The 57,671-nt window shown below is 36.6% G+C and carries 55 protein-coding genes, 1 other RNA gene, 1 pseudogene and 1 riboswitch; of the genes and pseudogenes, 13 read left to right on the top strand and 44 right to left on the bottom strand.

Annotation, left to right across the window (positions count from 1 at the left end; all coding sequences use genetic code 11):
• Nucleotides 1–25: 25 nt before the first annotated feature.
• From ACHUE4_RS12370 to ACHUE4_RS12265, 22 genes and pseudogenes are all read right to left on the bottom strand, one after another.
• On the bottom strand, nucleotides 26–1,117 hold the full coding sequence (locus ACHUE4_RS12370) for an HD-GYP domain-containing protein (protein WP_394190468.1): 1,092 nt from the start codon (nucleotides 1,115–1,117) through the stop codon (nucleotides 26–28).
• A 30-nt stretch (nucleotides 1,118–1,147) separates the two neighbouring features.
• The gene (locus ACHUE4_RS12365) at nucleotides 1,148–2,506 is read right to left on the bottom strand and encodes a bifunctional metallophosphatase/5'-nucleotidase (RefSeq protein ID WP_394190466.1); all 1,359 of its coding nucleotides are present in this window, start codon (nucleotides 2,504–2,506) and stop codon (nucleotides 1,148–1,150) included.
• A 12-nt stretch (nucleotides 2,507–2,518) separates the two neighbouring features.
• The gene (locus ACHUE4_RS12360; RefSeq protein WP_394190464.1) at nucleotides 2,519–3,343 is read right to left on the bottom strand and encodes a sulfite exporter TauE/SafE family protein; all 825 of its coding nucleotides are present in this window, start codon (nucleotides 3,341–3,343) and stop codon (nucleotides 2,519–2,521) included.
• Nucleotides 3,331–4,202: pseudogene (locus ACHUE4_RS12355) on the bottom strand (DUF72 domain-containing protein). Before ACHUE4_RS12355 ends, ACHUE4_RS12360 begins: the two are co-directional and overlap by 13 nt.
• Before the next feature lie 448 nt (nucleotides 4,203–4,650).
• Nucleotides 4,651–6,048, bottom strand: a complete 1,398-nt coding sequence (gene sufB / locus ACHUE4_RS12350) for a Fe-S cluster assembly protein SufB (protein WP_394190462.1) — start codon at nucleotides 6,046–6,048, stop codon at nucleotides 4,651–4,653.
• A 20-nt stretch (nucleotides 6,049–6,068) separates the two neighbouring features.
• Nucleotides 6,069–6,512, bottom strand: coding sequence for a Fe-S cluster assembly sulfur transfer protein SufU (gene sufU, locus ACHUE4_RS12345; protein WP_394190460.1), 444 nt, complete (start codon nucleotides 6,510–6,512; stop codon nucleotides 6,069–6,071).
• The gene (locus ACHUE4_RS12340) at nucleotides 6,502–7,731 is read right to left on the bottom strand and encodes a cysteine desulfurase (protein WP_394190458.1); all 1,230 of its coding nucleotides are present in this window, start codon (nucleotides 7,729–7,731) and stop codon (nucleotides 6,502–6,504) included. The genes sufU and ACHUE4_RS12340 overlap by 11 nt, the downstream gene beginning before the upstream one ends.
• A complete protein-coding gene (sufD, locus tag ACHUE4_RS12335; protein WP_394190456.1) occupies nucleotides 7,731–9,035 on the bottom strand; it encodes a Fe-S cluster assembly protein SufD in 1,305 nt (434 codons plus the stop codon). The genes ACHUE4_RS12340 and sufD overlap by 1 nt, the downstream gene beginning before the upstream one ends.
• A gap of 18 nt (nucleotides 9,036–9,053) precedes the next feature.
• A complete protein-coding gene (gene sufC, locus ACHUE4_RS12330) occupies nucleotides 9,054–9,833 on the bottom strand; it encodes a Fe-S cluster assembly ATPase SufC (protein WP_394190454.1) in 780 nt (259 codons plus the stop codon).
• A 326-nt stretch (nucleotides 9,834–10,159) separates the two neighbouring features.
• Complete coding sequence (locus tag ACHUE4_RS12325) at nucleotides 10,160–10,318, bottom strand: hypothetical protein (RefSeq protein WP_394190452.1); 159 nt, start codon at nucleotides 10,316–10,318, stop codon at nucleotides 10,160–10,162.
• 174 nt (nucleotides 10,319–10,492) lie between these two features.
• Nucleotides 10,493–11,017 carry a hypothetical protein gene (locus ACHUE4_RS12320; RefSeq protein ID WP_394190450.1) on the bottom strand — a complete coding sequence of 175 codons (525 nt, stop codon included), beginning with the start codon at nucleotides 11,015–11,017 and terminating at the stop codon, nucleotides 10,493–10,495.
• Nucleotides 11,018–11,118: 101 nt separating this feature from the next.
• A complete protein-coding gene (locus ACHUE4_RS12315) occupies nucleotides 11,119–12,306 on the bottom strand; it encodes a dicarboxylate/amino acid:cation symporter (RefSeq protein WP_394190448.1) in 1,188 nt (395 codons plus the stop codon).
• Nucleotides 12,307–13,018: 712 nt separating this feature from the next.
• Nucleotides 13,019–13,849 carry a MetQ/NlpA family ABC transporter substrate-binding protein gene (locus ACHUE4_RS12310; RefSeq protein ID WP_394190446.1) on the bottom strand — a complete coding sequence of 277 codons (831 nt, stop codon included), beginning with the start codon at nucleotides 13,847–13,849 and terminating at the stop codon, nucleotides 13,019–13,021.
• 59 nt (nucleotides 13,850–13,908) lie between these two features.
• Nucleotides 13,909–14,577: a methionine ABC transporter permease gene (locus ACHUE4_RS12305; protein WP_394190444.1), complete on the bottom strand. Its 669-nt coding sequence runs from the start codon at nucleotides 14,575–14,577 to the stop codon at nucleotides 13,909–13,911.
• The gene (locus tag ACHUE4_RS12300; RefSeq protein ID WP_394190442.1) at nucleotides 14,570–15,595 is read right to left on the bottom strand and encodes a methionine ABC transporter ATP-binding protein; all 1,026 of its coding nucleotides are present in this window, start codon (nucleotides 15,593–15,595) and stop codon (nucleotides 14,570–14,572) included. Before ACHUE4_RS12300 ends, ACHUE4_RS12305 begins: the two co-directional genes overlap by 8 nt.
• A gap of 213 nt (nucleotides 15,596–15,808) precedes the next feature.
• A riboswitch (SAM riboswitch) is annotated at nucleotides 15,809–15,915 on the bottom strand.
• Between the two features lie 60 nt (nucleotides 15,916–15,975).
• Nucleotides 15,976–16,281 carry a thioredoxin family protein gene (locus ACHUE4_RS12295; RefSeq protein WP_394190440.1) on the bottom strand — a complete coding sequence of 102 codons (306 nt, stop codon included), beginning with the start codon at nucleotides 16,279–16,281 and terminating at the stop codon, nucleotides 15,976–15,978.
• 15 nt (nucleotides 16,282–16,296) lie between these two features.
• Nucleotides 16,297–16,638, bottom strand: coding sequence for a toprim domain-containing protein (locus tag ACHUE4_RS12290; RefSeq protein ID WP_394190438.1), 342 nt, complete (start codon nucleotides 16,636–16,638; stop codon nucleotides 16,297–16,299).
• A 71-nt stretch (nucleotides 16,639–16,709) separates the two neighbouring features.
• On the bottom strand, nucleotides 16,710–17,090 hold the full coding sequence (gene gcvH / locus ACHUE4_RS12285; protein ID WP_394190436.1) for a glycine cleavage system protein GcvH: 381 nt from the start codon (nucleotides 17,088–17,090) through the stop codon (nucleotides 16,710–16,712).
• A gap of 72 nt (nucleotides 17,091–17,162) precedes the next feature.
• The gene (locus ACHUE4_RS12280) at nucleotides 17,163–17,525 is read right to left on the bottom strand and encodes an arsenate reductase family protein (RefSeq protein WP_394190434.1); all 363 of its coding nucleotides are present in this window, start codon (nucleotides 17,523–17,525) and stop codon (nucleotides 17,163–17,165) included.
• 78 nt (nucleotides 17,526–17,603) lie between these two features.
• Nucleotides 17,604–19,388, bottom strand: a complete 1,785-nt coding sequence (locus tag ACHUE4_RS12275) for an acyl-CoA dehydrogenase family protein (protein WP_394190432.1) — start codon at nucleotides 19,386–19,388, stop codon at nucleotides 17,604–17,606.
• Between the two features lie 52 nt (nucleotides 19,389–19,440).
• On the bottom strand, nucleotides 19,441–20,616 hold the full coding sequence (locus ACHUE4_RS12270; protein ID WP_394190430.1) for an acetyl-CoA C-acetyltransferase: 1,176 nt from the start codon (nucleotides 20,614–20,616) through the stop codon (nucleotides 19,441–19,443).
• A 29-nt stretch (nucleotides 20,617–20,645) separates the two neighbouring features.
• On the bottom strand, nucleotides 20,646–23,012 hold the full coding sequence (locus ACHUE4_RS12265) for a 3-hydroxyacyl-CoA dehydrogenase/enoyl-CoA hydratase family protein (RefSeq protein ID WP_394190428.1): 2,367 nt from the start codon (nucleotides 23,010–23,012) through the stop codon (nucleotides 20,646–20,648).
• Nucleotides 23,013–23,728: 716 nt separating this feature from the next.
• Here ACHUE4_RS12265 and ACHUE4_RS12260 point away from each other — a divergent pair.
• From ACHUE4_RS12260 to ACHUE4_RS12240, 5 genes are all read left to right on the top strand, one after another.
• Nucleotides 23,729–23,989 carry a hypothetical protein gene (locus ACHUE4_RS12260; protein ID WP_394190427.1) on the top strand — a complete coding sequence of 87 codons (261 nt, stop codon included), beginning with the start codon at nucleotides 23,729–23,731 and terminating at the stop codon, nucleotides 23,987–23,989.
• The gene (locus tag ACHUE4_RS12255; RefSeq protein ID WP_394190425.1) at nucleotides 23,986–24,300 is read left to right on the top strand and encodes a spore coat protein; all 315 of its coding nucleotides are present in this window, start codon (nucleotides 23,986–23,988) and stop codon (nucleotides 24,298–24,300) included. The genes ACHUE4_RS12260 and ACHUE4_RS12255 overlap by 4 nt, the downstream gene beginning before the upstream one ends.
• A gap of 72 nt (nucleotides 24,301–24,372) precedes the next feature.
• Entirely contained in the window at nucleotides 24,373–24,693 is a 321-nt protein-coding gene (locus tag ACHUE4_RS12250) for a thioredoxin family protein (protein ID WP_394190423.1), read from the top strand.
• A 133-nt stretch (nucleotides 24,694–24,826) separates the two neighbouring features.
• Nucleotides 24,827–25,294 (top strand): STAS domain-containing protein, encoded by a 468-nt coding sequence (locus ACHUE4_RS12245; RefSeq protein ID WP_394190421.1) that lies wholly within the window; start codon nucleotides 24,827–24,829, stop codon nucleotides 25,292–25,294.
• 115 nt (nucleotides 25,295–25,409) lie between these two features.
• Nucleotides 25,410–25,934 (top strand): C39 family peptidase, encoded by a 525-nt coding sequence (locus ACHUE4_RS12240; RefSeq protein ID WP_394190419.1) that lies wholly within the window; start codon nucleotides 25,410–25,412, stop codon nucleotides 25,932–25,934.
• Here ACHUE4_RS12240 and ACHUE4_RS12235 read toward each other — a convergent pair.
• Both ACHUE4_RS12235 and ACHUE4_RS12230 read right to left on the bottom strand, forming a co-directional pair.
• Nucleotides 25,918–26,745, bottom strand: a complete 828-nt coding sequence (locus ACHUE4_RS12235) for an STAS domain-containing protein (RefSeq protein ID WP_394190417.1) — start codon at nucleotides 26,743–26,745, stop codon at nucleotides 25,918–25,920. The two genes, ACHUE4_RS12240 and ACHUE4_RS12235, sit on opposite strands and share 17 nt — an antisense overlap.
• 15 nt (nucleotides 26,746–26,760) lie before the next feature.
• Nucleotides 26,761–27,654: a 5'-3' exonuclease gene (locus tag ACHUE4_RS12230; protein ID WP_394190415.1), complete on the bottom strand. Its 894-nt coding sequence runs from the start codon at nucleotides 27,652–27,654 to the stop codon at nucleotides 26,761–26,763.
• A 147-nt stretch (nucleotides 27,655–27,801) separates the two neighbouring features.
• On the opposite strand from ACHUE4_RS12230, the gene ACHUE4_RS12225 reads away from it, so the two are divergent.
• Nucleotides 27,802–29,016: an NAD(P)/FAD-dependent oxidoreductase gene (locus tag ACHUE4_RS12225; protein WP_394190413.1), complete on the top strand. Its 1,215-nt coding sequence runs from the start codon at nucleotides 27,802–27,804 to the stop codon at nucleotides 29,014–29,016.
• A 368-nt stretch (nucleotides 29,017–29,384) separates the two neighbouring features.
• On the opposite strand, the gene ACHUE4_RS12220 is transcribed toward ACHUE4_RS12225, so the two are convergent.
• Nucleotides 29,385–29,930 carry a GrpB family protein gene (locus ACHUE4_RS12220; RefSeq protein ID WP_394190411.1) on the bottom strand — a complete coding sequence of 182 codons (546 nt, stop codon included), beginning with the start codon at nucleotides 29,928–29,930 and terminating at the stop codon, nucleotides 29,385–29,387.
• A gap of 316 nt (nucleotides 29,931–30,246) precedes the next feature.
• Nucleotides 30,247–31,770 carry a histidine ammonia-lyase gene (hutH, locus tag ACHUE4_RS12215; protein WP_394190409.1) on the bottom strand — a complete coding sequence of 508 codons (1,524 nt, stop codon included), beginning with the start codon at nucleotides 31,768–31,770 and terminating at the stop codon, nucleotides 30,247–30,249.
• A gap of 150 nt (nucleotides 31,771–31,920) precedes the next feature.
• Here hutH and ACHUE4_RS12210 point away from each other — a divergent pair, with 150 nt between their 5' ends.
• Nucleotides 31,921–32,406: a DinB family protein gene (locus ACHUE4_RS12210; RefSeq protein ID WP_394190407.1), complete on the top strand. Its 486-nt coding sequence runs from the start codon at nucleotides 31,921–31,923 to the stop codon at nucleotides 32,404–32,406.
• 17 nt (nucleotides 32,407–32,423) lie between these two features.
• Entirely contained in the window at nucleotides 32,424–32,975 is a 552-nt protein-coding gene (locus tag ACHUE4_RS12205; protein ID WP_394190405.1) for a GNAT family N-acetyltransferase, read from the top strand.
• Between the two features lie 112 nt (nucleotides 32,976–33,087).
• Here the strand turns inward: ACHUE4_RS12205 and ACHUE4_RS12200 are convergent, their stop codons facing one another.
• The 3 genes from ACHUE4_RS12200 to ACHUE4_RS12190 all read right to left on the bottom strand — a co-directional run bounded on the left by ACHUE4_RS12200 (nucleotide 33,088) and on the right by ACHUE4_RS12190 (nucleotide 37,744).
• A complete protein-coding gene (locus ACHUE4_RS12200) occupies nucleotides 33,088–34,719 on the bottom strand; it encodes a GNAT family N-acetyltransferase (RefSeq protein WP_394190403.1) in 1,632 nt (543 codons plus the stop codon).
• Between the two features lie 698 nt (nucleotides 34,720–35,417).
• Nucleotides 35,418–36,137, bottom strand: a complete 720-nt coding sequence (locus ACHUE4_RS12195) for a hypothetical protein (RefSeq protein ID WP_394190401.1) — start codon at nucleotides 36,135–36,137, stop codon at nucleotides 35,418–35,420.
• A 173-nt stretch (nucleotides 36,138–36,310) separates the two neighbouring features.
• A complete protein-coding gene (locus tag ACHUE4_RS12190; protein WP_394190399.1) occupies nucleotides 36,311–37,744 on the bottom strand; it encodes a hypothetical protein in 1,434 nt (477 codons plus the stop codon).
• 308 nt (nucleotides 37,745–38,052) lie between these two features.
• Between ACHUE4_RS12190 and ACHUE4_RS12185 the strand changes: the two genes are divergently transcribed.
• A complete protein-coding gene (locus tag ACHUE4_RS12185; RefSeq protein ID WP_394190538.1) occupies nucleotides 38,053–38,238 on the top strand; it encodes a hypothetical protein in 186 nt (61 codons plus the stop codon).
• A gap of 89 nt (nucleotides 38,239–38,327) precedes the next feature.
• Here the strand turns inward: ACHUE4_RS12185 and ssrA are convergent.
• The 5 genes from ssrA to secG all read right to left on the bottom strand — a co-directional run bounded on the left by ssrA (nucleotide 38,328) and on the right by secG (nucleotide 42,920).
• Nucleotides 38,328–38,681: a transfer-messenger RNA gene (gene ssrA, locus ACHUE4_RS12180) on the bottom strand.
• 87 nt (nucleotides 38,682–38,768) lie between these two features.
• On the bottom strand, nucleotides 38,769–39,236 hold the full coding sequence (smpB, locus tag ACHUE4_RS12175) for an SsrA-binding protein SmpB (RefSeq protein WP_394190397.1): 468 nt from the start codon (nucleotides 39,234–39,236) through the stop codon (nucleotides 38,769–38,771).
• A gap of 136 nt (nucleotides 39,237–39,372) precedes the next feature.
• Entirely contained in the window at nucleotides 39,373–41,697 is a 2,325-nt protein-coding gene (rnr, locus tag ACHUE4_RS12170; protein WP_394190395.1) for a ribonuclease R, read from the bottom strand.
• Between the two features lie 43 nt (nucleotides 41,698–41,740).
• Entirely contained in the window at nucleotides 41,741–42,487 is a 747-nt protein-coding gene (locus ACHUE4_RS12165; RefSeq protein WP_394190393.1) for an alpha/beta hydrolase, read from the bottom strand.
• Between the two features lie 205 nt (nucleotides 42,488–42,692).
• Nucleotides 42,693–42,920 (bottom strand): preprotein translocase subunit SecG, encoded by a 228-nt coding sequence (gene secG / locus ACHUE4_RS12160; RefSeq protein WP_394190391.1) that lies wholly within the window; start codon nucleotides 42,918–42,920, stop codon nucleotides 42,693–42,695.
• Nucleotides 42,921–43,070: 150 nt separating this feature from the next.
• Here secG and ACHUE4_RS12155 point away from each other — a divergent pair, with 150 nt between their 5' ends.
• Nucleotides 43,071–44,006 (top strand): phosphotransferase family protein, encoded by a 936-nt coding sequence (locus ACHUE4_RS12155; protein ID WP_394190389.1) that lies wholly within the window; start codon nucleotides 43,071–43,073, stop codon nucleotides 44,004–44,006.
• Between the two features lie 144 nt (nucleotides 44,007–44,150).
• Here ACHUE4_RS12155 and ACHUE4_RS12150 read toward each other — a convergent pair whose 3' ends face one another.
• Nucleotides 44,151–45,398 carry a dicarboxylate/amino acid:cation symporter gene (locus ACHUE4_RS12150; protein WP_394190387.1) on the bottom strand — a complete coding sequence of 416 codons (1,248 nt, stop codon included), beginning with the start codon at nucleotides 45,396–45,398 and terminating at the stop codon, nucleotides 44,151–44,153.
• A 522-nt stretch (nucleotides 45,399–45,920) separates the two neighbouring features.
• Between ACHUE4_RS12150 and ACHUE4_RS12145 the strand changes: the two genes are divergently transcribed.
• From ACHUE4_RS12145 to ACHUE4_RS12135, 3 genes are all read left to right on the top strand, one after another.
• Nucleotides 45,921–46,343, top strand: coding sequence for a hypothetical protein (locus ACHUE4_RS12145; protein ID WP_394190385.1), 423 nt, complete (start codon nucleotides 45,921–45,923; stop codon nucleotides 46,341–46,343).
• Nucleotides 46,344–46,491: 148 nt separating this feature from the next.
• Complete coding sequence (locus ACHUE4_RS12140; RefSeq protein WP_394190383.1) at nucleotides 46,492–47,202, top strand: class I SAM-dependent methyltransferase; 711 nt, start codon at nucleotides 46,492–46,494, stop codon at nucleotides 47,200–47,202.
• A gap of 29 nt (nucleotides 47,203–47,231) precedes the next feature.
• Nucleotides 47,232–47,702 carry a hypothetical protein gene (locus ACHUE4_RS12135; RefSeq protein WP_394190381.1) on the top strand — a complete coding sequence of 157 codons (471 nt, stop codon included), beginning with the start codon at nucleotides 47,232–47,234 and terminating at the stop codon, nucleotides 47,700–47,702.
• Nucleotides 47,703–47,996: 294 nt separating this feature from the next.
• Here the strand turns inward: ACHUE4_RS12135 and eno are convergent, their stop codons facing one another.
• The 9 genes from eno to ACHUE4_RS12090 all read right to left on the bottom strand — a co-directional run bounded on the left by eno (nucleotide 47,997) and on the right by ACHUE4_RS12090 (nucleotide 57,248).
• Nucleotides 47,997–49,292 carry a phosphopyruvate hydratase gene (gene eno, locus ACHUE4_RS12130; protein ID WP_394190379.1) on the bottom strand — a complete coding sequence of 432 codons (1,296 nt, stop codon included), beginning with the start codon at nucleotides 49,290–49,292 and terminating at the stop codon, nucleotides 47,997–47,999.
• Between the two features lie 2 nt (nucleotides 49,293–49,294).
• Nucleotides 49,295–50,839: a 2,3-bisphosphoglycerate-independent phosphoglycerate mutase gene (gpmI, locus tag ACHUE4_RS12125; protein ID WP_394190377.1), complete on the bottom strand. Its 1,545-nt coding sequence runs from the start codon at nucleotides 50,837–50,839 to the stop codon at nucleotides 49,295–49,297.
• The gene (tpiA, locus tag ACHUE4_RS12120) at nucleotides 50,832–51,593 is read right to left on the bottom strand and encodes a triose-phosphate isomerase (protein WP_394190375.1); all 762 of its coding nucleotides are present in this window, start codon (nucleotides 51,591–51,593) and stop codon (nucleotides 50,832–50,834) included. The genes gpmI and tpiA overlap by 8 nt, the downstream gene beginning before the upstream one ends.
• A gap of 12 nt (nucleotides 51,594–51,605) precedes the next feature.
• Nucleotides 51,606–52,775 carry a phosphoglycerate kinase gene (locus ACHUE4_RS12115; protein WP_394190533.1) on the bottom strand — a complete coding sequence of 390 codons (1,170 nt, stop codon included), beginning with the start codon at nucleotides 52,773–52,775 and terminating at the stop codon, nucleotides 51,606–51,608.
• A gap of 199 nt (nucleotides 52,776–52,974) precedes the next feature.
• Nucleotides 52,975–53,982 carry a type I glyceraldehyde-3-phosphate dehydrogenase gene (gap, locus tag ACHUE4_RS12110; protein ID WP_394190373.1) on the bottom strand — a complete coding sequence of 336 codons (1,008 nt, stop codon included), beginning with the start codon at nucleotides 53,980–53,982 and terminating at the stop codon, nucleotides 52,975–52,977.
• Between the two features lie 12 nt (nucleotides 53,983–53,994).
• A complete protein-coding gene (locus tag ACHUE4_RS12105; RefSeq protein ID WP_394190371.1) occupies nucleotides 53,995–55,032 on the bottom strand; it encodes a sugar-binding transcriptional regulator in 1,038 nt (345 codons plus the stop codon).
• A gap of 593 nt (nucleotides 55,033–55,625) precedes the next feature.
• Nucleotides 55,626–55,859, bottom strand: a complete 234-nt coding sequence (locus ACHUE4_RS12100) for a glutaredoxin family protein (protein WP_394190369.1) — start codon at nucleotides 55,857–55,859, stop codon at nucleotides 55,626–55,628.
• 28 nt (nucleotides 55,860–55,887) lie between these two features.
• Entirely contained in the window at nucleotides 55,888–56,673 is a 786-nt protein-coding gene (locus ACHUE4_RS12095; protein WP_394190367.1) for a TPM domain-containing protein, read from the bottom strand.
• Nucleotides 56,670–57,248: a LemA family protein gene (locus ACHUE4_RS12090; protein WP_394190365.1), complete on the bottom strand. Its 579-nt coding sequence runs from the start codon at nucleotides 57,246–57,248 to the stop codon at nucleotides 56,670–56,672. Before ACHUE4_RS12090 ends, ACHUE4_RS12095 begins: the two co-directional genes overlap by 4 nt.
• Nucleotides 57,249–57,671 lie beyond the last annotated feature (423 nt).

Genomic DNA, 57,671 nt, shown 5'->3' with positions numbered 1-57,671 from the left:
AATAGGAGGATTTTATGTCATCATTTTAATTAAAATCGAGTTCCACTTTGTCGATAACTAGCTCATTATTATGTAATAAGTCAAGTTCATAGGTCGCATTTAATAACTCACCGTCTTCCTCAAAAATTCTAACCCATGGACGTGTAGGCATATGCATGTTTTGTTTAGAAATAATGCCACGACTACCATTTGACAGAACAACGGTTGTCCCATTCGGGTAATGCGCAATAATTTGACTAAAGGCTTGAACTACTTTTGCATCGTACAATGAGCCCTTCCCAGCTTCTAAAATAGCGATTGCTTGTGACGGGAGCATTTTCATTTTATAGACACGGTTCGAGGTTACCGCATCAAATACATCTGCAACAGCGATAATTTTGGCATAAGGATGAATTTCAAAATCGATCAACCCTCTCGGATAACCACTTCCATCCAATCTCTCATGATGTTGGAAAGCACAATGAGCTATCAACAATGAGATGGAGTGAACATTCCTTAACACATCAAAACCTGCTGTTGTGTGCTTTCGAATTTCACTGAACTCTTCTTCTGAAAGTCGTCCTGGCTTTAATAGAATGTCTTGAGGAACCAACATTTTTCCAACGTCATGCAATAGTGCTCCTAAAGCGATTTGTCGAATTTCTTCGACTGAATAGTTCATTTCTTTTGCAACTGCGATAGCATAAGTGCTGACTTGAAATGAATGTTGATAAATATAGTTATCATACATGAAAACATCGCCGATGATCGTTAAAACATCTTCATTCGATAAAATGTTACTTAATAGATCATCTATAATCGAGTAAAGAGCTTTTGACTGTTGATCTATAAAAAAGGAAGCTTCGCCTTTTTTTGCTCCTTGAATAGCTTTGAACGTTTGGGTTATTTCTGTAACGGCTCGTTTCCTTACCTCAATGGGTACCGTATCAAGAGATTCAATGTTTCTTGATATGGCATCTTGAATATATACATATGGAACATTTAAATCAATTAACCGTTCGATGATTCGACCGGTAACCTCCACATTTTCTTGCAGTAAAGGATGACCAGCTTCATTCCAAATCGTCCGCCCAATAATCATTCCTTCTGTTAATGTCTTGATTGATATTAATCTCATGGTTCTCTCCACTTCGTGTAAATCCCAGAATTATTTTTGTTTTTTTCCATACCAAATGAAAACGTCTCGCAGAAAATCTGGCATAAAGTAGGTTTTTTTAGCCTCTTTTAAACTCGGGAAAAAGTAACCGAATGTAAACATATCTAAAGTTGCCAATCTGATTAACTTATTTGGATTTACAAGTTCGTTCTTAATGTACAATTCATTGTCTACAATTTTCATGTTATAAGCAATCATTTTCCCCATGATTGATCCTCTAAATCCAAGACCCTTAATCTCCAGATTAGGCCACTCATGGTTTAAAGACTTATGATATAGATCGAGTAACTCTACATACGTAAGTTCGATTACACACGGATTGATCGGATGAGGTAGTATTTGGTGTACGTGTAAAGAGGAGACATCTCCACTTTTTAAATCATCGAGAAATATTCCCGCATTGAAAAGGGCACAATCTGCATCACAATAACTCACCATTGCCTCTCCAAAATAAGAGGACAATGCTGATTCTTGGAACCATTCTTTTTCTAACGTTTCCTTTTGATAAAATTCAATGGTTTTCATCTTTTCTTTTCCGATTCGTTCAAGTTCAGACACTTTTTGAAGTTCATTTTGAACTATTGGCAATTCATTCGCATCGTAAAGAATAGCCTTTTTGTTTCGAATTTCATTTGTAATTAAATCATAATCGACTGTAACTTGACCAACAAATTGACCAAATTTACCTGCTGCCGCTAGTAACACGTTATTCACTATTTTCCCATCGTGCAATACATGATGGGTATGAGCACCAAATATAACATCTATTTCAGGGAATTGAGCAGCCATTTTTTCATCTTCATGTATACCTAAATGAGATAAACAAATAACGATGTCTACATCTTGAGTTAATTGTTCTAGAGACTTTTGTATAGCTTCAAAAGCAGATGTTACTTTCCAGCCTAAACGCTCGTAAAAAGATGAAAATTCCGCTGTTACAGCGATAATTCCGATTTTTGTCCCCTTCGATGTTTGCTTTACAACATAAGGTTTTACCCAATTTGGTCGTTTGCCATTTTCATCGAATAAATTACCTATCACAACATCAAAATGAGCATCCTCATAGAGGGTATCAAGGTCATCGTGAGACAAAGTAATCCCTTCGTTGTTGCCAATGGTTACAACATCATATTGTGCCTGATTTAAAAGCTGTGTATTTCCTTTTCCAAGCGTACCTTCAGTGTAAATATGAGACCTGTCAATATGATCACCGATATCAAATGCAAAGCTAGAGTCACCTTCCTCTTGATGCCATTTTTTCCGTGAAGTCAACAAATCGTCAATTCTCGGCCAATGTTGAAAATGACTATGCAAATCATTCGTATGATAAAAATGGATGGTTTCTAGCATTCATTAATCTCCTTACCCGAGTAATCCAGCTACAATTGAACGAATTCCTAGTAATAATAAAATAATTCGAAGGGCGAACACTAATGTTTCCGATTTTATTTTTTGATTTAAGTAAGCACCAATCTTAGCACCTATATAGGCTGCTGGAATAACCGGTATAGTATATAACCAAGGTACATTCCCTAACGAGATATGGCTAACAGAATTGACTATGGCTGATAGAAAGACCATAAACATCGATGTACCAACCGCCACATGAGGCGGGAATAAGAATAACAAAATCATTGCCGGAACAAGAATTGACCCTCCGCCTATCCCGAATAAGCCTGAAGCAAATCCAACTCCGAAGGTAAGTAAAAGTGCAAACCATATAGGATAGCCATATACAAAAGTGTTTCCTTGTGGATCGATAAATGTTTTTTTCTTACTGTTATCAACAAATATATGTATAGGTTTTAAATATTTTCGTACGAGTAATAATGTAGCTAATAAAATTAATAGTATGCCAAAATATAAATTGAAGGATGGCAGATCCAATCCTTTATTCACAATAGCACCAAGAATTGTACCTGGAACACTACCTATGAAGAATATGAGTCCACTCCGATAATCCACGGTCTTTGACTTCATATAGGACAACGTAGAGGCAAGTCCAGTGAAAATCATCATAATTACAGACAGTCCCACTACATTTTGTGGTGTAATACCGGGAATTAAACCTAAGGACCCTCCAAAAAAAAGTGTTGCAGGTACTAAAATAACCCCTCCACCTAATCCGACTAATGCACCGACTACCCCAGAGAGCAAACCGATGATTGCTAAAATTATATATTCCATTCTGACTCTCCTCCAAATATGTCTAATTGCTTAGGGTTTAAACCTTCATATTGAATATGTAACTTTTTCATGACTTGTTTTGCATTATTAGCAGCATGTCCACCCGAATTATTATTGAATAGAACCGTGACTTGTTTGGATTGTATAGATAAGTGATGAATGACTTGAACAATTTCGTCTAATTCCGCTTCATTGTAATCATACAAATACCTAATTTCTCGCCATTTTTGTGCATCTCCTGGATTTCGCCAACCATGCACATTGCGACCATGAAGACGAAATAAAGTATGATCCTTACGACTGGCTACTGGCACTAACGGAATACTTCCTTGACCAGATTGTGGTTCATCACAAACCGAATGAATAAATTCATATTCTGTTAAAAACTCAATGGTTTTCTGCCTATATTGCGGCTCATACCAAGATTGATGTCTAAATTCAATGGCGACAGGCATGTCCAAAAATGACTCTTTAAGCATTTTTATGTAGTCCACATTGCCTTTAATACATTCAAACCATGGTGGGAATTGTACAAGAATCATACTCAATTTTTCCGCTTCGATTAAAGGAATTAAGGAATCCTTATAACGGGTTATCATTCTTCTGTTGATTGAAATGGAGATTCCCCTCTTAAATGACCTGTAATGCCTTGATAAGCTTTAACAATAAATTTAAAATCTTGTGGAGTTTCATTAATCCATTTTCTCATATTGCGTTCTGGTTGAACGGCATAGAAGGCAGCATCAAGTTCCACTACTGGAAAGTGTGCACTATAATCCATTAGCTTTTCATGAGATTTGGTTTCTGGTCGATAAACATCGGGATGATCTCCCCATCCTGTTAACCCGATATGGATCATTTTCACTCACACTCCATTTGTCACTTATCATATCACATTCATTTAAAAAACTTGAAAACACAGCTTTTTAGATAATTAAAATAAGTTCTTTAGTTGTAAAGAATTCGAGGACATTTTGTGTTTGATAGCCTATTTTAATGTAAGTTTAATAAAAAAGACATTCAAGATGTGATTAATCGATTAGATATCTATTAGTTAACTAGCTAATGAGACGCGTTTGATTGATAAAACATGAGTTTTGATTGATAAATCGTCAATTTGATTGATAAATCTCCAATCTGATTGATAAACCCTCCATTTTGATTGATAAATGTTCAAAAGTAACTCAACTCTAAAAAATCTGTCTCATACAGGTGAGATTTCTTTTCTCGGAAGTCATTTTTCTTCAATAGATTATTAATTAAACAAGAAAACCCCGCCAAATGGCGAGGTTTAAGGTATTCGAAGGTTAGCCGATTGAGCCTTCCATTTCGAATTTAATTAGTCGGTTCATTTCTACCGCATATTCCATCGGTAATTCTTTTGTGAATGGTTCGATGAAGCCCATAACAATCATTTCTGTCGCTTCTTCTTCAGAGATTCCTCTGCTCATTAAGTAGAACAATTGCTCTTCAGAAACTTTAGAAACTTTTGCTTCATGCTCTAACGAAACATTGTCATTTAAAATTTCGTTATATGGAATCGTATCAGAAGTCGATTGATTATCCATAATCAACGTATCACATTCAATATTTGAACGTGCACCTGAAGCTTTAGGTCCAAAACGAACAATCCCACGGTAAGTAACCTTACCACCTTGTTTAGAGATTGATTTAGAAATAATTGTTGAAGATGTATTTGGTGCTAAGTGAATCATTTTAGCTCCAGCATCTTGGTGTTGCCCTTTACCTGCAAGCGCAATAGATAATGTCATCCCACGAGAACCTTCACCTTTTAAGATGACCGCCGGATATTTCATTGTTAACTTAGAACCAATGTTTCCATCAATCCATTCCATTGTTGCATTTTCTTCACATACTGCACGTTTCGTTACTAGGTTATAAACGTTATTTGCCCAGTTTTGAATCGTTGTATAACGGCAATATGCATCTTTTTTAATGATAATTTCAACTACCGCACTGTGAAGTGAGTTCGTTGTATAAACAGGTGCCGTACAACCTTCTACATAGTGAACTGATGCGCCTTCGTCAACAATAATTAACGTACGTTCGAATTGACCCATGTTTTCTGAGTTAATACGGAAATACGCTTGTAATGGCGTATCTACTTTAATACCCGGTGGTACATAAATAAATGATCCACCTGACCAAACTGCTGAGTTTAGTGCAGCGAATTTGTTGTCAGTATTAGGAATTACAGTAGCCCAATGCTTTTTAAACAATTCTTCATTTTCAAGAAGAGCAGACCCTGTATCTTTAAAGATAATCCCCATATCTTCTAATTCTTTTTTCATATTGTGATAAACAACTTCAGATTCATATTGAGCAGATACACCAGCTAAATATTTTTGTTCTGCTTCAGGAATTCCAAGTTTATCAAAAGTACGTTTAATTTCTTCAGGAACTTCATCCCAAGAAGTTTGTGTCATTTCAGATGGTTTTACGTAGTACGTAATTTCATCGAAATTCAAAGATGACATATCGCCACCCCATTGTGGCATTGGTTTAGAGTAGAAAATCTCTAAAGATTTTAAACGATAATCCAACATCCATTGTGGTTCTTCTTTCATATTTGAAATCGTTTGAACGATTTCACGTGTAAGACCACGTTTTGAACGGAATACAGATACATCCTTATCGTGGAAACCGTATTTATAATCGCCGATTTCAGGCATTTTTTTTGCCATCGTCTTTTCCTCCGTTCTGTTTATGATTGCGTTTCGTCGTTCGATACGCCTTTTTCCATCGCTTTCCATGCTAAAGTTGCACATTTAATACGCGCAGGAAATTTAGCTACTCCGGATAAAGCTTCGATATCGCCTAAATCGATCGAATCGTCGTATTCTTTCCCTAACATCATGTCTGAGAATATAGTTGAAAGTTTTAATGCTTCATCTATGCTCTTTCCTTTGACTGCTTGTGTCATCATAGAGGCTGATGACATAGAAATCGAACATCCTTCACCATCAAACTTTGCATTTTCTACAAGTCCGTTTTCAACTTGTAGTGTTAAATGTATACGATCCCCACAAGTAGGGTTATTCATATCAATTGTCACACTTCCATCCTCAAGTGTTCCTTTATTACGAGGATTTTTGTAATGGTCCATGATGACTGTTCGATAAAGCTGATCTAAATTATTAAAAGACATCGTTAAAATACTCCTTTGCAGTGTTCAATCCTTTGACAAGTAGGTCAATATCTTCTTCTGAATTGTACACATAGAAACTGGCACGAGCTGTAGCACTTACTTGCAACCACTTCATAAGTGGTTGTGCGCAATGATGACCAGCACGAACTGCAATTCCACGCATATCTAATACAGTAGCTACGTCATGAGGATGAACATCATTTAAGTTAAATGTAACGAGTCCTGCTCTTTTTTGAGGATCTTTTGGTCCGTAAATTGTTAAACCATCAATGGTGGACATTCTATCCATTGCATATGCTGCCAAATGATGTTCGTGTTTTTCAATTTCATCTAAACCAATCTCTTCAAGGAAATCAATAGCTGCTGCTAATCCAACTGCACCCGCAATTATTGGTGTTCCTCCTTCAAATTTCCACGGAAGTTCTTTCCATGTGGAGTCATATAGATCAACAAAATCAATCATTTCTCCACCAAACTCAATAGGCTCCATTACTTCTAATAAATCCTTCTTGCCATATAAAACGCCAATCCCAGTAGGACCACACATTTTATGTCCTGAAAATGCAAAGAAGTCACAATCCAAATCTTGAACATCAATTTTCATATGAGGTGCAGCTTGAGCACCATCAACTACCATAATGGCACCATGCTCGTGAGCAATCTGTGCGATTTCTTTAATAGGATTCATTGTCCCCAGAACATTAGATACGTACATAATGGATACAATTTTGGTCTTTTCAGTAATGGTTTCTCTCACTTTTTCAAGTGATAAGGTCCCATCTTCTTCAAGATCCACATACTTAAGAATTGCACCCTTTGCCTTCGCTAACTGTTGCCATGGGATAATATTTGAATGGTGTTCCATATACGTGATGACAATTTCGTCACCTTCTTCAACATTTGCTCCACCATAACTTTGAGCGACTGTATTAATAGCTGTCGTTGTACCACGCATGAAAATTATTTCTTCCGTAGACTTTGCAGAAATGAATTTTCGCACCTTTTCACGTGCTCCTTCATAACTTTCCGTCGCACGGTTTCCAAGCGTATGCACACCGCGATGTACATTTGAATTGTCTAATTCATAGTACTTACTCAAAGCTTCAATTACTTGAATTGGTTTTTGTGAAGTTGCCGCACTGTCTAAATAGACTAAAGGATGTCCATTTACTTCTTGATTTAATATCGGAAAATAGCTTCGAATGTCTTTACTGATCATTATCGCACTTTCCTTTCAATAACCTCCGTCAGCTGTTTTTTAACGCCTTCGATAGGCAAAATACTAACAACCGGTGCAAGGAAACCATGAATTACTAAACGCTCTGCATTTTGTTTTGAAATACCACGACTCATTAAGTAATAAAGTTGTAGTGGATCCACTCTACCAACAGAAGCAGCATGACCTGCAGTTACATCATCTTCATCAATTAATAAGATTGGATTAGCATCTCCGCGTGCTTTTTCATTTAACATTAAAACACGTGATTCTTGCTCAGCATTCGATTTTGTAGCACCATGCTCGATCTTTCCAATTCCATTAAAGATAGAAGAAGCTTCATCCTTCATAACTCCATGCTTAAGGATATAGCCTTCTGAATGTTTACCCCAATGAATAACTTTGGTTGTAAAGTTTTGTTTTTGCTTGCCGCGACCAACTACAACCGTTTTGGTATCACCATATGAAGCATCACCAACTAAATGAGTAACGTTTTCTGAAATTGTATCTCCGTCATTCATTAATCCTAATGCCCATTCAATACGAGAATTACGATTTGCAACACCGCGTCTGTTCACATACGTTGTAATCCCTTTATCTAATACATCAACTGCACCATAAGTTACAGAAGCATTATCTTCAGCAAATACTTCTGAAATAATGTTCACGATTCCAGATGCATTTTCTACCGTTGAAAGATAGTTTTCTACATAAGTTACCGAGCTATTCGTATCAGCCACAACAATTGTATGGTTGAATAAAGATGTTTGAGCGTCATCAAGCATGAAAACAGCTTGAAGTGGCTCTTCTAAAACCACATTTTTGGGAACATATACAAATACACCACCATTTAAAAGTGCTGCATTTAAACTTGTAAGCTTATGCTCATCAACTTTAACACCATTTGTCATGAAGTACTTTTTAACAAGGTCTTCATGATCACGAATAGCTGTTTGAATATCAGTAAAAATAACACCTTTTAATTTTAATTCATCCGAAACTTGGATAAATGCAGGTGTATTATTGCGTTGAATATAAACACTTTGTTGACCTTCAGTAACAATGGATTTCACTTCTTCTGGCAATTCAGCTAATGAAGAAAAGGTTGCACTCTCAACCGAGTGAACTGGGAATTCAGTAAAATTCCATTTGTCTATTTTTGTTTTATCTGGCGTAGGCATCGGCAAATTCTCAGCCGCGCCTAGAGCACGAATACGGTATTCCGCAAACCAATTTGGTTCTTGTGTTGCAACAGAATAGGAGCGTACATCTTGCTCGGTTAATGCCAATTTCGTTTCAACCGTCATGCTGTTCGTCTCCCTTCCTTACGCTTCTTGACCTACAGTTTCGTCTTCAATTCCAAGTTCATCCTTAATCCAGTCATAACCTTGAGCTTCTAATTTATGAGCTAGCTCTGGTCCACCAGATTTAACTACTTTACCTTGCATCATGACATGAACATGATCAGGCGTGATGTAGTTAAGAAGACGTTGGTAATGAGTAATGATTAAACACCCAAAACCTTCTCCACGCATTTCATTAATACCATTTGAAACAACTTTCAATGCATCTATATCTAATCCAGAATCGATTTCATCTAAAACAGCGAATTTTGGTTGAATCATCATCATTTGAAGAATTTCGTTACGTTTCTTTTCTCCACCTGAGAATCCTTCGTTTAAATAACGCTGTGCCATGTCTTGATCCATTTCAAGGAACTCCATCTTTTTATCTAGATCACGGATGAATTTCATGATAGAAATTTCATCGCCTTCTTCACGACGAGCATTAATTGCTGAACGTAGGAAATCGGCATTCGTCACCCCAGTAATTTCGCTTGGGTATTGCATAGCTAAAAACAAACCAGCTTGTGCACGCTCGTCAACTTCCATTTCTAACACATCTTCCCCGTCTAAATGAACTGAACCAGATGTTACTTCATATTTAGGATGACCCATGATTGCAGATGCTAATGTTGATTTACCAGTACCATTAGGTCCCATAATTGCATGTATTTCATTTGTATTAATTGTTAGATTTACCCCTTTAAGAATCTCCTTGCCATCAATGGCTACATGAAGATCTTGAATAACTAAAGTCGACATTTTACTACCTCCAAGTGTATAAATGAATGAAAAAACCATTCTTAATTTATTATCATTCTAATCTTAACTGAAATTTAGAGCCCATGCAAATCTTTTAAACCCTAATAAAAATACTAAGTATAAGGTTTAAAAGTAAGAATTTCACTAGAATTAGCACGTTTTCAGAACTCATTTTTAATTTCAAGGTCATTTTCATTAAATCATTTCTAATTGAGAACAGATTTCAATTCTTTTTCTCGTTTTTACGACAATCATAAACAGATATCTATTTTGGATTTGTTCAAAAAAAGCCAGTGAACTAAGTTCACTGGCTTTAACATTATGATTTATAAATCACGGTGTACTTGTCTTTCTAATCGAGCCACTACTTGTTGACCTAATTGATAGTCACGATCACGATTCATTTCGACACGCATACGTAATTCAGCATTATTTTGATAATCAACATAACCAATTCCGTGAGTGCTTCTAAAAGCTTGATCCATTCTCTCGGTAAACGTGAAGTCTAGTGATTGGATAGTAAATCATTCCTTTCAAATTTTCAACTTTTTTTGTAGTTGTTTTCTTTCACATTAGTATGTATACCCAAGCAAAACGTTACTAAACATTTATTTTATATAAAATAAAAAGTTGCCCGATTGCTCGGACAACTTTTCTTATTAAAGTGATACTTCTTTTAAAATACTTGAAGGTGCTAATTCAGCTTCTTCTAAAAGTACATTTAGTTCAGCATCTGCTTCTTCAAATTTTGCGTTTGCTTCATCTAATACAACTTCTCCTTCAGAAGCTAATGCTTCTGATTTCATTGTATAAGATTCTTGCATTTTCGTTAATGCGCTAGCAATTTCTTTTTCTTGTTCAGAAAGTGTTGCTGGAATTTCGATTGATTGAACTGCTGCAAGTGTTTCGTTAGCAGATGTTTTTGCAGCTGCTTTCATAGCTGTTAATTCTTCGCCTTCAGGTAAAGCGTCTTTACCTTGAGCAAGTTCGAATGCATTCAAATCAGCATCCGCTTGATTGATTGTTTGTGAAATTGATAAGTAAAATTTCATGAAATCAATTGTGGTATCTGTTTTTTCTTCTTTTGGTGAAGCATTTGTAGTTGTTGTAGCTTCGTCCTCATTAGATCCACATGCAGCAAGAATCATTGAAGTTGCAGCAAGTAATAAAAGTAGTTTTTTCATAATATACCGTCTCCTTTAATATCGTCTATGACGCTTTGTTATCCTATCATAGTAAATTTGACCTGTAAACAAAACGGCGAATAGTCGGAATAGACGTAATATTAAGATTCATTTTTCTCTAATACCATTGATTTACTTCGAGTAAATCGATCTACAATCATGGATAATGCACCATCACCAGTGACATTTGTAGCTGTACCAAAGCTATCCTGCGCTAGGTAAAGTGCAATCATTAATGCAACCATTGTTTCGTTAAAACCTAGCATTGAGCTTAGTAATCCAATTGCAGCCATAACAGCTCCACCTGGAACTCCTGGAGCAGCAATCATTGTAATACCAAGCATGAAAATGAATGGAATAATTTTTGTGATTTCAATGCTTTCTCCATTTAATAAAAGAACCCCGATTGCACAAGTTACTAGTGTAATCGTACTTCCTGATAAATGGATGGTAGCAAACAAAGGAACTGTGAAATCTGTGACTTTTTCAGAAGCCCCTGTTTTTCGAGCTTGTTTTAAAGTTACTGGTATCGTTGCTGCAGACGATTGTGTTCCTAGAGCCGTAAAATACGCAGGTGACATGATTTTCATTAATCTAAATGGATTTTGTTTATTTAAAGCACCTGCGAATGAATATTGTAAGATTAACATTGTAAAGTGTAAAAGAATAACAATAACAAAGACAATTGCAAATACAGAAAGGATCTTCGCAACTTGTCCGCCAAATGTCATATTCATAAAGATTCCAAAAATATGTATTGGGAGTAATGGAATAATGACATGATTGATTACTTTTTCAATGATGACGTTAAATTCTGTAAAACCTTTTAATAGAACATCACTCTTTGTAGCGGCCATACCAATTCCAAAAATAAATGCTATTAATAAAGCACTCATAATACCAAAAGCTGGAGGCATATCAACTGTGAAGAAAGCCGTTGCTAAAAATTCTTCAGGATTTTCAAAAGATCCTACAGCATTTGGTTTAATAAAGTTTGGCAATACGTTCATGCTGACCGCAAGTGCTAGGAAACCTGCTACTATAGTCGATGAATAGGCGAAAAATGTTGCTAACCCTAAAAGCTTTCCTGAACCTTTGCCTAAATGCGCAATTCCAGGAGCAATGAAAGCAATAATTATTAATGGCACAACGAAACCTAAAAAGTTACCAAACAAACCATTAAAGGTTGCAAGTAGACGTACTAAACTTTCAGGCGCTACAGACCCAATGAGAATTCCTAGTGCAATTGCTAGTGCGATTCTTGCAAGTAAACCAATTTTTATCTTCATCAATGATGTCCTCCTCTATTGTACAAGTGTTCTCTCTAGAAAGATAAAAACACTTTAACACACCTACTTGTTAAAGTGAATGTCTTATAAAATAGGCGGAATAATCAATTTTTATAGCATTTTAACATTGTAATACTATGGGAATTTGGTCCGTGAAGATTAGAAGCCACTTCAAACTGATGACAAAAGAATAAATAATATGTTGCACTTTATTAAAAATGAATGTGGTCAGCTATTTAATTCGCTTTCCGTGGACGAAACGCTAGTCTCCTCGGCTGTTTAAGACCTATGCTCCTGCGGTTACTCGACGCAAACGAATTGTGCACAATTCGTTGCCTGTGGGGTCTAGCGTATTTCGTTTTTCCGCAGGAGTCTTCAGAAATAGCCGACCACTTTCCTACTGAAATAGTTTGGAGAGGTATAATCAACCGAAGATGATGAAATGTCCAAAAATGATTAGTAAATTAAATTTTTTAAATCTCCTTTAATGGATTTACAGTGATTTCAGTTGATTGAAATGGAGGCGGCGACTCCGAGAGGATTAGCAAGAGCTTTAGACCCTGGACTGAGCCTCGCGAAGGAAGCGGCTAAAGCCTTGCCCTCCGGAAAGCGTCCGGCGCAATGGAAATCAACATTTATCTCTATGGGACCTTTTTTATTTGTCCACAATAAAAGACGCCGAAGTTCTCGGCGTCTTTCCGTTTAAATATCTTTATTTTACTGGTACGACTGAGCCGCCCCATTCTTCTAATATAAAGTCTTGAATTTCTTTAGAAGTTAACACTTCTACTAATGCTTTAATTTCTTCGTTATCTTCATTACCAGATTGTACGGCAATAATATTTACATAAGGTGACTCTGAATTTTCAATCGCAATCGAATCCTCTAAAGGATTAATACCAGCATCAATTGCGTAGTTTGAGTTAATCAATACTGCATCACCTTCTTCGTTCTCATATAACTGAACAAGAAGAGCAGCTTCGTACTCTGCTTCGAATTGAAGATCTTTTGGATTGTCCACAATGTCTTTCACTTCAGCTTTTGTTTTATCAATGCCTTCAGCGAGTGTGATTAAACCTTCTGCTTCTAACATCGATAGAATACGTCCGTGATCAGCTACTGAGTTACTAATTAGAATTGACGCACCTTTTGGAAGTTCCTCTAAAGAATCATATTTTTTAGAGTAAACACCGATTGGTTCAATGTGAATTCCACCAGCATTTTCAAATTCGTACCCGTGGTCTGCTATTTGAGACTCTAAGTAAGGTACATGTTGAAAGTAGTTTGCGTCTAAGTCGCCATTTTCTAAGTCTTCATTTGGAAGGATATAATCTTGATATGTTTCAATTACAAGATCGATTCCCTTCTCTTCAAGCAACGGTTTTGCTTGTTCTAAGATTTCAGCATGAGGCACATTCGAAGCACCTACAACTAATTCTTTGTTTTCTCCATTTGAACCTGATGTTGAATCACTATCTGTTCCACATGCTCCTAATGTTAACGCACTTACTGATAATAATATTCCTGCTACAAATTTCTTCATGATTTCTCTCTCCCTTTTTTCTAATTTATATGTGAACGAGATTACTCGTTGGCACCAATCTAACGTTTGTCTGCTCTTGTTGTAATCGCATCGCCAACCCATTGGACGATAAACACAATAATAAGGATGAGCACTGTCGAAACAAGAACTACATCTTCTTGACTTCTTTGAAATCCATCTAAGTATGCTAAGTTACCTAATCCTCCAGCACCTATAATACCCGCCATAGCTGTATAACCCACTAAAGCAATAGCTGTAACAGTAAGACCAGATAGTAACGCGGGTAATGATTCTGGCAATAAAACCTTCCAAATGATTGTAGAAGTTTTTGCTCCCATCGAACGAGAAGCCTCAATGACGCCTTTATCAATTTCACGTAAAGCAATTAAAACCATTCGTGCATAAAAGGGTGCTGCGCCAATAATTAGTGCTGGTAGTGCTGCATTTGCTCCACGAATCGTATCTAACAAGAACTTCGTAAACGGGATTAGCAAGATGATTAAAATAATGAACGGGATGGAACGAAAGATATTTACAAACGCGCCAGTCAACCAATAAACCATCTTATTTGCCCATACTTGATGTGGACTCGTTAAGAAAAGCAAAATCCCTAAACCTAGTCCAATCACAAATGTGAAGCCTGTTGCCATTGCGGTCATATATAAAGTTTCAAGTGTTGCTTCCCACATTTTGTCCCAATCAACATTTGGTAGAAGGTTTTCAATCATGTGAAATCACCTCCGTTTGAACTTCTTGATCATGTAAGTACTTAATCGCTTCATCAATAGATATCGCATCGCCATCAAGTTGTAAGTACAAGGTTCCATATGCACCGTTTTGAGTTTGTTCAATATTTCCTTGAACAATATTCACTTCTACTTGAAATTGCTTAATTAAACGAGATAAGATTGGCTGCTCTGTCCGATCTCCCACAAAAACTAATTTGACTAATTTCCCTGTAGGATATTGTTCTTTTAAATGAGCAATTGTTTGATTCGCTGTTACGTTTCCACTAATTTGTGAAACGAAACGTTTCGTAATCGCTTGCTTTGGAGCTTGAAAGACTTGAAGAACATTTCCTTGTTCAACAATTTTGCCAGCCTCCATAACAGCAACACGATGGCATATTTTTCGAATTACGTGCATTTCATGTGTAATTAATACAATAGTCAGACCAAGTCGATTATTGATATCCACTAATAATTCTAGAATTGAATCGGTTGTTTCAGGATCTAAAGCTGAAGTAGCTTCATCACACAACAACAGATCAGGTTGATTGGCAAGTGCACGAGCAATTCCGACACGTTGTTTCTGTCCACCTGATAGTTGAGATGGATAGGCTTTCTCTCTACCGGTTAACCCTACAAGTTCGATTAATTCTTTCACTCGCTTTTGGCGCTCTATCTTACTGATTCCAGCTATTTCTAGCGGGAATGATATATTGTCTTCTACTGTTCGTGACCACAATAAATTAAAATGTTGGAATATCATGCTAACTTTTTGTCTTGCTAGACGGAGTTGATGACCTTTACTAGCTGATATGTTTTGACCATTCACTGTTACTGAGCCTTCAGTAGGCTTTTCTAATCCATTCAACAAACGGATCAATGTACTTTTCCCAGCACCACTGTATCCAATGATTCCAAAAATTTCGCCTTGATTAACTGTTAAATTGATATGATCTACTGCCTTTAATTCACCATTCGTTGTTTGAAACGTTTTCGATAGATTCTCCAATACAATCATCATACTCACCTCTTTTATTCCAATAATTTTTAGTAATTTCTACGATTGCTAATAAGTAAGGAATACTTGTACTCAATATTTCTCTTCCTTTGCGTATCCCCGTTAGTGTTCCTCTCAACCAACAAAATTATTTCATTTGAGGGAACAAAAAAGCCCCTTCTGCAGACAAGCAGAAGGGACATAAGCGCATAGATATATATACGTTAGACCATTCTCTCATCTATCAAAGCAATTGCTTTGAGTGAATTGGCACCATTTCACAAATTGTGACGGTTGCTGGGTTTCATAGGGCACTATCCCTCCACCTCTCTTAATAAGAGCAACGATATAAAATTTTTAAGTACGAATGATAATGTAACATGTTCAATTTTCTTCGTCAATTATTTTCTTTTTAATTTTTCGTATAAATAAGGTACTGAGTGAAATGCATATATTTTTTCACGAACTTTTCCCTGCTCAGTTATTAATAAACAAGGAACACTTTCAATTTGATAATCGGCGGCCAATGACTCTACAAAATTCAAATTCGCTTGACCAATCTTAACGTCTACCATCATTTCTTTAACAACTGACAGCATTTTCGAGGCAACTTGACAGGTTCCACACATTGGCGCGTACAAGTAATATGCTGTCATTTCTTCGCTCATCGAAGTAGTTTCCCACTCTTCTCGAGTCCATTCTTCCATACCTATTACATCCTTTTAACCGCTAAATTCTTTTTTTACATCAATATGTGCATTTAATAATATTGAGGCTAACACTTTTAGAGGGGTTGTGGCAACTTCTTTAAACTTTTCATCTGTATATAGATGTCGTGCTTCAGGAAACACTCGTTTGCAAATTTGTCGGAGTTTTTCACCTGAAGCATCTGCATCCGCGAATATAAATATCTCATACTCTTCGTAAGGAGTTAATAGTTCTTCAATTTTAGTTGGACTGGCAGTTCCATTTGTACAAATAATCTCAAGTGGTTCTGCTAATACCATATTGATTCTGAGCTTATCTGATCTTCCTTCCACAACAATCACTTTATCACTACTCATCCTCTTCACTCCTAAATTAAATTCAGTGTAAAGAAAAAACGCCGAAAAGTGATCGGCGTTTTTTAAGTCTATTACTCTTTAGTCATTTCTTCATATTGCTCTGCCGTCATAAGTGCATCCACTTCAGCAGTATCTGTAGGCTCAACTACGATCATCCATGCATTTTCATATGGTGATTCGTTTACATATTCAGGGCTGTCTTCTAATTCACTATTCACTTCAATTACCTTACCGCTAATTGGTGCATAAAGTTCAGAAACAGTTTTAACAGATTCAACACTTCCGAAAGGTTCGTTCGATTTAATTTCATCGCCTACTTGTGGTAGTTCAACGAATACGATGTCACCCAGTTCTGACTGTGCAAAATGTGTAATTCCGATACGTGCTTTACCATCTTCTACTTTAACCCATTCATGTTCTTCAGAGTAACGTAAATCTTTTGGTGTGCTCATATTATACCCCTCCACATATGTAATCTTTTCAATTTCAGTTTGACATAATCACCGACTAAAAACAAGATATGTTCAAACTCTTTTCCAATTCTCAGCGAAATCTGAATCTTTAAATCCAACCGTTACTTTTTCACCATCTGTCACAAGAGGTCGCTTAATAAGCATTCCGTCAGAAGCTAGCAATTCTAACTGCTCATCATCTGACATAGTCGGGAGTTTATCCTTTAAACCTAACTCTCTGTATTTCATGCCACTCGTATTGAAAAACTTTTTAAGTGGAAATTCACTCGTTTCTACAATCTTTTTCAATTCTTCTTTTGAAGGCGGAGTTTCTACTATATGTACATCATGATACTCAATTCCTTCAGCATTTAACCAAGACTTTGCTTTTTTGCACGATCCACAATTAGGATATCCATAATACGTAATAGCCATTATTCTACCTCCTATTTTTATTTATAGTATCAAAAAAGAAACCCGAACGCCTCATCAGAAGCGGTCGGATTTGGTTATTTAGACAATATACTTTTCTGCATCAATAATTTTCACGGATGCTTCACGTTTTTTAGCAATTACATTGTAAGGAGTTGAACGAGTTAATTTACGAAGAGCTGAAAGCATCATACGTAAGTTGTCTCCTTCTACAGCTGCGATTAATGTTTCTTTCGCGTCTTTTTCGATACACTCGAATGCTTCTTGACAGAAGATTTGTGTATATAGAAGTTTTTGGTTCGCTTTTTCAACACCATCACGTTGAATCGCTTTTTCTGTACGCAATACAGCTGATTCCATCGCGAATAAATTATTAACGATATCAGCAATGTTTGCTAATACTTCTTGCTCAGTTTCAAGCTTAGCACCATAACGTTGCGCAGCTAAACCAGCAGCTAACAAACCAATTTTCTTCGCATTTTGTACAAGTACTTTTTCTTGAGCTAATGGTGCGTCCTCGATTTCCTCAGGCATCATCATTAATAACTCTTCTTGAAGTGCTTTTGCTTTTTGAAGAAGTGGAAGTTCACCCTTCATCGCTTTTCGAAGGAAAGTTCCAGGGATCAACAAACGATTAATTTCATTTGTTCCTTCAAAAATACGGTTAATACGTGAATCACGGTAAATACGTTCTACTTCATATTCTTGCATAAAGCCATACCCACCATGTAATTGAACCGCTTCATCTGCAATGTAATCTAAAACTTCTGTACCAAATACTTTATTGATTGAACACTCAATTGCATATTCTGCAATTGAAGCTGCAATCGCTTTACCGTCTTTTTGTTCTTCCGCACTTAATTGACTCATGCGATCTTCGAAATAACCAACTGTACGATAGATTAAGCTTTCAGATGCATATAAGCGTGCAGCCATTGTAGACAATTTTTCTTTTGTTAAATTGAAAGACGAAATCGGTGTTTTGAATTGTTGACGTTGGTTTGTATAAGCAACTGTTAATTCAAACGCACGTTTAGAAGCACCTACTGTACCTACTCCCAATTTGTAACGTCCAATGTTTAAAATATTGAATGCAATCACATGGCCACGGCCAACTTCACCAAGTAGGTTTTCTACTGGGATTTGAGCATCTTGAAGGATTAAAGTACGTGTCGAAGATGATTTAATCCCCATTTTCTTCTCTTCCGCACCTACAGAAACTCCATCATATTCACGTTCTACGATGAATGCAGAGAAATGTTCTCCATCAATTTTTGCATAGACAACAAATACATCAGCAAATCCTGCGTTTGTAATCCATTGCTTTTCGCCATTAAGTACATAATGAGTACCTGCTGCATTTAACTTAGCAGATGTTTTCGCACCTAAAGCATCTGATCCTGAACCAGGTTCTGTTAATGCATACGCTGCAATCAATTCACCAGTTGCTAGCTTAGGTAGGTACTTTTGTTTTTGTTCTTCATTACCAAAAAGAACGATTGGTAGTGATCCAATTCCAACATGAGCACCATGAGTAATCGAGAAACCACCAGCTTTTGACATTTTTTCAGCGATTAAAGCCGAAGAAATTTTGTCTAATCCAAGGCCATCATATTCCTCAGGAACATCAGCACCAAGAAGACCTAAATCCCCTGCAGATTTTAATAGTTTTACTGAGTGTTCAAATTCATGGTTTTCAAGTTTTTCAATGACAGGAAATACTTCATTATTAACATACTCTTCTGTTGTTTTAGCAATCATTTTATGTTCATCTGTAAAATCTTCTGGTGTGAATACGCGATCTAAAGCCACGTCTTCTACTAAAAAGCTTCCGCCTTTAATCATATTCTCAACTGAATTCGTCATGTTTAGTTCCTCCTATTATATAAATCATGGCTAATCTATTTTTTGACAAGTATTAAAGAATTTCAAATACTCCAGCAGCACCCATTCCGCCACCAATACACATCGTAACAACACCAAATTGTTTGCCTTGACGTTTTAATTCATGAATCATTTTGATTGTTAAAATTGATCCAGTTGCCCCTAGTGGATGACCTAATGCAATAGCTCCACCATTAACATTTACTTTATTAATATCAATTCCTAAATGACGAATAACTTGAATCGATTGGGATGCAAATGCTTCATTAAGCTCCCAAAGATCAATATCTTCAATTGATAAGCCAGCGATTTTAAGCGCTTTAGGAATAGCAACAATTGGTCCAATTCCCATTACCTCAGGAGGTACTCCACCAACTGCAAATGATCGGAATTTAGCAAGAGGTTTTAGTCCTTGTGCTTCCGCAACTTCACGATCCATAACAAGTAGTGCACCCGCTCCATCTGAAGTTTGTGACGCGTTACCAGCTGTTACAGTACCACGGGCATTGAATGCTGGTCGAAGTTTCGCAAGAGTCTCCATATTCGTGCCTTCACGAACACCTTCGTCCATTTCGAACATAAATGTTTTTTCTTGTGGTTTATTGTTTTCATCCACATAACGTTTCGTTACTTCAACTGGTACGATTTCATCTGCATACTTACCAGCTGCGATTGCAGCTGCAGCATTCGCATGAGAACGAACAGCAAATTCATCTTGATCTTCACGGCTAATACCATACTTCATAGCAACTTGCTCTGCTGTATGACCCATCCCCATATAATACTGAGGTGCTGTTTCTGCTAATTTAGCATTTGGTCGAATTGTATTCCCCATCATTGGAACCATACTCATCGATTCAACACCACCAGCAATAATCGCTTGAGAGTGTCCTAACATAATTCGTTCTGATGCATAAGCAATCGATTGCAAACCTGATGAACAGAAACGATTGATTGTAATTGCAGGAGTTGTATCTGGTAATCCAGCTAAAGCTCCAATATTACGTGCAACATTCATACCTTGTTCGGCTTCTGGCATTGCACATCCTAGTATTAAATCATCGATTGGACCATCATATCCGCCAGCTCTACGTAATGTTTCTTTAATGACCAATGCCCCAAAATCATCAGGACGAACTGTTGCTAAAGAGCCTTTTTTCGCTTTCCCTACAGGTGTTCTTGCACCTGCTACAAGTACTGCTTCGCGCATAAGTTTTCCTCCTTTTACCCAATCGCAACCTAGTTACGTAAAGGCTTTCCTTTTACTAACATGTTTTGCATTCTTGCTTGTGATTTAGGTTCTGCAACTAAACTTAAGAATGCTTCACGTTCTAAATCAAGTAAGTATTGCTCATCTACTAATGTGCCGTACGGTACTTTTCCGCCAGCTAACACAAATGCTAATTTTTTCGCTATTTTCAAGTCATGTTCGCTAACAAATCCTGATAGGAATAAACCTTCTGCTCCTAAAAGTAATGCTGCATAACCAGACTCACCAGTTACAGGAATTTTTTCACGTAGTGGTGCTTTATAGTTTCCTTCATACAAGGCCAAAGCTGCTTGTTTCGCATCATAGATCAAATGGTCTGCATTCACACTGATTCCATCGGCGAAATTCAAGAAATTGTTTTCTCTTGCTTCTTCACCAGAAGTTGAAACTTTCGCCATAGCGATTGTCTCAAACACTTTTGAGGCAACGTATAGATAATCTGTATGAACACCGTTTGGTAAGCCTTTTAAATGCTTCATGTATAACTCTTTGTTTCCGCCTCCGCCTGGAATCAGACCAACGCCGACTTCTACTAAGCCCATATACGTCTCCATTGATGCTTGGATGTGTGCAACCGGTAAACAAACTTCAGCACCACCGCCAAGAGTCATGCCAAATGGTGCAGCAACGACAGGTTTTGAACTGTATTTGATTTTCATCATGGCATTTTGGAAAGCTCGAACTGTGAAATCAAGTTCAAAAATATTATCATCTTGTGCTTCCATTAAAATCATGCCAAGGTTTGCACCGACACAGAAGTTTTTGCCCTGGTTCCCAATGACAAGCCCCTTGAAGTTCTTCTCAACTTCATCAACTGCAAAGTTAATCATTTGTAAAATGTCTAATCCAATCGCATTTGATTGTGAATGGAATTCAAGAAGTGCAATTCCATCTCCAAGGTCTATTAAACTAGCACCTGAATTCTTTTTAATAACGCCATGTTTCTTTTTATATCGTTTAAGATTAATGACTTTTTCATTTGTTGGAATCAATTCGTATTCTGTTCCGTTGAAGAAATAAAGATCTCCATCTTGTTCAAAATAGAATGACTCATGACCACTATCTAATAGAGATTGAACGAAGGTAGGAATTTCTAATCCTTCAGCCTTCATTTTTTCAACTGATTCTTTCACACCTAATGCATCCCACACTTCAAATGGTCCCTGTTCCCAACCGAAGCCCCACTTCATAGCGTTATCGATGGCTACGATATCGTCAGCAATTTCACCATGTAGTTTTGCTGAATACACAAGCGTTGGAGCCAAAATACTCCATAATAACTCACCTGTACGGTCATTCGCATAAGTAAGCGTTTTTACTTTAGCAGCTAACCCTTTTTGTTGTTTCGCCATTTCTAGTGATGGTGTTCTCAACTTTTTAACAGGTTCGTATTCCATTGTTTCTGTATTTAGCTCAAGAATTTCTTTGTCTTTCTTCAAGAAGAAACCTTGACCTGATTTTGCACCTAACCAACCATTTTCAAGCATTTTGTTTAACACCGGAGGTAATTCAAATACTTTTTGTTCTTCTCCAGTTGTTTGGTCATACACATTTTTAGCGACATGACCGAAAGTGTCTAAACCGACTACATCTAATGTACGGAATGTTGCTGATTTCGGTCGACCAATTGCTGGACCTGTTACCGAATCAACCTCACCTACTGAGTATCCTCTTGCTAACATTTCACGAAGTGTAATCAGTAAACCATACGTTCCGATCCGATTGGCAATAAAGTTCGGTGTGTCTTTCGCAAGCACAACGCCTTTACCTAACTTATCTTCACCAAATGATTTCATGAACTCTACGACTTCCGGAAGTGTTGTTTCTGCTGGAATAACTTCAAGCAATTTTAAATAGCGCGGTGGATTAAAGAAATGCGTTCCAAGGAAGTGCTTTTGGAAATCATCTGAACGACCTTCACTCATTGCATTGATGCTAATACCCGATGTATTTGATGTCACAATCGTTCCCGGTTTACGAACAGCATCAATTTTTTCATATAACCCTTTTTTAATATCTAAGTTTTCAACAATTACTTCGATAATCCAATCTACATCTTTCAACTTGTCTAAATCATCTTCAAAGTTTCCAGCAGTAAGCAAAGCTAGATTTTTCTTAGAAGCTAATGGAGCAGGCTTTTGTTTTAGTAATTTAGTAAGTGCAGTTTGAGCCACACGATTTCTTGCTGCCGAATTTCCCTTTTCGTCCTCTGATAAATCTCGAGGTACCATATCTAATAACAATGTAGGAATACCGATATTTGCTAAGTGTGCTGCGATGCCAGAACCCATAACGCCCGATCCTAAAACTGCCGCTTTTTTAATTTGAAATGACACTTGAAAAACCTCCTCATCAAATTCTTGAATGAATACTCATTCATTTTTAAATCAAAAAAAATAGAAACACCATCTATGAATCTAATACTAGATCATTTTCTCTTTTTTCGCAATATTTAAATGACAAAAGAATTGGTTGAAAATCTCGATTTACAACTTTTTTCAATACGGAGATTTCCATTGTAGATGGACGCTTTGCGACGAAGCTTTCGTAGCGATGCAGAAGTAAATGTTTTAAGCCAGCTTCTACTACAATCCATCAATAAATAAAACTGAACTCAATTATAGGCGTATTTATAGTTGGAACGATCTTCTATGAGACACTTTTTTATCGGCTTGATTTAGTTTTAAACATTTATCAATCAACCTGACAATTTTATCAATCAAACTGGCGATTTATCAATCAAATTGAACATTTATCAATCAAATTCATGCCTTTATCAATCAAACTCGTCTCATAACCTAGTTAACTAGGTTAAATCAAATCGAACTACCTCTTGATCATGCTGATTTAGAAAACATTTTTCACAATCGTGTATATGCATAATTATGGGTTCTACTTACTGAAAAATTTCATGTAAATCTTTCTCATACCAATTTATGAATGTCGAATGAGTATTATGCATAGTTATTCTAACTTTTTTAAAAGAAATTGATTTTGTATACATGCGATGATAGCGCGCATACTAAGTCAGACTTTAAAGGAGGTTTTATTTGTGAATTTATTTTCTCAACCAGCTGATCAACAAGCGATGTATCCAGAACCACCAAAAATGGTATCTTCCAAAGACCTCTTATATTTGAGCGATATGTTGTCATGGAATTTACTAGCATCTAAAAAAATGGATTGGGTCGCACAGACATGTCAGCTTCCCGACATCAAAAAAGAGTGTGAATCTGCACAAAAGATGCATTCAAAACATTATGATGAGATTTTAAAATTCTTAAAACAAAACGAAGGAGGTCCGATGTCATGAATAAATCAACCGTTCAAAATACAGAGACTCCTTATGCAGAAACGCCTCAATTAAATGATCGAGATTTAATTAGTGATGCTTTGTCTATGGAAAAACATTTATCCAGTGCCTATGAAACAGCGACTCAAGAAGCGAGTCATGATGCACTTTATCAAATGATTTTTTCTCAATTACGGGATATTTCAAAACAACAAAGAAACTTCTATGATCTTCAATTTAAACATGGTTGGTATGCACTGACTCCTGCTGATTCAAAAGAAATACAACAAACAGTTCAACAATACCAAGGATATAAACAACAGCTTCAATAAGGAAAACAAAATGCTATTCTTACAATGAAATACCATGTAAACTGTTCCTAAAGACCAAGGAGGAACGATTACATGAAAGCTATTTCAACGATTGAAGAATTTAACCAAATTATATCTAAAGATGAAGAAGTCATCGTCAAATTCACGGCTGGCTGGTGTCCAGACTGCACAAGAATGGATATGTTCATTGATCCTATAATAGAAGAATATAAACAATATAAATGGTTTGAAATTAACCGTGATGAACTGCCTGAAGTTGCAGATAAATATGATGTTATGGGCATTCCGAGTTTATTGATTTATCAAAATGGGGATAAAAAGGCGCATTTGCATAGTGCGAACGCGAAATCACCTGAGCAAGTAACAGAATTTTTACAAAGCCAAAACGGGTAGACCTTGTGTCTACCTTTTTTATTATGTCGATTTAACTGGTTAGATTATGAATAAACCACAAATTTCACTAATACAGGTGCAACACACTATTAGGTAGTGCTATACTTTAAGAAAAATAGCTTTGAGGTGCAAAATGTCACAAGAACTTGAAATACAAGAACTAAAAGAACAAATTAAATACTATCAAGGAATTATTAAAAACATGGCATCCCCTATTATCCCTTCAGTAGTACCAAGTACAATTTTGGTGCCGATTGCTGGTCATATGTTTAAAGAAAGATTCGATAGTATTCGAACAAATACTTTAGCCTATATCGGAAAGCATCGTGATACTGAAAAAGCTATTTTTGATTTTACAGGTGTTACTGTAGAAGATATTCAAGCGTTTGATTATACAGAGTTAACAGATGAGCTTTATCAATTAAACAATTCTTTAAAATTGATGGGTGTTCGTCCCATCTATGTTGGATTTAATCCAAGATTCGTTCGAGAAATCGTTCAAGCGGGAATTCAAGTAGAGCTAGAATCTCATATCTCATTCCGTGCAGCTTTACAAATACTAATAAAAGAAAATAATCGGTCACTAAACTCATTAGGTTAAGTGTCGGTTTTTTTTTCGCTTAATAATACTTTGAAGTCTTTATATTTTACAAAAAAAGAGTTTTTCCGTACTGTGAAATCAGACGGAAAAACTCTTTTTTTATTGAGGTGAAAATATGCGAGTTCTATTAGATCTAGAAGGTTTCTCTCAATACGATGCGTCCATTGATGAAAATTATCATGCATCAGCATGTGGTCCTGTAACGGCGTGGAGCATTCTTCGTTTTTGGATGCCCAATTCCTGTCCCTATCAAATTAATCAATTATACGGATTACTCGGGGGTACGCGGATTGGTTTATTCACGTGGCGTTTCAAGCGTAATTTACGGAAGTTGCTTGGCCCAAACTGGACCATAGAATCTTGTACGATTGAAGAGGCTAAAGCAGAGTTACTGGCTGGTCATCCTGTTGCTTGTAAGTTCGATCGGTATTTTGGTTTGCGATGGTTTAGCAAATTTGAATTTGCTTATCATTGGGTACCACTCATTGGGTTTGAAGAAAAAGAAAAAGGCTTAACACTCATTCTCCATGATAACGGAGGAAGAAATCGTGCTAGCCAAATTCGTTATGTCTCTTATGAAAATAATAAAGATATTTTAACCTTCGTTAAAATGGCACCTCATACTAATTTGATTGAATAACAGATAGAGCTCGTTTAAGAGATGAATAACTTCCTACTTTGCCGAAATCCAATCCTAAATGGACTAGCGTTTGGGCAATAATTGGCGAAATTCCACTAACTGTACCTGTTACACCTATTAAGGATAGCGCATCCAGTAAACTAAACAATTGTTGCGCTACGAATGTATCAATTGTTTGGACCCCAGATAAATCAATGATGAGATGTTTGATTTGTAAACGAGAAGCTTCTGTTAAAGCACGCTCTTGTAAAACACGTGATCTTTCAGCATTCATTGAACCGATTAATGGCAAAACAGCGATATCATCATTGATGGAAACGACTGGCACGGATAGTTCGACAACCATTTGTTGTGAGAAGGCTAATTGTTCTTGGTCATGACGAACAAATGGAACACTGAAAAAATAAACAACATCGTTAATGGAACGATCTAGCACATCAATTACATCATACAATTCGTTTGCACTTAAATTTAATTTTTGAGCTTCATATTTAATGACGCTGCCAATCGTATTTCGATAATGAGGTACTTCGCGAAGCATCATATCAATTGTGATTTGTTGCATTCTAGCCGTGTACGTTCCGGCTCTTTCTCCCCACTCTTTTAAAACAAAAACGCGCTGTTCTTCGGTCATCCCTAAACAAGCGCCATATAATTCGACAAGTTCGATACGTAGTGGATACAAGTCTAACTCTACGCTTTTCAGTTCAGGATAGCGTGCATTTTGTTCCTCTGTAATAATACGAGCTAAATCTTTCGATTGCTCAAGTATACAATCTTTCATATGCATTAAATGTGTAACAATATCCACAATCATTCCTCCGTTTTAAATCGAATACAAGGACTGGGCATGTCTGCTAGTCAATCCAAAACCTGCTTCTTCAAGTGATGTTAAATGTTGTTTACTATACGTTGGAATTCGTAATTCTTCCAATTCAATTGGCAAATCCATTTCACAATGAATGGTCGCTAATTTTTTGGATAAACGCAACATATCCAGGTTTTCTTGAATTTTCTTTTGTTGCGCAGGTTTTAATTCTTCAATCGCGTCAATAACGCCTTCAACAGAGCCATACATTTGAATTAATTGTAAGGCACTTTTAGGACCAATGCCTTTTACCCCTGAGTATCCATCACTCGAATCTCCCATGAAAGCTTTAACATCAGCAAACACAGAAGGTTCGATTTGATATTCTTCAAGGAATCGTTCATAAGTATATTCATCATAGATAGAGTACCCTTTTTTTGTAAAGGCGATTTTGGTAGTAGGACTTAACAATTGGAGTAAATCTTTATCGCCACTTATGATGGTAATATTTGCTTCATTTTGCCACTTACACGCCATTGATCCAATGAGATCATCTGCTTCCATTCCAATTTCTCCAAAATTTTGCCAACCTAGCATTTTAGAAATGTCTTTCGCCATATCAAATTGAGGAAGCATTTCTTCAGGTGGTGCAGGACGGTTTGATTTATAGCCATCGAATAAATCATTGCGGAACGTATGCATGCCCATGTCCCAGCATACCGCCATATGTGTTGGTTGCATCATTTGTTTAGCTGTTAATACATGTCTAGCAAATCCTTGCACACCGTTAGTGGGCACTCCCTGTTCATTTCTTAAAAATTGCCCAAACACTGATGTTGCAAAAAAAGATCGAAATAATAGAGCCATACCATCTATTAATAAAATATGAGGTTTATTTGTAATTTCATTCATGATTGTAACGTCCTTTCACTTTCTCAAGATCTATTCTTTATTATAACAAAGTATTCTCACCATAATTTATGAAGTTGTCAAAGCTTGCTTAAATATTATAGCTTTTGGGTATAAAGAGATAGATAAAAATGATTGGGGATACAAATTGTGGATATTCATAACGGCTCTGTCTATTGGCCATCAACCTTACCAAGTAAAGAACCAAGACACGCTCCAGAAAAGTTGGAAAAATACGATGTCATCATTGTTGGCGGTGGCATGTCTGGATCATTAACCGCCTTAGCCTTTGTTGAAGCGGGATTAAAAGTAGCTGTTTTAGATAAACGTCAAATGGCTACAGGCAGTACTATGGCTAATACAGGCTTGCTGCAATATTCTAATGATATTATGCTTCATGAATTAATTGACCAAATTGGTGAACAAGAAGCTGTACGTTTTTATCAAATATGCTATGAAGCTGTTAATCAATTAAAAATGGTGGCAAAACGTCTTCCCTCTTCAGCAGATTTTATTATGCGTCCAAGTATTTGTTATGCAAGTTCTGAAGAAGACGTACCGAAAATAAAAAAAGAATACGAAACATTGAAGAAACATGGCTTCCCATGTGACTACTGGGAACAAGAAGAGCTTTCAAAGCATATGGCATTTACTAAAGCTGGTGCATTAGTTACTTATGATGACGCTGAAGTTAACCCTTATAAATTTGTAAATGGTGTTCTTGATATTATTGAAGAAAAAGGTGGCCATTTGTTTGAATTTGTAGAAGTTCAAGATGTTTTTACGATTGATGATCAGATCTCAGTAAGAACTTCGGTTGGTGAATTTAGTTCAAGTAATATTATTTATACGACTGGATATGAGACTGTTCCTGTTGGTAATCGCATTGGAGCTGACATCAATCGCTCCTATGCGATGGTAACCAAGCCTGTAGATGATTTTACTCAATGGCATGAACATGCATTAATTTGGGAAACGGCTCGTCCTTATCTGTATGTTAGAACGACTGCTGAAAATCGAATCATCATTGGTGGATTAGATGAGGAAAATGCACAAGCTCCTCAATCCTTAGAATTAATAGAAAATCGCGGTGAAATTTTACTGAAAAAATTACAGGATTTGTTCCCGCAATATAACCTTGAAACTGATTACGTTTATGGTGCAACCTTTGGAGAATCCATTGATAATTTGCCTTTCATCGGACAACATCCTACGAAGGAAAAGCACTATTACTTACTAGGCTACGGTGGAAATGGGACGGTTTATAGCATGTTGGGATCTCATATTTTAAGGGATTTAATCATGATTGGCCATCATCCTGATGCACATTTAGTTGAGCTTGATCGAAAATATGGTGTGAAATAATGAAAAGCAGACTCCAAGTTTTGAACTGGAGTCTGTTTTTTAATGTGAATACTAAGTAAAGTGTTGATTTTCATTGCGGCTGACGCTTTCCGCGGGCACAACTTCAGCCGCTTCCTTCGCTTTGCTCAGTGCAGGGTCTTCAGTTTGTGCTGATTCCGCCGGAGTCGCAGCCTCCATTTCAATCAACTGAAAATCACTGTAGGTCTAAAATAAAAAAGTGCATATTTGCAAATAGTCCTTTATTTACAAAATAAACGAGACTCCAGGATTAGTAGTTCAGTTATACTCATAAAATAGAACACTATAAAGCTCAGAGTTGATAGCTCTGAGCTTTTCATTTTTAGAGGAGTTTTTCCATTAAAGCCTCTTTAGTTAAATAACACCTTATTTATAAATTCTGTCTTTGCTTCAGTATATCTCTCACGGTCATTATTAAACTCTTGTGCTAATTGGCTTTTAATTGAAGCGTATTCCTCTGCAAGGTGTGCATTAGTTCTTAGTTTATTTCGAAATTTAAGTTGTTTTTCCCAACGATCTTCTCCTTCTTGCATTAGATGTAAATGAGCTACTCGTTTATCGTTCTTCACTTTAACAAAAAATCTTCTCCATGGCTGATTGTCTAATTCGGGAGGTACATAATGCCAATCGTGCAAGGATAGGTTTTTCACTATTTTGTTGATATGTTGAAATGATGAAATAGAAGCCATTAAGTCGATAATTGGTTTAGCGGGCAAATTAGGAATTGCTGTACTGCCTATATGTTCTACTTGCTTAACACCAAAAGCTGAAAGGAAATGGTAAAGTTCTTCTTTCTCCTGAATACCTCTGTCCATCCACATAGGGTCTGGCTTTTTTATCTCAATTTTTTCAAATGCCCATTTTGGGATGCTTTTATGATCATTACTATTGTCCATTTAGTCTATCCCCCTCTTTCTTCAACAAACCTGTCCTTTAACGGAATTATACCAATTTCTCTACAATTATATTTTAATATAAACGCTTATTCCTTTTGTTTATTTTTGTACATCAAATAACAACTACATTCACTCCAATAAAAAACGGAATGACAATATAGCTGTTGTCCTTCCGTCAATCTGCATGCTATTTTAATTGTAAATTGCGATAAAATTAGGAATATCCACTACATATCAATAAAAAAACGAGTATAAAATCTTTGCGATTTCATACTCGATTTACTATGTTATTTCTATTGTTTCTCTGCTGCTGCTTTTATACGGTAATACTTACTTTACTAGAATAGACAGGTTTGCCTGTTTCATTTTTCATGTGAGCGCTAATACGTTCGATATCTGTGCTAAATACTCGGTCTTCATCCATCGACGGTGTAAATGAACGATATTCATCCCACTTGTTTTGGAGTGATTCCGACATTTTGTTTTTCCCACGGTATTCCGAACCTTGCAGTGCGCAGAATGCTTCGATTGCTAAAACACGACGAGCATTTTGAATCATCATACCAGCGTGACGTGCGCCGATCGTTCCCATACTGACATGATCTTCTTGATTTGCAGAAGATGGGATTGAATCCACTGATGCTGGATGGGCTAAGGTTTTATTCTCAGAAACTAAGCTCGCCGCTGCATATTGTAGAATCATTGCGCCAGATTGCAACCCTGGTTGCGGACTTAAAAATGGTGGTAATCCTTCGTTTAATTGTGGATTTACTAAGCGTTCAATGCGTCGTTCTGACACATTAGCTAATTCGGCTACTGACAGCTTTAAGAAATCCATTGCAAAAGCGATTGGCTGCCCGTGGAAGTTCCCACCTGAAATAATGACTTCTCCATCTTCAAAGATCAGAGGATTGTCAGTTGCAGCATTCATTTCAATTTCAAGCTTTTCTTTCACATACCCTAGTACTTGCCAACTAGCTCCATGAATTTGTGGAATGCATCGCAGAGAATACGCATCTTGAACTCGCTTGTCACCTTGTTTCGTGACTAGCTGACTTCCTTCAAGCCATTCAAGCATTCTTCTTGCTACGTCCACTTGTTCTACATAACCTCTTGCTTGATGAACAGCTGGATGGAACGCATCTGTAATTCCATGAAGTGCTTCCATTGTCATGGCTGCAATCCATTCACTTTGGTAAGCTAGTGTTTCTGCCTCTAACCAATTAACCACACCTTGAGCTGTCATTGCTTGTGTTCCATTAATTAAAGCAAGCCCTTCTTTTGCTTCAAGCACTAGTGGATCTAGTCCGTGTTCGTCCCACACTTGTTTCGCTGCTACTTGCATTCCATCTTTCCACACGAAACCCTCACCAACTATTACAATGGCTAAATGGGAAAGTGGAGCTAAGTCACCGGATGCACCAAGCGAGCCTTGAGACGGAATAACAGGATGAATAGAATGATTCACCATATAAGCTAAGCGCTTTAATACGTCTACTCGAATTCCCGAAAATCCTTTTAATAAGGCATTTAAACGAAGAACTACCATAGCACGAGACACTCGTTCTTCAAATGGCTCACCTATTCCACAAGCATGTGAACGAATTAAATGTAACTGCAGTGCATGCACGTCTTCCTCATCGATACTTACGTCACTAAATTTACCGAACCCTGTGTTGATGCCATAAACGGTTCTACCTTCGCTTACTATTCGTTCAACTGCTTCTCTACTTTTTTGTACACGAGCTAATGCTTCGGTATCTAGATCAACTTTTTCATTTTTATATATAATAGAACGCATCTCTTCTAAGTGTAAATTTTCGCCTGTTAATAAAACCATATGAAACACCCCTTTATAACGAGTATAAGGGGGGGATTCAGTAACATCAATTATTATTTTCCAAATTATAACAAACTACAGTGGTAGTGTATTACCTCGATAAAGTGTTACTATGGAGAATATTCACAATTTTTAAAAGGGGGATTCAAAATGAAATGGCAAACAATGTTTCATTATCACCAATGGGCGACTCAGAAATTATTAGATCATGTCGGTTCTCAAGGTGAGGCAATTTATCATCGAGAAGCGAAAAATTCATTTCCTACAATAAGTAAAACATTTTCTCATATACTCAGTGTTGATTATTTATGGTTTAAGAGATTACAAGGCATTGAGAAGCCTGAATGGAAAGAATTTCACGTCAGTACAGTAGCCCTAACAAAACAAGCCTTTTCTGATTTGCATCAGGAAATGGACGTGTTTCTTTCATCTCTGTCAGAGGAAGATTGGAAAGCTACAATTAATTTCACGAATATTAAAGGTGATCCATTTTCAAATATTCGTGAGGACATGTTCTTCACTTTTGTAAATCACTCTTCTTATCATCGTGGCCAGGTCACGTCATTTTTACGTCAATTTGGCCTAAGTGGGATTCCGATTGATTTCATTTATTTTGCTAAAGAAACTCAATCATAAATTCAGGAGGTCTTCCATTGTCATTTCCTATCTTAGAAACAGAGCGACTACAATTAATTGAATTAAAACCAGCTCATGCTGTTCACTTATTTAACCAATTTTCTCGTGAGGATGTAACACGATATTATGGGATGGACCCGTTAACTTCAATTGACCAAGCTGAGAAAATGCTTGAACATATGAAGAGTGGATTCTCTTCTAAAAGATCCGTCCGTTGGGGAATCCAATTAAAAGAGACGGAAGAATTCGCAGGAACGATTGGGTTAAACAATCTCGTACTAAGTTCGAAGAGATGCGAAGTTGGATACGATCTACATCCGGATTTTTGGTCAAAAGGATATATCCAAGAAGCGCTTAAAGCGGTGTTAGCTTATTCCTTTAATGAATTAAAACTAGCACGTGTCGGAGCGGTAACTTTTCCCGATAACGAAGCTTCATGGAAACTTCTTTTAAAAGCAGGTTTTAGTAAAGAAGGACTCTTACGTAATTATTTGTTCCAACTTGGTGAAAATCACGACGCATTTGTTTTTTCGATTACAGATTTGGAGTTTGGGAATAAAAAAGAATAATAAAAAAGAGGCTGCCAGAAATTCAGTTAAGACTGAAGGACTGAAAGTCTCTTTTCTTTTGATCAAACTTAATTCTCGACTGTTTAATTGGTATGCTAATCTCACAACTAATTCAATTCTTTGAACTCACAGCCGGTATCACTTGTGTTTTCGTCAAAGTTAATACACACGTTTTTCTAACACGGTTCACATGCTTAAAACCTAACTGCTGAAGATGTTCAGTAACATGTGGATCGGTCTTAGTTGTATGTAGATAAATCTTTTGTACATCTTGTTTTGCCCTTATAAACGTGCAAATACTTGGTAGCTTGTGCATGTGCCAATCTACAACAAAAGCACTCTGTTTTGGGAGTGGTTCATAGTAATCTAATTCATCAACACGGATTACTTCTGGTTGAACCCAAAAGAGAGAAAACCTCGAATCACTATAGGGTAAAAAACCACTGTAATACCGCTTGTGCATGTTTGATAAATTGTACATTCGTCTTTTTGTATCACTGTAATCAAGCAAATCATAATTGACTAATTCTTGAGTTCCTTGCTCCTGTTGATAGATATCGATTGACTGATGTGAATAAATCTTGTTACTCAATTTGCGAATGGTTTGAATCCACTCTTTCTTGGATGCATTTTTTACAAATTGAATCGATTGATCCACATACTTTCGTTTAAGTTGAACGATTTTATAGTTTTTTTTTAATACTTCCTTCACTTGACCCTTAGTTTTATATAAATGAAAAATCATTTGTGACTGCCATTCTTTTGATGCAATGATAAACTCATTCACATAGTCCACACCGGTATTCCATTCAAATTTATAAGGTTCATAGCCTACGCCTAAATCAAATACGCGAAGTCCCTTTTTCTGACTCGCTGCTATTAAATCTTTATTCAAAATAGTCCCAGGTCCATAGATCTCATAGTCGGAATCATGACCACTGACTATCCCTATATATCTACCTCGACAAAGAAAACCATAAGAAAAAGCAATGAGTTGATTGTCTAAATACAGTCCTTCTAACTCAGTTTGCAAAGGTCCTTCACGATTACTTAAAAGAGCACTGTAAAAATTTTGATACGCCTCTTCAGAAAAATGACTAGTATCCGTTCTGTTCTTCCAATGCTTATCGTGAATGGCAAATACAGCTTCCATCTCTTCTAACTTCACTTGAGAAGTTTTTAGTTCTCCTAAATAGCGAAGTCTCCGTTCTTTTCTGTTCAATCCATTCAATTTTTTTCGCTTATTCATATAGTCATCTAAGTTGATTGCCTTAACGTTTATGAACGGTGAAATAGCCGAAAAGATGGATGTTTCATATTTTCGAATTGCTACATAATTTTTCAATATGGTGAATGTGGAACTGCTTGAAAGAACACCATGCAAATGAAACATTGTATTTGGAAATGACTTCATCAATTCATCTAATACAAAGTAAATGGCTGTTTCTTTGTCTTCTTCATACACGATGAAATCCATATAGGAAGCATCTGCTCGACCAATGAATTCAATGATCGTTGTAGAGAAAACTTTAGAAAATTGTAGGGGAAAAAACCCCATAATTCGATCGTCGTTGTATAAAACAAGAACTTCCATCGAACCAGCTTCACCAAGGTATTTCCACCAATTTTCAATCCAATTAAATTCGATAAATGGATTATCATTTTCATTCGATTCCAAAATGTCATTCCATGATTTTCGATACGTTTTCAATTCTTTTAATGTACGTATTGAATATATTTTCATATTCTGTCTCCTTCATCAATCATTAGACTGATAGGTAGAAATGGCTTGTCAATCATTCCGACACTCAAACGCAGCTTGGACGTTAGACAAACATGACCTAATTGAGTATATTCAACTACCCCTAGGATACAGAACACGAATTTTCCCCAACAAAAAACACGCCATTCGAAATGAATCGAATGACGTGCTTGATTGAATAGATGTTCCATCTACACTCAATGTAAATGAAGACGGTGAGAATCGAACCATCAAATCTAAGAAACACTTTAATAGCAGGGTTTATAAGGGTTTTAAAATATTTTAAACACATATTGACTACTTAATTGACTAAGAGTAATCTACAATATAGCGTTCACGGAAAGTGCGGTATTGTCACTTCTTAACCTTGGTTTTTTAAGAAGAGGAAATCGAATCGAAACTGGCTATTTCTCTCGTAATTCGAAATATGGATATAGTATCGATAAATTGTCTGTAGAGGAGTTCCACATAAAAACTGGAATTACTGAAAAAGACATCAAAGATTTATTTCAGTGATTTTAGAACCGAATAAAACAGCCTAAGGGCTGTTTTATATTTTTTTGTTCTAGGTCTTTCTGAGAAAATTAAGACTATTCTTTACTTTTTGATGGTGGAATAACTATTTAATAATTATCTGTTAAGAGCTAACTTATTTTAAAAATAAACAACTTACTTTTCAATTACTTTTCATTCTCCTCTTTATTGGTAAAGTCTATTGATCTTTTTAATAATAGATTATTTCTGTAATTTTCAAGTAAGTATTCTTTGCTTCTATTTTTAGATAAAAGTGACATTAGTATAACTACAGTTATTAATGTAGCTGCAAGTAACAATGCAATGAATAAAATATTGTTATCAAATAATAAATCATTAATTTGTTTATCATTCGAGTATAATTGAACAAATACTAAGCTAATAGTTAATGTCATTGTCATAACTGTTGTAGATACTAATAAAGATAATCTACTAGTATTAGTGTATGTATTTCGTACTTCTATCTTCTCTTCTTTCTTTTTAAGATCTTCACTATCAATTTGAATAATCATTTTCTCTAGACTCCCAGATATGCTTATCTTTTTATCTATAGCTATAAAGTTAGTGTCAAAAATTTCTCTAATAAGATCCTCAAGAATTTCCTTTATATTATACATATCATGCAGTTTAACGTTATATTTTCTTGATAACGAAGATAATAATGAATTTAGTATTTTGAGAGAAGGAAGCTCACCTTCGGAAATAGATAATATTAGTAAGCCAATCATTTCCTTATTGCTTAAATCCACTTTTTTAAAGTATTCTTTCTTACTCAACTTATTAAATATGAAATTAGTCATATAAAATACAAATAAACCACTTATTACTCCACCACCGATACCAACAATCCAAGGATTTTCCCACATATTAAAAACCTCTTTCTACATTACATACATAATAGTTTTCTTTTACTATGTTCGCTTTATTGTATTAAAAATATATAAAGTTATTGAGTCACCTTTTCATAGAAAAAAGTCTTCTTAAAATACATATAAGAGACCTTTTAATAATATAAATTTATGTCACATTGAATTTGTATTTATTTAATGTTAGAAGCTGAAGGTTTATCATAGATTGCATTAATAACAAAGACATCTATAAACTTACCTAATTTTTCACTTAATTTCTTTGCTTCCTCTTTAAGTCCACTAATTTTTTTAAACTCTTCTTCTTTTTGAACAATTACAACATAGTAACCAATGTTAATATTCTCACTATCTAAATACTGAGGTAATTGATTTTGCAGACCTTGTTTTAATTTAGAACTACTTGCCCTTTTCACTTCAATTAACACTCTATCTTGATACCCACTTGAAAACTTGAAATCTACAGGGCCTCTTCCTTGATTGACTTCCCTAGAAAAGTCAACGTTATTTGCCTTACAATGTTCCTTAATTAATCCAAAGAATAGCAATTGAGAAGCTTCTTCTCTCTTTGGTGTTAGAGGTGTTTCATTCCACAATAGTTTATAACCTGAATTGTCAACAATAAAAGAATTGAAGCTTTTAATCAGTACTTTAACCAGGCTAGCTAACTCATCAAGATTATTTGGAATAGGGAGTTTTAAATTTTGCATTTGTTGAATTTTTTGAGATTGTTCATACCATTTATAAATGCCACTAGGATCCTTATCAATGTCATACGGTATGGAACCTTTATTTTCTACATAACTCACATACTTTTCCAATAAATCAATCCTAGTAGATGCAACTCTCATAATATCTTCTTTATTAATTTTACTTTTAACTTCAAAATTAAAATCAGTTCTCATGGTTTCATTTTCATTCGACCAAGCCCAATCAAGGAAACCATCTGCATTAATACTAGGTAACTCTCTCAAAATACTTTTTGGTACTAATAAAATGGGTTTGTTATTTGAAGGATTTAAAGGAAGTGAAACAAGATTAGTTTCCCATCTCTTAAATTCGAAATTAAATTTTGAGTTTTTAACCTTAAATTCCTTAAGTGGAATATCGTGTATAGAGCAAATATCTTGTGTGTAAATAATAAGTTCTTCTTTAATAATGTTTGCACAAATATCACTTATTCTATCACGTCCAATACCTTTCTCTAGTATCCCAATTTCTTCAAAATGATTTATCTCCTTAAGCCCAATTCTAATAGAATTTATTAGTGCTGAAGCCATGGAGTGAGAAAATCCTTCACCACCACCTGCTCCCCCTGTGCTTTTACTCGTATATCCTAAACAAATTTCCTCAACCTCTGGAAAAGTAAGCATCGATATTAGCTTTTTGTAAGATAAGCTAGATGGCAATCCACTACTCTTTGCTGCTAACATGAATGCCTCATTAAAAAACTCAATTATTTTAGAATGTGCATTATTTAAGTGGTTTTCTGAATAACTAAATAACAGAAATGGATCGATAAATAATTTTGTGTCAACATCTAGTATAGGGTCGAACCATTTTTCATTATTACTATTTATTACTCTATATAATTCTGAAAAAAGCATTTTTTATCTCCTTTGGGTAATTCTATTTACTTTATAGGTATAATACCACAAAAAATTGTATAATCTGACAAAATGAACAAAAACGATGATTTGTTATCTTACCAAGATGAATTTCTATTTAATATATATTTATGTCAAAATTGTTTTTGATATCTATATGTTAAAATACCTATAAAGTATATAGATAGGAATGAAGTCTAATGGTTGGGGATATTAGAAAATAGTATTTATAGATGAAAGAAATTGAAGGCAATTTCATAACTCTATAGACGTGTCGATTTCTTTGAATTATGAAACAAGTGAGCTGATTGGATATATCAATAGAAGAAGAAGTTCAAGACCGAATAGTACATACTGATGTTCAAACAACAATGAATATTTACGCACACGTTACAGAAAAAACAAAAGAAGCAGCAATTCAAAAGTTTGAAAAGCTACCTCAACATATGATTATTGCATACATTTTGACTACGTTCTTGACTACGTTCAATTGATACTCACTGAAACTAGATGATATAGACAAAAAGAAAAAACCCTTGATATACAAGGGTTTTAACACTGTATGAAACCATATGCTTTCGCGATATGGAGACGGCGGGAATCGAACCCGCGTCCAGAAACTCCAACACTTAAGCGTCTACGCGTGTATCTTGCCAATTAAGTTTCGCGTAACATTATGCCGACAAGCGGGCGTCTTGTACGCTAACTTGAGAATCTCTTATCGTCGACTCAAGTCGCACCGACGATCGTATCCCACTAAGAGTGAGCTCGTACATGACCACATGGGCGATGGCCAAGACAAGCAACATTGTCAGCTTACGCTGCGAATGCTAGGTTTTGATTTTTGCCAATTATTATAAGTGCCGTTGATACGGAGCCGAGCCCTCCGACGCGCAACTCAAGCTCAGACCATCCCTGTCGAATCCGTAACGTCCCCTTAATAGGAAGATGTTCGAATGAACAAACTTGCATCTGGCAAAGTTGTATTCTTATTATAAGACAAAATTGGTCAAACTTCAAGTCATCATTCTTGGTTGCGAGATTTGAATGCACGTTCGATATCGCGTTTTGCTTCTTTCTTCTTTAAAACGTCGCGTTTATCGTAATTCTTTTTCCCTTTACCAACGCCGATTAAAACTTTTGCAAAACCATCTTTTAAATACATTTTAATGGGGATGATCGAAAATCCATCTTGTTTAGAGACGCCGATTAATTCGCTAATTTGTTTTTTATGAAGCAAGAGTTTTCTTGAACGCAATGGTTCATGATTAAAGCGGTTCCCTTGTTCATAAGGACTAATATGCATATTCGAAATCCAAGCTTCATTATTGCGAATTCGTACAAAAGCGTCTTTCAATTGTACTTTGCTATTGCGAACTGATTTGATCTCAGTTCCTTGCAAGACAATCCCAGCTTCAATGGTATCTTCGATATAGAAATCATGATTTGCTTTTTTATTTTGTGCTACTACTTTTCCTTGCCCTTTTGGCACACTAAACACCTCTTTGTTTTTAGAAAAACACAGCTTGCACCCATAATGGTGCAAGCTATGTTTTTCTTATACTGATATCCAAAAGTTATCCTTTTAAATCAGTGCGAAAGAAGCGGCTGAGCACCGCTCTTATTCCTTACTTTTTCTTGCGCTTTCGACCTTGCTGTTTCTTCGCAATACCTTCATAAAACTTTTTCTTTTGTTTCACTTCTTTTTTCTCACCTGGTTGTGATGATCTTGAAGATTTTGAAGAATTTCTACCTGATCCTTCTTTACGTCTTGTTTGAATGACTTTCGGTGTTTCTTTACGAGCTGGTCGGTTAAACGACTTCACCATGCCTACAATTTCAAAATCTATAGCTGATTCTTCAGGTTTAACAGAAGTAACACGCACTTCAACTTCATCACCAATTCGGAACTGTTTTCCGCTACGTTCACCAATCATCATCATTTGACGATCATCAAATCGGTAATAGTCATCTGTCATATTACTTACATGCACAAGTCCTTCAATTGTATTCGGAAGTTCAATAAACATACCAAAGTTTGTGACTGAGCTGACAATTCCTTCAAACTCTTCACCAATTTTGTCTGCCATATATTGCGCTTTCTTCAATGAATCTGTATCGCGCTCTGCATCAACCGCACGACGTTCACGTCCAGAAGTATGGTCCGCAATTTCATCCATCACCGCATCCCAATGGGCTAATGTTGGTTTAGATACATCTCCGTTAATTAAGTACGTACGGATTAATCGATGAACGATTAAATCTGGATACCTACGAATTGGCGATGTAAAATGCGTATAGAATTCAGTCGATAAACCAAAATGACCCAAACTTTCCGCATAATATTTGGCTTGTTGCATCGAACGTAACATCATCGTCGAGATAACTGGCTCTTCTGGCATTCCCTCAATTGACTCTACAATTTCTTGTAGGGCACGCGGATGAATATCATTACCTGAACCTTTTACGACAATACCGAAGTTTGTAATAAATTCGAAGAAACGCTGTAACTTTTCTGGCTTAGGATCTTCATGAATGCGGTAAATGAACGGTACTTCCATCCAGTGAAAATGTTCCGCAACTGTTTCGTTAGCTGCTAACATAAACTCTTCGATTAGTCGTTCTGCAACAGTTCGTTCACGAATAACTACATCAGATGGCCAACCTTCATTGTCCACCAAGACTTTAGACTCTTTAAAGTCAAAATCAATCGCTCCACGGTCTGCACGTTTAGTACGTAATATCTCCGCAAGTTCCGCCATTAGTTCAAACATTGGCACTAAGTCACTGTAACGTTCTCTTAATGCTTCATCTTTTTCATCAATAATCTTATAGACGTCTGTATATGTCATTCGTTCTTTTGTTTTAATGACACTTTGGAAAATTTCATGAGCGATAACTTTCCCGCTTCCGTCGATTGTCATTTCACATGATAGCGTTAGACGATCCACTTGAGGATTTAACGAACAAATCCCATTTGACAAGCGATGAGGTAACATTGGAATAACTCGGTCTGTTAAATAAACACTTGTCGCACGATCATATGCTTCAGTATCCATTGCAGAACCTTCCGTTACATAATGACTCACGTCTGCAATATGTACACCTAATTTATAAGTCCCATCTGCATTTTTCGTTACAGTAACCGCGTCATCTAAATCTTTTGCGTCGGCACCATCGATTGTAACAATCACTTCATCACGAAGATCTCGTCGACCTTCAATGTCAGACTCCGCAATTTGCTCTGGCACTGAATTAGCATGATCAATAACCGATTGTGGGAAGTCCACTTCAATTCCATGCTTATGAATGATAGAGAGAATGTCTACACCTGGGTCATTTTTATGGCCTAGAATTTGTGTGACCATTCCAGTTGCTGATTTACGTCCTTCTGGCCATCCTGTTATTTCTACTACTACCTTATGGCCATCAATTGCACCTAGTGTATCTTCTTTTGCAATGAAAATATCCATCGATATTTTCTTATCATCCGGTAGAACAAATCCAAATCCTTTATTATCCTGGAATTGGCCAACTACTTTCGAAATCCCACGCTCTGCAATTTTAGTGATTGAACCTTCACGACGATCTCCTGAACTAGCACTCGAAACACGTACTAATACGATATCCCCATTCATGGCACCGTTAACTTCAGTCGGTGGAATGAAAATATCATCCATTCCCTCTTCTTCAGGAGCGACAAATCCAAATCCACGAGCATGACCTATAAATTTACCTCGCAATAAATTCATTCGCTCTGGGACACCATAGCGATTTGATTTAGAACGTATGACATATCCTTTTTCTTCTAACTTAACAAGTGTCTTAACTAATTCTTTAAACTCATCCGCATCTTCGAATCCAAACTGACTTTCTATCTCTTGAACAGTCAATGGTCTGTATTCTTCCTCGCGCATGAAATCCAGTAAACGTTGTTGTAAATTTTGTTCCATCTTTCATCCCTCCTTTTTACAGAGTGTGCCTATAGGGCGGTTTTTACACCTGCCACTCTAGCGTCTGTAAAAACTCTAATATGTCTTCATGTAATTGTTCTTTTTCTTTGTCGAGCGTAATGACGTGACCAGATTCTTCATACCACTTAATCTGTTTTTCAAATGATTCGGCTTCATCATGAATGATATTTGCCGAGTTGATATCGATGACATCATCTTTACGTCCTTGAACGACTAACAAAGGTGCGTAGATATGATCTACGTGGTCTCGAACATCATAAACGAGCTTACGTAAATCTGGTAATGAAGGCATCGAACTCTTTTTTAAATCTTCTACTTCTTCTTCGATAAGCGAGGCTTCTTTTCCTTCATATCGCTTATAATCTCGTGCATATTTTATAACACCTTCATACATCAGTTCAGTTGTTTTCATCGACATCGGTGCACACATCGTAACAATTCCCTTTACAGGTACGGTATACCCTAATTTCAATGAAAAGACACCACCTAGTGACAATCCTGCAACAGCAATTTCATTATACCCAGCAGCCTTTAATTGGTCATAGCCTCTCATGACATCCTTCCACCAGTCTGTAGGTCCGGTTTTAATCAATTCTTCTGGCGGAACACCATGTCCCTTGTAATGAGGCGCTAATGAGGTATACCCATTCTTTTCTAAAAATCTGCCTAACATTCGAACATCTGACGAGTTACCAGTAAAACCATGGAGCAATAAGACGGCTCTTTTACCCGCTTCAAAAAAGAACGGTTTGGGTTGCGCAATTCGCATTCAAAAAACCTCCATCGAACAGAAAAGTGTTATGCACTTTTCTAGTTTTTTCATAAATTTATTTTTAATACTAGAAAACTCAAGATACCTTCAATAAGTCTTAGCTTATAAGTTTTTTCATAGAAAACCAATTATGTACACTCATTAAACAATAAAAAAAGAAAACGCCCAACCGATCCAATCGGTCAGGCGGTTCGTATGTTGATTATAATTTCGTTACGGCAATTGCCAAAATAAAAAATAATACGGCTAATACAATCGTTACTCGGTGCAAAACTAAGTCAATTCCTCTAGCTTTTTGCTTACCGAAAAGTTGCTCAGCTCCGCCAGAGATGGCACCTGATAAACCTGCACTTTTCCCTGATTGTAACAACACAACAACGATTAATGCTAGCGACACGATGACAAGTAAAGTCAATAACAACGCATGCATTTGTTCCACCTCCTGATCAGAAACATCACAACAAGAACTATTTTACCAAATAATAGACACAAGTACAATAAGGTTACGATAAATACATAGATAAATGTGTCAGACTATTTGATAAAATGTAACTATATACCGTTTAAAAGGAGAAAATCTATGAATATACAGCAAATGAGTTGCGAGGAATATAAAAACAACCATCAAAATGAAACCCTCTGGGATGAAGTCGTAGTGCAGCTACTAAATAACGAACATATCTCCTATCATTCTATTGAACGTTTTCCATTGGGAGGCAATATTGTCTATGCAATCAATGACGATTTAGTCTTGAAATTATTTTCACCATTCGATCGAGAAGAATTTGTCATCGAAACCGAAGTTCTCGAGAATACAGATTGGTCAAAGATATCAGTAGAGGTTCCTTCAATTGTGAAGCAAGGTTCAATCGGACAATGGCATTATTTAATAATGACACGAGTTAGTGGCGAACTATTAATTGATGTATGGGAAAAATTATCCTTGAAAGAACAGTTGGATATTGCAACAGATGTCGGCGTTTTAATCAAACAAATGCATACTCTACCCGTTGAGAATTATCCACATCTAAATCAAACCTATTTTGAATGGATTTCCACTCAAAAGAAACAAGTCACAACACACCACTCTAAAACAGGTTTAGCCCCTCATCTAGTCGAGCAACTTGAAAAGTATGTTTCAACATTTGTTCCTTCTTCTCAAAAAGTACTATTAACCGGAGAATATACACCCTTTAATTTACTCGTCAATCAAGCAGATGGTAGATGGAGAGTGACTGGTCTAATTGACTTCGCTGACTGTTTTATAGGAGAGCCTACTTATGATTTACTCGGACCAATATTATTTAATTATTACCCAACACCAGAACTAACTAAGAATTTCCTATCTGCATATGGGATGGCACTTACAGATTCTTCACGGACTTATTTAATGCAACTTCTTCTGCTCCATCGATTTAGTCATATACCGAATTATTTAGATGGGCACTTAGATATGAATAAAGTTCAAACTCTCGAGGAACTATCCACTATCTTTTTTTCTAATATAGAGTCTTGAATCCTTAACTTAAACTAACACATCCACTTAGATTGCTATTGTGAAAAAGACATGAAAAATGAGCTTGGAACCGTATTTCCATGCTCATTTTTCTATACTCTTTAAATCATATGCTTAAAGATTTCCCCTCACAATAGAGGCCAACTAAATTTGAGTTATAACTTCTGTTTTAACTTTTTGATTTTTTTCGGATTGATCGACAACTGCCGCACCAACCAAATCACCTACCACATTTGAAGCTGTACCAGCCATTCCTATCAACATATCCACACCTGCAATTAAAGCTACAATTTCCAGGGGAAGATCAAAAATAGTTAATACGGCGGCAAGTGTTACAAGCCCTGCTGCTGGGATTCCGGCAGTACCAATTGAAAGTAATGTTCCAACAAATACGATGGTTAAAAAATCCGTAGGAGAAAAATTAGCACCAGCAATGTTGGCTGCAAAAACAATAGACGCGCCCATTCTTAATGCTCCCCCGTCGGAATTAAACACTGCACCTAAAGGTAAACTGAAATTGACCATTTTCTCCGAAATACCAGCTTTTTTCCCATTCTCCATGGCAATAGGAAGTGTCGCAATACTACTTGAAGTGAAAAATGCAGAAGTATATGCTTCTCTAGTGTTTCTAAAGAAGTTTCGAACGGGAATATTATAAATTTTAAGGATACCGCAATACACGACGAGCCAAAGGATAGCTACCCCTAGATAAAATACGGCTGTAAACTTTAATAATGAGGTAATGGTATCCCAACCCTGCGTTCCAAAAGAAGTGGCTCCAATGGCAAAAATACCAATTGGCGCATAAAGTAAAATCCCTTTAAGGATGCGGAAGAAGAGTACATTCGCTGCTTCAAATAACGATTGCAAATCATTTCCGTATTTTTGAAGCTTTTTATCGGTGGAAAAACGCATTCCCGAAAGAGTAAAGCCAATAATAATAGCTAAAAATAGAATGGCCATTAAATTACCTGATGAAAAGGCATTAAACAAATTGTCAGGAACGATATTTAATATGACATTTGAAAGAGAGAAAGTTTCCGGTTGATCCACTTCCACGTTTGGAAGAGATAAGGACTCACCAGGATTAATCCATAAAGCAAGACCGAGTCCAATCAAAACTGCGGCAGCGGTGGTTATGGCATAATAGAGAATTAATTTCCCGCCTGTTCTTCCTAATTGTGCGGGATTCATTTGGATGACTGCATGGACAACGGTGAGAAATATAACCGGTGTAGCAATGAGGCTGAGCATTTTTATCAATAAAGTACCTAATGGTTTAAGCACTTCAGCATCTGGTCCCCATATGACCCCAACTAAAATACCAAGAACGAAACCAATTGTCATTTTTAAAAAGAATGAAGAATTTTTATATGTAGTCCATATAATCAAGTAAACAACCTCCTATTTTGTAAGTTTTCCCACAAATATATATATTACAGCTATATGGTTATATAGTCTGTATGCAATGCTCTATTATTTTTGCATCTTTTTATTCAAAAAAAGCTTTCACGGAAGACCATTTTATAGATAATTAATAAAAGCACATCACCTTTGAAGGTTATCAAGTTCTGTTTTCAAGTACGTAAACAAAATTTTCACATCATTTCGCACTCCAATCTCAATGCGAAATGGAGTTTCCTATTTTTGTTAATTTGTAGGCGTTTTAAACTGAATTGAGGAAATTAACACCCTAATTAGCATCCCTATTAAAAGGATGATAAAAGTTATTGTCTGTGTGCGAATTCGTTGCAAATTTCGACGCTAATTGAGGTTCTATTTTTTAAAAAATGGATATTTATGTTAAAATAAATTTTGGATTGTGAAAGTTTTCACTTAACCTAACTCTGCAGGTTAGTTCAATAAGAAATTTGAGATAAAATTTATAATATTCACTGAAAAGGAGGTAGTAAATTGAAGTACCAACTGTACTTTAGTGTATCTGAATATGAAAAAAAAGATTTCTGGGTTCCTTTGTTGAACTACTTTTTATCAAAATCAGATACTATAGAAATCCATTGTTGGAATGAAGAGGAAGTGGTTATCGAGGAAACAAAATCTTTGCTTAAAGGCTCATTTGAAATGATTTTGGAAAACAATCTCACTATTTTCAAGGGAAATAAAGCACTCGATGTTGTAAATCATTTATTAACTAACAATGTAGATATAGAAGGAAAGATAAAATGGTTCTCTGTATTTTTGAGTAAAAGTGACACCACTATTTTTCAGTCCGAACATTGGGGTGGAGAATTTTTTGCACCCCATGTTAACGAAAAAAATATAGCATTTATTAAATCGGTAATGCCTAGTGATACGAATTTCATTCAATATAAATAGCGATATTACTACCTTCTTTAACGATCGGGTGCGTTGATCCAAGTAGGATTAACGCTTTTTTTGTTGAACTTCTTCTACTAACGAAGCAGTTTAGTTGAACAAGGTATTTCACCATTCCGTAAAGAATTTAATATAAGGGGTGAAAACATTGAGTAGAATTGAATTTATTCGAAATGAAGAGAAGAAATATCACGATTATTGCTACGATAACTTTAAACTATTTGAAGAAGGTTCTTGGTTATACAAACCTGTAAAAACGGTAACCGATTTATTACATTTATTTGATGATAAAGAGAACGTAAAAGTTCTAGATTTAGGTTGTGGGGTCGGGAGAAATAGTATTCCGATAGCTGAAGTAATCAAGCGAAAAAACGGGAAAGTTGTTTGTGTTGATTTACTTGATTCGGCATTACTAAGATTAAGACAATACAGTAAAGAGTATAAGGTTGAAGAAGTAATACTCACGGAAAAAGCTGATATTGGTAACTATGAAATCCCAAAAAACAATTTCGATTTAATAGTTGCCATTTCAAGTTTGGAACACGTTCAATCAGAAGTAGCTTTGAATAAAACTGTTCAGCAAATGGCAGATGGTACTCAAAATGACGGGATAAATTGTATTATCGTGAACTCTGAAGTTATAGAAATTGATGTAGAAACTAACGAAAAGTTAGATGCACTTATGGAAGTAAATCTCTCAACAGAAGATATGATTAAAAAAATTAGTAGCCTCTATATAGGATGGGAATTATTAAAATCGGAAGTAAAACCATTAGAATACAGCATTATCCGAAATGGAAAATCCGTATTGTTAAAAACCAACGCAATAACTTATGTTGTTCGAAAAAATAATGAATAGTTCTTCAACTAAGGGTACTTTACTTCCATATGGAAATAAGCCTTTTTGCTCCTTCAACTAAAATTGCAGTTAGTCTATTACTTCTTTCTGTACTGAGTGTTTTGTTAGTTAGTTCGAGTTGTGTAAATGAAATGATAGGGCAAAAAATAACTGTGCAGAATCGAACAGGAGAAGAAAATATTTTTGAAGACTTCAAAGAAGTCACTCAACGAAAACGGGTGACTATAGCGATAGATATAGTGAAAAATGCTAATTGGAAAAATGCAAAAGTAGAAATGCAACGTTATGCTGACTACCAATTTCAATTTCCATCTAAGAATAGCAGTGAAGACAAAATAGCATCTTATTCACTTTGGATTAGCCTAAATGGTGAAAATCTAGAGATAGTTACCGATAGCGATAAATATGTGAAATTAACAAAGCACGATTCAACGGACCTATTCGAAATTTTAACAGGAGAAGAATTAATAAAATTTTTCCCTATGTTCGTTTACTCTTAAACTAACGAAGTGCTTTAATGAAAAAAGGCAGAACAAAATGATCCATTGTTTTTTACAATATTCAGCTGATTGAAATGTAGGCGGCGACTCCAAGAGGATTAGCGCGATCTTTAGACCCTAACATCCTGTTGGCCCCCCGGAAAGCGTCCGCCGCAATGAAAATCAGCTTTTATGGGACACTCAATTCGTATTTTCTCGGTCTTCCCTTCAGTAAACTTACTCTGATCAAAACAAAAAAGGAACTGCCCTAGCCATGATTTAATGGCACTAGGACAGTTCCTTTTAAATTATTTATTATTTCTTCAAGTTATAAAAAGTTTTCAACCCAAGATATTGAGCTGTATCATACAACTGATCTTCAATACGAAGAAGTTGATTGTACTTAGCTACACGGTCTGAACGAGAAGGTGCACCCGTTTTAATTTGACCAGCATTCGTAGCAACTGCAATATCAGCAATCGTTGCATCTTCAGATTCACCAGAGCGATGAGAAATGACCGTCGTATAACCAGCACGTTTTGCCATTTCAATTGCATCAAAAGTTTCTGTTAACGTACCGATTTGGTTTACTTTAATTAAAATCGAGTTACCAACGCCTTCTTCAATTCCACGTGATAACTTCGTTGTATTCGTTACAAACAAATCATCTCCAACAAGTTGGATGCGATCGCCTAAACGTTCAGTCAATAGTTTATGACCAGCCCAGTCGTTCTCATCTAATCCATCTTCAATTGAAATGATTGGGTATTTATCGCAAAGTTCTGCATAATAGTCCACCATTTCTTCAGAAGTTTTGACAATACCTTCTCCTACCAAGTGGTATTTGCCATCTTCTTTATTGAAAAACTCAGAAGATGCAACATCCATTGCTAAAAGAACTTCTTCTCCTGGCTTGTAACCTGCTCTTTCAATAGCTGATAAAATCGTCGTGATTGCTTCTTCATTTGAAGCAAGGTTTGGTGCAAATCCACCTTCATCACCGACTGCTGTATTTAATCCTTTTTCTTGTAACACAGCTTTTAAGCTATGGAAAATTTCCGCACCCATACGTAAACCATGACGGAAAGATTCAGCACCTACAGGCATAACCATGAATTCTTGAATATCGACATTATTATCGGCATGTGCACCACCGTTTAAGATATTCATCATTGGCACCGGTAATTGCTTCGCATTAAATCCACCTAGGTATTGATACAAAGGAATATCTAAGTAATCAGCAGCAGCATGCGCTACAGCGATTGAAACACCAAGGATGGCATTAGCACCTAATTTAGCTTTGTTTTCAGTACCATCAAGTTCGATCATCGCTTTATCGATTGAAACTTGGTCCAGTACGTTGTAGTTCTCTTCTAATTCATTCGCAATAATTTCGTTTACGTTTTCTACTGCTTTTAAGACACCCTTACCAAGGTAACGACCTTTGTCACCATCACGAAGCTCAACTGCTTCATATTCTCCTGTGGATGCTCCAGACGGAACGATTGCGCGGCCAAAAGCTCCGCTTTCCGTGAATACTTCTACTTCGATTGTTGGGTTCCCACGAGAATCTAATACTTCACGAGCTTGTAAATGTGTAATTATTGGCATGTTTATATCTCCTCAGCTTTTAGTAGTGTTTTACCTGTCATTTCAGGCGGTGGTTCGATACCTAATAAGTGTAACATGGTTGGAGCTAAATCGGCTAAAATGCCATCTGTGCGTAAATCCACATTTCGTTGCGTCACAATGACTGGAACTGGATTCGTTGTATGAGCTGTCATCGGTGTCCCTTCAACAGTCACAACTTCATCCGAATTCCCATGGTCTGCAGTGATAATAGCCGAACCATTTTTCGCTAAAATGGCATCTACGATTTTACCAAGACATTCATCCACAACTTCAATCGCCCGTATAGTGGGTTCAAGCATTCCACTATGTCCAACCATATCTGGATTAGCAAAGTTTAAAAGAATGGCATCAAACTTATCCGATTCGATCGCTGCGAGTAAAGCATCTGTCACTTCATAGGCACTCATTTCAGGCTGTAAATCATATGTGGCAACTTTCGGTGAATCGATCAATATTCGATCTTCACCAGGAAAGCGTTCTTCTCTCCCGCCACTCATGAAAAATGTCACATGTGGATACTTTTCTGTTTCAGCAATTCTCAATTGAGTTTTGCCATTTAAAGATAGTACTTCTCCAACGGTATTCTTTAAGTCTTCATTGTCATAAGCAACTGATGCCTTCACATCTTCACTATAAGAAGTAAATGTAACAAACTTCAAATCAGTCGGATGCTTTGGACTTAAAGCAAAAGTCGTTTCACAACTTGGATTGGTAAAGACTGAAGATAATTGAATCGCTCGATCGGGTCTAAAATTAAAGAAAATGACCGCGTCGTTTGAATCAATTGTAGCTAATGGCTTTCCATTTCCCATGATTGAAAAGGGTAGAACAAATTCATCTGCTACATCCAAATCATATGAAGCCATTACGCCAGCACTTGCAGATGAAGCAACCTCACCAACACCATCTACGAGTACTCGGTAGGCTTTCTCTAGTCGTTCCCATCTGCGGTCACGATCCATTGCATAATAACGACCACTTATACTAGCGAATTGACCAACGCCAATTTCATTCATTTGACGTTCTGTTTCTTCAATATAAGTTAAAGCCGTTTTAGGTCCCACATCTCGTCCATCTAAGAAACCATGAACATAAACATCCTCTAAACCGTGTGTTTTAGCCACTTGTAATAAAGCAAATAGATGCTCATAATGCGAATGCACGCCACCATCAGACAGTAAGCCCATCAAGTGCAGCTTAGATCCATGAGCTTTTACATGAGCGATTGCTTCTAGAAATGCTGCATTTTGATAGAAGTCGCCATCTGCAATTGATTTATGAATACGAGTCAGGTTTTGATAAACAATTCGTCCTGCACCAATGTTTAAATGACCAACTTCTGAGTTCCCCATTTGTCCTTCAGGAAGGCCAACTGCATTCCCAGAAGCAATTAAAGAAGCATGTGAGTAGTCATTCCAATACCGATCAAAGTTCGGTTTCTTTGCTTGGGCAACGGCATTTCCAAATACTTCATTTCGAAGTGCGAAACCATCAAGAATAATTAAAGCTACTGGAGATTTAGGCATGTGCGCCTGCCTCCAATAATTTCACGAATGACGATGATTCAAGACTTGCTCCACCGACTAGTGCACCATCGATATGAGTTTTCGAAAGCAATTCCACGATATTTTCTGGTTTTACAGATCCACCATACTGAATACGAACAGCATCCGCTACGTCTTTACTATATAAATGGGCAACTTTTTCACGAATAGATTGGCACACATCATTTGCATCATCAGAAGTAGCTGTTTTACCTGTTCCAATTGCCCAAATAGGTTCGTATGCAATAACCATTGTTTTTACTTGTTCTGCTGACAAACCAGCAAGTGCTTTTTCAACTTGGCCCTCCACTTTGGCAGTTGTTTGGCCAGCTTCACGCTCTTCTAAAGTTTCGCCTACACAAACAATTGGAGATAATGAATGAGCGAACGCGGCATGTGCTTTTTTATTAACAGCTTCATCGGTTTCATTAAAGTATTGACGTCGCTCAGAGTGACCTAAAATAACATACGTTATGTCTAAATCAGCTAATTGAACTGGGCTGACTTCTCCAGTAAAAGCGCCTTCTACTTCATAGTGCATATTTTGTGCACCAAGAGAAATTGCTGAGTCAGCTACAATATGGGTTAATGGCTCTAAGAATAAAGAAGGTGCGCATATAACAGAATCTATTTTCCCAGCATCTGGCGCAAGTCCTCTTACTTCTTCAGCAAATTTCTTCGCTTCAGATAGTGTTTTGTACATTTTCCAGTTACCAGCAATAATCGGTTTTCTCATACGAATTCCTCCTTATTTTTGATCGTTTAAAGCTTCTACTCCAGGCAAGTCTTTGCCCTCCATAAATTCTAACGAAGCACCGCCACCAGTAGAGATATGGTCCATTTGATCAGCCACTTCAAACTTTTCAACAGCTGCAGCAGAATCTCCACCACCAATTACTGTATAGGCTTGAGAAGATGCCATCGCTTGTGCAACGCCTTTCGTGCCCGCTTCAAATGGTGTCAATTCAAACACACCCATAGGTCCATTCCAAATAATTAGTTTCGAATTTTGAATCACGTCCGCATATTGAGCTGACGTTTTCGGTCCGATATCTAATCCCATCCAGTCAGACGGGATATCTGTAATATCCACTACTTTCGTTTCAGCATCCTTTGAAAACTCGCTCGCAACGACTACATCTATCGGTAAATACAGTTTTACGCCTTTTTCTTTTGCCTTTTCAATAAATGATTTAGCTAAATCAATCTTATCTTCCTCAAGTAAAGAATTCCCGATTTCATATCCTTGAGCTTTCGAGAATGTATAAGATAAGCCACCACCAATTAACAGGTTGTCCACTTTATCTAAAAGGTGATTAATGACACCAATTTTATCTTTAACTTTAGAACCACCAATAATGGCAGTGAAAGGACGTTCAGGTTGCGATAAGGCTTTACCAAGTACATCTAGTTCCTTTTCCATCAATAAACCAGAAACTGCTGGTAGATGCTTCGCAATTCCTTCAGTAGAAGCATGAGCACGATGTGCAGCACCAAATGCATCATTTACATAAACGTCTGCTAGCTTCGCAAATTTCTCAGCTAATTCAGGATCATTCTTTTCTTCGCCTTTATGGAAACGTACATTTTCAAGGAGAACAACCTCTCCATTTTTCATCTCAGCAATAGCTGTTTCCACGCTTTCGCCAATTGATTCATCTAATTTCAAAACAGGTTTATGTAATAAATCACTTAAATGCTTTCCAACAGCATTCAATCGGAATTCTTCTGTAACTTCACCTTTTGGTCGTCCCATATGGCTAGCCAAAATGACTTTTGCATCTTTGTCGATTAAATGTTGAATAGTTGGTAATGCTGCACGGATACGTGTATCGTCCGTAATTTCACCATTTTCCATCGGTACATTAAAATCTACTCGGCAAAAAACTCGTTTTCCACCTAGTTCTACATGTTGCATTGTCTGTTTTTGTTTCAAGAAGAATCTCCTCCACATCCGTAATGGTGCAAGCTATTGTGTATTTTTATACTGTGCTGGAAAGTTATACTTTCTATCCGTATAAAAAGAAGAGGAACGGAGGGTACCTCCGTTCCTTTTACCCTCTTCTATTATAGAGGTTAAAAGCGAGTTTCGCTACTTTCCTCTATGACTTAAAGTCTTATAATCCTTTGCTGTACATGTGTAGAGCAAGGTCGATACAACGTGATGAATAGCCAGTTTCATTGTCATACCAAGAAAGAACTTTCACCATGTTTTTCTCAAGAACCATTGTTGATAATCCATCAACAGTAGATGAAGCTGAATTACCATTGTAGTCACGTGATACTAAAGGCAATTCATTGTATTCTAAATAACCATTCAGTTCATTTTCAGATGCAGATTTTAAAGCAGCATTTACTTCTTCAGTTGTTACATCTTTTTCAAGTTCTACAACTAAATCTACTAATGAAACGTTTGGAGTTGGTACGCGAACCGCCATACCATCTAATTTCCCTTTTAACTCAGGAAGCACTAAAGATACTGCTGCTGCAGCACCTGTTGACGTTGGAATCATTGATTCCGCAGCCGCACGTGCACGACGGTAATCTTCATGTGGTAAATCTAGAATTCGTTGGTCATTTGTATATGAATGAATCGTTGTCATCATTCCACGTTTGATACCAAATTGCTCATGAAGAACTTTAGCTACTGGAGCTAAGCTATTCGTTGTACATGATGCGTTAGAAACAACGTGATCTGTTTCAGCATTGTAAGTTTCGTGGTTTACACCCATTACGAATGTAGACATACCGCTCTTACCAGGAGAAGATACGATAACTTTTTTAGCTCCTGCTTCAAGATGTTTCCCTGCAGATTCAACGTCACGGAAAATACCAGTACTTTCAATCACGATATCGATTTCTAAGTCTTTCCAAGGTAATACTGAAGGATCTTTTTCTGCATAAACGCGAACCTTTTTACCGTTGACTACTAAGAATTCACCTTCAGAAGAAACGTCAGCATCAAAAATGCCATGTACTGAATCGTATTTCAATAGATGTGCAAGCATCGCAGCATCTGTTAAATCGTTAATTGCTACTACTTCTACTTCACCTTGTTGTAAAGCTTCTCTGAATACTACTCGTCCAATACGTCCAAATCCATTAATCGCTAATTTTAAAGTCATCTAATTTTCCTCCTAATTTATATCGCGGTTTTGTTTTACTAATTCTTTTGCAGCACCTTCATCTGTAATTAATACAGTCTGTGGAGGTGCATGCTTTAAATAAGATCCTATAGCGGCTGCTTTTGATGACCCACCTGCCACAGCCAGTAAATGTTGCACACTTTCTAATTGCTTCAATTGAATACCCACAGTCCGAATACGATGAACTGCTTTTCCATCTTTATTGAAATAATACCCAAAGGCTTCACCTACAGCTCCTGCTTGTTCAATGGTTTGAATTTCTTCAGGGGTTGAATTGCGTCGCCTTGCCATTTCTATTGCATCACCAATTCCATGAATCACAACAGAAGTTTGGTCGTAAAGCTCAAGCATTTCTTTAATGACCGGTTCTTTCATCATCATATTGTAGGCTTCTTCACTTAAATGATCTGGCAAATAAAGAGTTCTAGATAAACCATTCGTTGCTATTGCAAAAGAAGCGGCAATTGTATTCGCTTGGAGTTGAACCTCTTCCCCAATACCACCACGTGCAGCAACATACGTTAATGTCTTTTGCTTCACAAATTGTGTCAGGTACTCCGCAATAGAAGCGATTGTACCTCCACCAGTTACGGCAACGATTTGCTTAGGTTCCGTCAAGCAATTAAGTTGCTTAGCAGCCACTTGACCAAGTAATGATTTTGCTAAATTATTTTCTTCACTATCGCCTGGCACAATGATGACACGAGAAAGGTTGTAAGTTTGTTGCAGCTGTTGCTCAAGCTGAATGAGCCCTGACCATTCATGAATGACATCTTTTAAGGTGTCTAAAACATCTTTACCCTCTTGTGTGATTTCCATGCCTGCAGATCGAATAGTGATTAATCCTTGTTGATTTAATAAATCCGTTTCTTTTCTTGTTTCTCGTTCTGTTAAATGAACCAGTTCACTTAATGAACGCCTGCCGATTTCTCCTGCTAACAAAATCGCCATCAACACTTTGTATCGTTTCTGTATTAATAAAGGCATTTCAGGAACTATTTTTAATTGTGCTTGAAGTAAGTTATTCATAGCATTCTCCTCAATCACCTTTTCAGTTGGGCAATATTTGTCCCACATACTTAAAATGTGTCCCGCTTAATAATTTTAGTTTACGCTTAATTATTTTAAAATGCAAACAAAAAAGCGCTAATTAATTACTTAACACTTGAAACAATAGAAAAATTGTAAAAAGACATGGGGCGATGAGCGGAATGTTCCCCTTGAATGGTATTGGTTTTCGCTAAGCTTCTGTTTTAAGAAAGTGTTTCAATGAAGAGTTTACTTGGTTAATGAGACGATTTTTTTGAGGTAGATTTCCTTTTAAAAATTTATCAATCAAACGGATTAGTTTATCAATCAAAATGGAGATTTATCAATCAACCTGACGATTTATCAATCAAACTCAGCCTTTTATCAATCAAACACGTCTCAATTACCTAGTTAACTTGGTGAGCCGGCCAATATGCATACCCCAAGAATTGTATAAACGATCCTCATGAACAGTCTTACATACGAAAAAAAACCGATTCTCTAAATGGAGAACCGGCTTTTGGTTATTTACATAGAGCTTCAGTTAAGACAGGCACATTGTACACGCCTATTCTAAACTCTTTAGCATTTAATTAATTACTTAGCGCTTCAAATAATGTTGGATAATCGATTCTTCCTTCTTGTATTACTTGACCATCTTGCTCAATGACAGGAATACGAATCAGGTATTTTTCATGAATTTGATCATTTTTTTCGATATTAATTTCTTCAATTTCAATGTCCACATCTTCTGCAACAAGCTGTAGCATCAGCTTCGCTTCATCGCACAGTGGACAATTGGGACGTGTGTAAAATTGTATTTGCATCTTCATGCTCCTTCATTGATTGTTTCATTTAAAAGCTTCGACCAGCTCCACCACCGCCAGAAGAACCTCCTCCACCAGATCGGAAACCTCCGCCTCCACCGCTACCAAATCCTCCACCAAATGAACCCGGTCCTATCATTGGAATTCCACCACGTCGTCCTCGTGAGCCGGGACCCATTCCTCCACCACCACGGTTTGAAAATATGGTGAATAAAATGACGATAATAATAATCATGACAATGGTAGACATAGATACGCCCCCACCCTCGTTACTACTTTTGGGTTGAACTGGGTTTACCGATTCGCCATCCCAATTATATTCTTTAGCAATTTCTTCATAAAAAACTTTCATCGTATTAAAAATTGCTTGATCTGGTGCATCCTGTTGCATATACGGCACTGTAAATTCATCTAAAATTCTGCCTACCTTGCCATCTGGTAAAGCTCCTTCTAAACCATAACCTACTTCCACCCATAGTTCACGTTCTTCCATGGCAATCACAAGCATGACGCCATTGTTTTCTTCAGCACTACCCAACTGATACTCTCTGAATGCACGATTTGAAAAACCCTCAATATCCTCGCCTTTAAGAGAATCAATTGTTAATACCGCAATTTGAGCACCTGTCCCATCTTCTAACTGAGAAGCAATCCGATTCAATTCAGCTTTTTGATCACTACTTAATAATCCTGCGAAATCTTGGACGTAAATATCACCAGTCGGTTTAGGAACAGTTGCCGCTTGAATCATTGGCGAAAGCGACATGAAAAAAAGAAGCGCAATTCCTATGAAAAGCGCGCCTTTTTTCATCATTCCCCGTCCCCTCCAAAGTCTACAACAGGTGCATCTTGTGCAGCTGCATCTGCTTTAAAGTATTCTTTTTCATCAAATCCAAATATGCCCGCCAACATGGCACCAGGGAATCGTTTCACTTTTTTATTGAACAAAGCAACTTCTGTATTATAATCTTGTCGAGCTACAACTAGTCGATTTTCTGTACCAGCAAGTTCATCCATCAATTGTCGGAAGTTAGCATCTGATTTTAAATCAGGATAATTTTCGACAACCACCAATAAACGGCTTAAAGCTCCCGATAACTCATCATTTGCTTCAGCTTGATCTTGCGGTGAATTTGCACCCGCTAATTTTGCCCGTGCTTCCGTTACACTCGCAATCACATCACGCTCTTGTTTGGCAAATGCTTCAACTGTCTTCACTAAGTTAGGAATTAAATCTAAACGTCTCTGTAATTGATTATCTACTTGAGCGTAAGCTGCATCAACATTTTCTTCACCTTCAACAAATCCGTTATAACTAGGAATTAACATAAGTGCTAAAACAACAATAATACCTACGATCACAAGTATCGGAATTAATCCTTTTTTCATATCCTTCACCTCTTCAATAGTATAGTCAATGTCTACCTTTTTTAATGACCATTAAAACCTGTATCATCTTGTAATTCATTAATAAAAAAATTCACACTAATCAAGAAGTGATTAATGTGGTTAGAAACCCTGTGAAGTAGTTGTAATAGTAATAAAAGTGATCCTCAACTAAGGTACTTACATGGTAATTTAATCATATTGCATTCTGTTGATTGGAATAAAGACGACGACTCCGAGGGGATTAGCATGAGCTTTAGACCCTGGACTGAGCTCGCGAGGGAAGCGGCTAAAGCCATGCCCCCGGAAAGCGTTCGTCGTAATGGAAATCAACAATTTCTATTTTTTAAGGTTCTCCGTCAAATGTTGGGGTGGAGTGAAAATCACTTCACCTCATCCAACGTGATATCCTATTTTTTTATACTT

The sequence above is a fragment of the Paenisporosarcina quisquiliarum genome, assembly GCF_043641925.1.
Classification (GTDB): Bacteria; Bacillota; Bacilli; order Bacillales_A; family Planococcaceae; genus Paenisporosarcina; species Paenisporosarcina quisquiliarum_A.
Note: the sequence above shows the minus strand (reverse complement) of the source record. Positions and strands in the feature narration are given on the sequence as shown.

What these genes read in the sequence shown, in the direction of transcription:
- tpiA (WP_394190375.1), bottom strand. Translation starts at nt 51,593, where the DNA reads ATGAGAAAACCGATTATTGCTGGTAACTGGAAAATGTACAAAACACTA.
- ACHUE4_RS12200 (WP_394190403.1), bottom strand. Translation starts at nt 34,719, where the DNA reads ATGAAAATATATTCAATACGTACATTAAAAGAATTGAAAACGTATCGA.
- ACHUE4_RS12245 (WP_394190421.1), top strand. Translation starts at nt 24,827, where the DNA reads ATGTCACAAGAACTTGAAATACAAGAACTAAAAGAACAAATTAAATAC.
- ACHUE4_RS12270 (WP_394190430.1), bottom strand. Translation starts at nt 20,616, where the DNA reads ATGCGCGAAGCAGTACTTGTAGCAGGTGCAAGAACACCTGTAGGGAAA.
- ACHUE4_RS12315 (WP_394190448.1), bottom strand. Translation starts at nt 12,306, where the DNA reads ATGAAGATAAAAATTGGTTTACTTGCAAGAATCGCACTAGCAATTGCA.
- ACHUE4_RS12320 (WP_394190450.1), bottom strand. Translation starts at nt 11,017, where the DNA reads ATGAAAAAACTACTTTTATTACTTGCTGCAACTTCAATGATTCTTGCT.
- ACHUE4_RS12100 (WP_394190369.1), bottom strand. Translation starts at nt 55,859, where the DNA reads ATGCAAATACAATTTTACACACGTCCCAATTGTCCACTGTGCGATGAA.
- ACHUE4_RS12095 (WP_394190367.1), bottom strand. Translation starts at nt 56,673, where the DNA reads ATGATGAAAAAAGGCGCGCTTTTCATAGGAATTGCGCTTCTTTTTTTC.
- ACHUE4_RS12210 (WP_394190407.1), top strand. Translation starts at nt 31,921, where the DNA reads ATGAAATGGCAAACAATGTTTCATTATCACCAATGGGCGACTCAGAAA.
- ACHUE4_RS12250 (WP_394190423.1), top strand. Translation starts at nt 24,373, where the DNA reads ATGAAAGCTATTTCAACGATTGAAGAATTTAACCAAATTATATCTAAA.
- ACHUE4_RS12135 (WP_394190381.1), top strand. Translation starts at nt 47,232, where the DNA reads ATGGAAATAAGCCTTTTTGCTCCTTCAACTAAAATTGCAGTTAGTCTA.
- ACHUE4_RS12300 (WP_394190442.1), bottom strand. Translation starts at nt 15,595, where the DNA reads ATGATTGTATTGGAGAATCTATCGAAAACGTTTCAAACAACGAATGGT.
- ACHUE4_RS12255 (WP_394190425.1), top strand. Translation starts at nt 23,986, where the DNA reads ATGAATAAATCAACCGTTCAAAATACAGAGACTCCTTATGCAGAAACG.
- ACHUE4_RS12090 (WP_394190365.1), bottom strand. Translation starts at nt 57,248, where the DNA reads ATGAAAAAAGGATTAATTCCGATACTTGTGATCGTAGGTATTATTGTT.
- ACHUE4_RS12305 (WP_394190444.1), bottom strand. Translation starts at nt 14,577, where the DNA reads ATGATTGAAAACCTTCTACCAAATGTTGATTGGGACAAAATGTGGGAA.
- ACHUE4_RS12230 (WP_394190415.1), bottom strand. Translation starts at nt 27,654, where the DNA reads ATGAATGAAATTACAAATAAACCTCATATTTTATTAATAGATGGTATG.
- ACHUE4_RS12105 (WP_394190371.1), bottom strand. Translation starts at nt 55,032, where the DNA reads ATGAATAACTTACTTCAAGCACAATTAAAAATAGTTCCTGAAATGCCT.
- hutH (WP_394190409.1), bottom strand. Translation starts at nt 31,770, where the DNA reads ATGGTTTTATTAACAGGCGAAAATTTACACTTAGAAGAGATGCGTTCT.
- ACHUE4_RS12115 (WP_394190533.1), bottom strand. Translation starts at nt 52,775, where the DNA reads ATGCAACATGTAGAACTAGGTGGAAAACGAGTTTTTTGCCGAGTAGAT.
- ACHUE4_RS12155 (WP_394190389.1), top strand. Translation starts at nt 43,071, where the DNA reads ATGAATATACAGCAAATGAGTTGCGAGGAATATAAAAACAACCATCAA.
- ACHUE4_RS12325 (WP_394190452.1), bottom strand. Translation starts at nt 10,318, where the DNA reads ATGGATCAAGCTTTTAGAAGCACTCACGGAATTGGTTATGTTGATTAT.
- ACHUE4_RS12275 (WP_394190432.1), bottom strand. Translation starts at nt 19,388, where the DNA reads ATGACGAATTCAGTTGAGAATATGATTAAAGGCGGAAGCTTTTTAGTA.
- ACHUE4_RS12190 (WP_394190399.1), bottom strand. Translation starts at nt 37,744, where the DNA reads ATGCTTTTTTCAGAATTATATAGAGTAATAAATAGTAATAATGAAAAA.
- gcvH (WP_394190436.1), bottom strand. Translation starts at nt 17,090, where the DNA reads ATGAGCACACCAAAAGATTTACGTTACTCTGAAGAACATGAATGGGTT.
- ACHUE4_RS12310 (WP_394190446.1), bottom strand. Translation starts at nt 13,849, where the DNA reads ATGAAGAAATTTGTAGCAGGAATATTATTATCAGTAAGTGCGTTAACA.
- ACHUE4_RS12295 (WP_394190440.1), bottom strand. Translation starts at nt 16,281, where the DNA reads ATGGAAGAATGGACTCGAGAAGAGTGGGAAACTACTTCGATGAGCGAA.
- sufD (WP_394190456.1), bottom strand. Translation starts at nt 9,035, where the DNA reads ATGACGGTTGAAACGAAATTGGCATTAACCGAGCAAGATGTACGCTCC.
- ACHUE4_RS12220 (WP_394190411.1), bottom strand. Translation starts at nt 29,930, where the DNA reads ATGGACAATAGTAATGATCATAAAAGCATCCCAAAATGGGCATTTGAA.
- sufC (WP_394190454.1), bottom strand. Translation starts at nt 9,833, where the DNA reads ATGTCGACTTTAGTTATTCAAGATCTTCATGTAGCCATTGATGGCAAG.
- ACHUE4_RS12365 (WP_394190466.1), bottom strand. Translation starts at nt 2,506, where the DNA reads ATGCTAGAAACCATCCATTTTTATCATACGAATGATTTGCATAGTCAT.
- ACHUE4_RS12370 (WP_394190468.1), bottom strand. Translation starts at nt 1,117, where the DNA reads ATGAGATTAATATCAATCAAGACATTAACAGAAGGAATGATTATTGGG.
- rnr (WP_394190395.1), bottom strand. Translation starts at nt 41,697, where the DNA reads ATGGAACAAAATTTACAACAACGTTTACTGGATTTCATGCGCGAGGAA.
- secG (WP_394190391.1), bottom strand. Translation starts at nt 42,920, where the DNA reads ATGCATGCGTTGTTATTGACTTTACTTGTCATCGTGTCGCTAGCATTA.
- ACHUE4_RS12195 (WP_394190401.1), bottom strand. Translation starts at nt 36,137, where the DNA reads ATGTGGGAAAATCCTTGGATTGTTGGTATCGGTGGTGGAGTAATAAGT.
- sufB (WP_394190462.1), bottom strand. Translation starts at nt 6,048, where the DNA reads ATGGCAAAAAAAATGCCTGAAATCGGCGATTATAAATACGGTTTCCAC.
- ACHUE4_RS12280 (WP_394190434.1), bottom strand. Translation starts at nt 17,525, where the DNA reads ATGGCTATTACGTATTATGGATATCCTAATTGTGGATCGTGCAAAAAA.
- gap (WP_394190373.1), bottom strand. Translation starts at nt 53,982, where the DNA reads ATGACTTTAAAATTAGCGATTAATGGATTTGGACGTATTGGACGAGTA.
- ACHUE4_RS12360 (WP_394190464.1), bottom strand. Translation starts at nt 3,343, where the DNA reads ATGGAATATATAATTTTAGCAATCATCGGTTTGCTCTCTGGGGTAGTC.
- ACHUE4_RS12290 (WP_394190438.1), bottom strand. Translation starts at nt 16,638, where the DNA reads ATGAGTAGTGATAAAGTGATTGTTGTGGAAGGAAGATCAGATAAGCTC.
- ACHUE4_RS12240 (WP_394190419.1), top strand. Translation starts at nt 25,410, where the DNA reads ATGCGAGTTCTATTAGATCTAGAAGGTTTCTCTCAATACGATGCGTCC.
- sufU (WP_394190460.1), bottom strand. Translation starts at nt 6,512, where the DNA reads ATGTCTTTTAATAATTTAGATCAGCTTTATCGAACAGTCATCATGGAC.
- ACHUE4_RS12165 (WP_394190393.1), bottom strand. Translation starts at nt 42,487, where the DNA reads ATGCGAATTGCGCAACCCAAACCGTTCTTTTTTGAAGCGGGTAAAAGA.
- gpmI (WP_394190377.1), bottom strand. Translation starts at nt 50,839, where the DNA reads ATGCCTAAATCTCCAGTAGCTTTAATTATTCTTGATGGTTTCGCACTT.
- ACHUE4_RS12340 (WP_394190458.1), bottom strand. Translation starts at nt 7,731, where the DNA reads ATGATCAGTAAAGACATTCGAAGCTATTTTCCGATATTAAATCAAGAA.
- eno (WP_394190379.1), bottom strand. Translation starts at nt 49,292, where the DNA reads ATGCCAATAATTACACATTTACAAGCTCGTGAAGTATTAGATTCTCGT.